This window comes from Nonomuraea sp. NPDC049646 (genome assembly GCF_044465525.1).
Classification (GTDB): Bacteria; Actinomycetota; Actinomycetes; order Streptosporangiales; family Streptosporangiaceae; genus Nonomuraea.
On the sequence record NZ_JBITLU010000009.1, the window covers coordinates 222,149 to 276,712 of the forward strand.

The window sequence follows — 54,564 nt, forward strand, 5'->3', positions numbered from 1 at the left end:
TGTGTGTGGATGTCACCAATGATCGCGGTAACGGGGTCCGGATCTATCAGTGGGAGTGTCAGGCCAACAACAACAATCAGAGGTTCGTGATCGACGGGGGTCAGATCAAGATCAAGGACACTCTGGGCTGAGCCGGTGGGTCGGTGGCGGGGGCCGGTCCGCGGTGAGCGGGCGGGCCCCCGCCGTCCTTGTGTCGGACATCGGCCCCCGCTCGCCCTGTGCCGCGGGCCGTGGCGGGGCCGGAGGTCAGGCGGTGGCGTCGCGGGCGAGGGGGGTGAAGTCCTGGACGAGGGGGGTGAAGTTCCGGACGAGGGTGACGAAGTCGTCGGGGCGTTCGGCGCTGGAGACGTGGCCGGTGTCGAGTTCGAGGTACGAGCTGCCGGGGATGGCGGCGTGGAGCTCGCGGGAGTTCTCCACCGGGATCAGGCCGTCGCGGGCGGCGCCGACGACCAGCGTGGGGGCCTTGACGCCGGGCAGCAGGCGGCGGAGGTCGACGCGGCGGCCGAGGTCGATCTGGCGCAGGCGGTTGGGGTGCGGCTGGAAGTACGTCGCCCGGCTCTCCAGGTCCTCGGGGGAAAGGGAGTTGAGGTAGCGGGGGCTGAAGGCGGTCAGCATGGAGAAGCGGGCGAAGGCGTCCGGGTTGCCGGCCAGGCCGAGCCAGGTCTGCAGGGCGGTGCGCAGGTAGGCGTCCTCGGTGTGGGCCCAGCCGGAGACCGGGATCAGGCGGCGGACGAGTTCGGGGCGGGTGGCGGCGAGGGACAGGACGACCACCGCGCCCAGGGAGAAGCCGAGCAGATCCACGGGGGCCTTGCCGAAGTCCTCGATGACGGCCGCGAGCTGCTCGGTCAGGCCCTCGACGGTCAGCGGGGCGCCGTCGTCCTCGACGAGGTCGCTGCCGCCGAGGTCGGGCAGGATCACGGTGTTGCGGTCGGCGAAGCGCTCGGCGACGCCGTTCCAGGTCGACGAGCCCGGGCCGGTGCCGTGCAGCAGCACCAGGCCGGGGCCGTCGCCGAGGGTGCGGTAGGCGAGGCGGGTCCCGGAGACGGTCAGGTGTCGGGTCATGGGCGTCACCGTGCCAGGCGGGGGCGCGGATGAGGAGCGGACCGGATTCCCTAGGACAGATGGTCCTTGGATGCGATATTTCGCGGTATTGCAGGATGGGCCCATGGATCGTACGGAGCTTGCCGACTTCCTTCGCCGCTCGCGCGAGCGGCTGCTGCCCGGCGAGGTGGGGCTGCCGTCGGGGCCGCGGCGCCGTACTCCGGGGCTGAGGCGGGAGGAGGTGGCGCAGCTCGCGGGCATGTCGGCCGACTACCTGATGCGGTTGGAGCAGGCGCGCAGCCCACAGCCGTCCACCCAGTTGCTGGGCGCGCTGGCGCGGGCGCTGCGGCTGACGAGCGACGAACGCGACCACCTCTACCTGCTGGCCGGGCACCGGCCCCCGGCCGGGCCGCGGGCGGGCGAGCACGTCAAGCCGAGCCTGCTCTACCTGCTCGACCGCCTCGTCGGTACGCCCGCGCAGGTGCTGAGCGACCTGGGCGACGTGCTGGCGCAGAACGCCATGGCCGAGTCCCTGTTCGGATGCAGCTGCACGGTCGAGGAGCCCGATCGCAACATCGTGTGGCGCTGGTTCACCGACCCGTTCAGGCGCGCGGCCTACCCGGAGGAGGAGCACGCCGAGCGCTCCCGCGCGCACGTGGCCGACCTGCGCGCGGCGGTGGTCCGCCGGGGCAACGACGAGCAGGCCAGGGCCCTGGTCGAGCGCCTGCGCCGGGCCAGCCCGGAGTTCGTCTCGCTGTGGGAGCGGCACGAGGTCGCGGTGCGCCGCGGCAGCCGCATGCGGGTCCGGCATCCGGCCATCGGCGCGATGGAGTTCGACTACGAGGTGCTGCTGGCGCCGGCCGAGGACCAGCGGCTGCTGATCTTCACGCCGCCGCCCGGCTCGAAGACGTTCGAGGCGCTGGAGCTGCTGCGGGTGGTGGGGCCGGAGACCGTGCACCGGAGCCATCGGTAGCCGTACGGGGGACGCCGCGTCAGCGGGCGCGTCAGGACGGCGACGGTCCCGTGTCAGCGCGGCCGGGGATGGTTGGACCATCACCGGTTCGGGGAATCGGCCCGAAGGCTCTGAAAGGCGTACGAAGCATGACGAACGACAGCGTTTCCGTGAACGACGTGACCGAGCGCCCGGAGCTGCAGAAGATCCTCCAGGAGATCGTGGACTCCGGTTTCGTCGGCGTGCAGCTGCGGGTGAACGACGAGCGGGGCGAGTGGGTCGGCACCGCCGGGGTGCGCGAGCTGGGCGGCCTCGCCGAGCCGCCGGCGGACGGGCGCTTCCGGGTGGGCAGCGTCACCAAGACCTTCACCGCGGCCCTCGTCCTGAGCCTGGTGGCCGACGGCGTGCTCGGCCTGGACGACGTCGTGGACGACCACCTGCCCGAGTTCGGGCTGGACCGCCGGATCACCCTACGGATGCTGCTCCAGCACACCAGCGGCGTGTTCAACTTCACCGGCGAGTACTACGAGGACGGCACCGTCGTGCCGGGGATCGTCTGGTCGGGCAAGGAGTGGGTGGAGAACCGCTTCAGGACCTACCAGCCGCAGGAGCTGGTACGGCTGGCGCTGTCCAAGCCCGCCCGCTTCGAGCCGGGGGCGGACTGGAGCTACTCCAACACCAACTACGTCCTGGTCAGGCTGCTGGTCGAGAAGGTCACCGGCCGTCCGCTGGCCGAGGAGATGCGGCTACGCGTCCTGGACCCGCTCGGGCTGCCGGACACCGTCGTGCCGGGCACCGACACGGAGATCGCCGGGCCGCACGCCCACGCCTATTACCGCTACGAGGAGGACGGCCAGGAAAGGACGGTCGACGTCACCCGTCAGAACCCCTCCTGGATCTCCACCGGCGGCGACATGATCTCGACCACCCGCGACCTGCACACGTTCGTCTCCGGGCTGATGGGCGGCCGGCTCCTGCCGGCCCCGCTGCTGGCCGAGATGCGCGACGCGCATCCCAAGGTCGGCTACGGCCTCGGGGTGTTCGTGCAGGACGCGGACCCCGACACCGGCACCCTCATCACGCACAACGGCGGCATCTCGGGCTCGGCGGCGCTGATGTACAGCACGCCCGACGGCCGCAGGACCCTGACCGCCTCGGTCACCTACGTGGACGACGCCGCGATGTCCCAGGCGGCGGCGTTCCAGGAGGTCCTGCAGCGGCTGGTCAAGGAGGTCTTCGGCGGCGCGGCCGCCTAGGGCCGGGCCGGACGGCAAGCGGCCCGGTGCCGGGCCGCCGTGCCGGCGGTCCGCCGCCTTGACAGGGGCCCTTGCGCGCCTGAGGGAAATCGTCTAACTCTTAGGAAGGTTTCCTTTTTAATGGAAGGCGCGCAGAGTGGCCGCAACCCCCCGATCCGGCGCCCTGAAGCTCGTCCTGGCGGCCCTGTGCCTCCTGCTGGCCACCGCCTGCGGGGCGGCCGGGGCCCAGGCGCCTCCGGTGAACGCTCAGGACGTGATGTTCGTGCAGATGATGCTGCAGCACCACCGTCAGGGCATAGAGATCGCCAAGCTCGGCAGCCAGCGGGCCACCGACGACCAGCTCCGGATCCTGGTGGCCGCCGTGGCCAGCACGCAGCAGGACGAGGTCGAGATGATGCTGCGCTGGCTGTACGCCTGGGAGCAGCCGCTCACCGCCGCCTCCGGCGCCCATGACCACCACGGCGGCATGCCGGAGACCGACCGGAAGCAGATCAGGGCGCTGAAGAAGTCGAAGTCCTTCGAGCACGACCTGATGACCCTGCTGATCGCCCACCAGGGCGACGCGATCAAGATGGCCGACACCGAGGTGGCCTCCGGCGCGGACCCGGAGGTCAAGGAGTGGGCGGGGCAGGTGCAGGCGTCCCGCAAGGCGCAGATCGACCTGATGAAGGACCTGCTCAAGCGCTGATCGGGGAGATCCCCGGTCGGCGTAGACGTGCGTCGGATTAAGTGATTAGATCACTTGATATGTCCGAGGTTGCGCGGCCGACGCTTTCCGACGCTCTGACCGAGCGCATGCTGGAGCTCATCCGTAGTGGAGGGCACCGGCCGGGCGACAGGCTGCCCTCCACCAGGGAGCTCTCCCAGCGTTTCGCCGTCACCACCCCGACGCTGCGCGAAGCGCTGCGCAGGCTGGAGGCCACCGGGGCCATCGAGCTGCGGCACGGCTCGGGCATCTACGTCGGCGCCGACATCGAGCGGCTCGTGCTGCCCAACCCCAACATGCGCGAGATGCACGCTGCCCAGCTCCTCGAACTGCTCGGCGCGCGGATCGTGATCGAGCCGCCGCTGGCCGCCATGGCCGCCGAGCACGCCGAGGGCGCGGAGCTGGCCGCGCTCAAGCGGGTGCTCGACCAGGCCGGCCGGCACCTGCGCGGCGAGGACGCCGAGCTGCACGAGGCCAACATGTCCTTCCACCGGGCGACCGCGCGGATGGCGGGCAACAGCGTGCTGAACGAGGTCGTCGACTCGCTGCTCACCGTCCACGGGCCGGAGCAGCGGGAGATCCTGCAGATCTTCGACGACCGGCGCCGCGACTACGAGGAGCACCTGGCCATCCTGGAGGCCATCGAAGCGCGTGACGCCGCCGAGGCGCAGGCGCGCATGCGGGCCCATCTGGTCGACGTCCGGACCGTCGTCGAACAGAGGTTGCCACCCAGATAGAGCAAGTCCCCCCGAAAGAGCAAGGAGGCCGGCCATGTTCCGGTCACGTGTGGCCACGCTCGGCGTGGCGGCGCTGGTCCTGACCGCCTGCGGCGGCAACAGCGCCGAGGCGCCGAAGAAGAAGACCGAACTGACGCTCTACAACGACAAGGGCGCCTGGACGAAATACTTCGACGAGATGGGCGCGCTGTCCAAGCAGCAGATCGGCCTGGGCATGAAGCCGACGGGATACACCGACTCCGCGCAGTACCAGGCCTTCATCAAGGCGTCGTTCCGCACGGACGTCAAGCCCGACCTGTTCACCTGGCAGACCGGGGGGATGCTGGCGGAGATCGTCAAGCAGAAGCAGGTGGCCGACACCACGGCCGTCTGGCAGGAGGCGATCAAGGCGGGCGACCTGTCGCAGGACCTCGCCCCGTACTACACCATCGGCGGCAAGCAGTACTGCGTGCCGATGAACGTCGCCTACTGGGGCATGTTCTACAACAAGAAGATCTTCGACAAGTACGGCCTGAAGCCCCCGCAGACGTGGGACGAGCTGGTCCAGGCCGCCGAGACCCTGAAGAAGAACGGCGTCAAGGCCTTCTACCACACCAGCGTGCTGTTCTCCTTCGTCTGGTTCGAGCAGCTCCTGGCCGGCTCCGACCCCGACCTGTACGACCGGCTGTCCACGGGCCAGGCCAAGTACACCGACCCGGGTGTGGTGCAGGTGATGGAGAAGTGGAAGTCGCTCATCGACGCCGGATATTTCATGAACCCGGGTGACAAGACCGACCCTGGGGACGTCATGAAGACCGGCAAGGCGGCGATGGTCTCCTTCGGCACCTGGTTCAGCACCAGCATGACGCAGCGCGACCTGAAGTCCGGCACCGACTACGGATTCTTCGTCATCCCCAACGTCAACCCGGCGCTGCCGAAGACCTCGATGATCTTCGAGAGCGGGCCGCTGTGCTCGCTCGCCAAGGGGGCCGACCCCGACTCCAGCCTGAAGTACCTCAAGTGGTGGACCACCGCCGACGCCCAGAAGAAGTGGGCCACCACCAGGGGCGACGTGAGCGCCAACCCGAAGGTCGAGATCGCCGACGAAGCGCTCGGCGCGGTCACCAAGGACGCGGGCGGCGGCAAGTACCGCCTGGTCAACCGCTACTTCGAGGCCACGCCGCCGCCGGTGCTGACCGCCGCGCTCGACGGCTTCGGCAAGTTCGTCACCGAGCCCGGCACGTACAAGGAAGTGCTGGACACCATCCAGAAGGCCGCCGACGAGTACTGGGCCACGCATCAGTGATGAGCGCGCGGACCCCGATGCTCGGCCGGTTCAGGCACGGTTACGTGGCGCCCGCGGCCGTGCTGGTCGCGGGGCTGCTCTACGCGCCGTTCCTGTGGACGGCCTACCTGAGCCTCACCCGCTACGACGGCCTTGAACCCTCGGCGTGGGTCGGCGTGCACAACTTCGTCAAGCTGCTGGACGACCCCGCGCTGCTCACCTCGACCCGCAACACGCTCATCTGGGTGGCCGGCACGATGGTGCTGCCGGTCGGGCTCGGCCTGCTGGTCGCGGTGCTGTCCTACGACATCAAGGGGGGCGCCTGGTACCGGGTGCCGTTCATGCTGCCGTACGCGCTGAGCGGCGCGGGCCTGGCCATGGTGTGGAGCCCGGTGCTGTCCCACGACGGCATCGCCAACCGGCTGCTCGGCGTGGACACCGCGTTCCTGCAGGTCGCGCCGGACAACACGCTGGCCATGCTGCTGGTGTGGACCTGGCAGCAGCTCGGCGTGAACACGCTGCTGTTCGTCGTGGGCCTCCAGTCCATCCCCAAGGAGCCGATCGAGGCCGCCCGCCTGGACGGCGCCTCCGGCTGGCGGCTGTTCCGGCACGTGATCTGGCCGCTGATGCGCCCGCTGACCGCGGTCGTGGTCGGGCTGGCCCTGGTGGCGAGCCTGAAGACGTTCGACATCGTGTGGGTGCTGACGCAGGGCGGCCCGGGACGCAACTCCGAGACGCTGGCGGTGACCATGTACCGCGACACGTTCGTGGCCAGTGACTACGGCTACGGTTCGGCGGTCGCGGTGCTGCTCACCGTGGTCACCGGGCTGGCCTCCTACCTCTACCTGAGGAGGCAGGTGCGATGATCCGGCGCGTCGTGCTCATCGTGCTCGGGCTGATCTGGCTCGGCCCTACCTACCTGCTCGTCGTCAACGCCTCAAGGCCGGCGGCCTCGTACGACCCGGGCAGCGCGTGGGCGCCGTCCGGCGACTTCGCGCTGCTGGACAACTTCGGTCGCGCCCTGGACAGCGCCGACCTGACCGGCAGCCTGGCCAGTACCGCACTCTACGCGGTCGTCTCGCCGCTGCTCGGCGTGCTGATCGGGGCGCTGGCCGGCTACACGATCGTGGTGCTGCGGCTGCGTCACGGGTTCTGGTGGTTCCTGCTGATCTTCGGCGGCACCGTGTTCCCGTCGCAGATGCTGCTCGTGCCGCTGTTCGTCGGCTACAGCGACGCCGGCCTGTACGACAGCAGGCTCGGCATGATCCTGATCTACACCGCGATCAACGTGCCGCTGGCCGCGTTCGTGCTGCGCAACTTCTACACGGGGGTCGCGTTCTCGATCTTCGAGGCGGCCCGCATGGACGGCGCGTCCACGTGGCGCATCTTCTGGCGCATCTACCTGCCGATCTCGCTCAGCGCGCTGACGGCGGTGTTCATCCTGGAGTTCACCTTCATCTGGAACGACCTCATCTTCGGCCTGACGCTGACGCAGACCGGGAGCGTACGGCCGGTCATGACCGCCCTGGCCGGGCTGATGACCGACGTCTACGCCGGCACCCCGGTCCCCGTCGGCCTGGCGGCGGGCCTGGTGGTCTCGCTGCCGACGGTCGTGCTGTTCCTGGCAACCCAGCGCCTCTTCGCACGGGGCCTGTCCCTAGGGAGTGTTTAGATGACGAGCCGGTTGCTGCAGCGGAGCCTGGGTAGCCCCGACTACGACGGGATCAGGCAGGCGCTGCGCAACGACACCTCGACCCCGGTGATCAGCGCGCGCGGGCTGGAGGTGCGGGTCGCGGTGCTGCCGCTGTTCACGCACGACGGCCGCCAGGCGGTCAGGGTGTCGAGCACGCAACCCCTGACCCACGTGCTGGTGGGCGTCGACAGCGCCTCCGGCACGGACGTGACGCTGCTGGTGCCCGAGGTGGACGCGCCGCGCACGCTCACCCTGGAGTGCCGCGACGACGCCGGCGTGGTCGGCAGCGCGCAGGTGACGGTCACCCCGCAGCGCAAGTGGAGCGTGTTCGTCGTGCACCACTCGCACCTGGACATCGGCTACACCGACCCCCAGGGCACGGTGCTCCGCCACCACCTCGACTACCTCGACGCGGCGCTGCGCCTGGCCGAGGAGACCGCCTCCTGGCCCGACGACGCCAGGTTCCGCTGGACGGTCGAGTCGTCGATGCCCGCGCTCAAATGGCTCGACGCCCGGCCCGCCGGGCAGGTCGAGTCGTTCGCCGCGCTGGCCAGGGCGGGCGTGATCGAGGTGACCGCGCTGCCGTTCCAGCTGCACACCGAGGCGTGCTCGACCGAGGAGCTCTACCGCCAGCTCCGCTTCACCGCGCAGCTCCAGGACCGCTACGGCTTCGCCACCAGGTCCGCCATGCACACCGACGTGCCCGGCGCGGTCGTCGGGCTGGTGGACGCGCTCAACGCCTCAGGCGTGCGTTACCTGGCCGCCGCGCACAACTGGGCCGGGCGGTCGGTGCCGTACCTGCACGGCGGCGACAAGCTGACCAGGCCGTTCCGGTGGCGGGCGCCGAGCGGGAACGAGCTGCTGGTCTGGTTCACCGACACGCCGCACGGGATGGCGTACATGGAGGGCAACACGGTCGGGCTGACCGACTCCTACGAGCTGGCCGACGACCTGCTGCCGCGCTACCTGTCGGCGCTGGCCACGCGGGGCTACCCGTACGGGCCGGGGACGTTCGGATGGCAGGGGCCGGACGCGCCGCGTGAGCCGTACGAGCTGGACGTGCTGCACCTGCGGGTCCAGGGGGCGCACGCCGACAACGCCGGGCCGTCGATCGTGCCCGCCTCCGTCGCCCGCCGGTGGAACGAGACGTGGGCCTGGCCGCGCCTGCGCTCGGCGGTCAACAGCGACTTCTTCCAGCACGTCGAGGAGCGCTACCACGACCGCCTGGCCGTGCACGAGGGCGACTGGACCGACTGGTGGGCCGACGGCCTCGGCTCGGGCGCCCGCCCGCTGGGCTACGTGCGCCGCGCCCAGTCGGCCCTGCGCGTCGCCGAGACCCTGCACACGATCGCCGGGGCGGACGCCACGGACGAGATCGACGCGGCCTACGACAAGGTGGCCCTGTTCAACGAGCACACCTGGGGCGCGGCCAACCCGTGGGAGGACGCCGAGGAGGCGGGCGACTCCGGCGGCCTCCAGTGGACCCGCAAGTCGTCGGGCGCCTACCAGGCCCAGGACGACGCCTCCGACCTGCTGCACGCCGCCACCCGCCGCTTCGCCGCCGCCCTCTCGACCTCGGACGCGGAAGGCGGCGCCCTGGCCTCGTTCGCCGTGTTCAACCCCGGCACCAGGGCGCGGACCGACGTGGTCCGCGCGTTCCTGCCGCGCGACGTGGTGGCCGTGGACGTGCCGATCGCGCTGGTCGACGCCCGGACCGGCGAGACCGTGCCGCACCACGAGGAGTACGTCGACCCCGACGACTGGCCGACCCGCCCGATCGGCCGGCACGTGCACGCGGTCGTGCCGGACGTCCCCGGCTTCGGCTACGCGCGGCTGGACGTCGTCCGCGGGCCGTCCCAGGCCCCCGAGCCGGCCGAGCCGGACCTGGACGGCGTGATCGAGAACGAGTTCTACCGGGTGGCCTACGACGTGCGCGAGGGCCACATCAGCTCGATCTTCGACAAGTCCGCCGGCCGCGAGCTGGTCAACGGCGAGGCCGCCGCCGGCTTCGGCCAGTACGTCTACGACCGCTACGCCACCGCCCCGCACTTCAACCACCTGTCGGGCCACGTCGGGGCGCACGACAGGACGCTCCTCGGCGACCGGGCCGTCGCCCGCAACGCGACGATCGTCAGGGCCCAGCGCACGGCGGTCGGCGAGAAGCTGGTCGTCGAGCTCCAGGGCAAGGGCGTCGACTGGCTGCGCACCACGATCGAGCTGCACCGGGGCGTGCCCAGGCTCGACCTGACCTACCAGCTCGCCAAGCAGGGCACCCCGGCCAAGGAGGCGGTGTTCCTGGCGTTCCCGTTCGCGACCGGCCCGGCCACGGCCTGGGAGCTGACCGGCGGGGTCGGCGGCCCCGGCGTGCCGCGCGTGCCGGGCTCGGCCGAGTACATGTTGCCGATCAGGCACTGGATCGCCTTCGAGGACCCCGAGCTGACCGTCGCCTGGGCCACCCTGGAAGCGCCGCTGGTGCAGCTCGGCACCATCCACATGCCGTACGCGCCGTTCCCGCCCACGCTCGACCAGGAGGACGGCACGGTCTACTCCTGGGCGCTCAACAACATCTGGGACACCAACTTCCCGGCCCAGCAGCAGGGCGAGACCACCTTCCGGTACGCCGTCACGTCGGCGGCCGGCGTCAAGGGCGGCAGGCTGGGCGCGGCGGCGGCCTCGGGGCTGACCGAGCCGTTCGTCGGCGCGCTGATCACCGGCGGTTCCGGCGCAGGCGAGACCTACGCCTCGGTGGACCACCCCGACGTGCTGATCACCTCGATCGGCCGGGTGGACGGCGAGCAGGTGGTCCGGCTGCAGTCGCTGGCCGCCGAGCCGGTGACGGCGACGGTCACGGTCCCTGGACGGGATCCGGTCGAGGTCCACCTGCCCGCCTGCGGGGTCGCCGTCGTCGGAGGGAAGCGCGCGTGAAGATCGTTGACATCCGGGCCACGACGGTCGCCGTCCCGCTGGAGGCGCCGCTGCGGCACAGCAACGGCGCACACTGGGGCCGGTTCGTCCGCACGATCGTCGAGGTCGAGGCCGACAACGGGCTGGTCGGCCTGGGGGAGATGGGCGGCGGTGGGGAGAGCGCGGAGTCGGCCTTCCGGGCGCTCGTCCCGTACCTGAAGGGGCACAACCCGTTCGAGCTGGAGGCGCTGCGCTTCAAGATCGCCAATCCGACCGCCTCGCTCTACAACAACCGCACCCAGCTCCTCGCCGCCGTCGAGTTCGCCTGCCTCGACCTCGTCGGGCAGCACCTCGGCGTGCCCGTCCACGACCTGCTGGGCGGGCGGCTGCGGGACGCGGTCCCGTTCGCCTCCTACCTGTTCTTCCGGTACGCCGCCGACGGCCACCCGGAGATCCGCACCCCCGCCCAGCTCGTCCAGCACGCCGCCCGGCTCAAGGAGGCGCACGGGTTCACCGTGCACAAGCTCAAGGGCGGCGTGTTCCCGCCGGACTACGAGCTGGAGTGCTACCGGGCGCTGGCCGAGGCGTTCCCGGGCGACCGGCTCAGGTACGACCCCAACGCCGTCCTGTCGGTGGCCGAGGGGCTGCGGTTCGGCCGGGCCATCGAGGGGCTGAACAACGACTACCTGGAGGACCCCGTCTGGGGGATGGAAGGGCTCAGGGCCGTCCGGGAGCAGGTCAGGGTGCCTCTCGCCACCAACACGGTGGTCGTCAACTTCGAGCAGCTCGCCTCCAACGTGCTGCGCAGGTCAGCCGATGTGGTGCTGCTGGACACGACGTTCTGGGGCGGCGTCCGGCCGTGCGTGAAGGCGGCGGCGGTGTGCGACACGTTCCAGGTCGGGGTGGCCGTGCACTCCTCGGGCGAGCTCGGCATCCAGCTCGCGACCATGCTGCACCTCGGCGCGGTGCTGCCGAACCTCACCTACGCCGCCGACGCCCACTACCACCAGTTGCGCGACGACGTGATCGAGGGCGGCAGGCTGCCGTACGCGGACGGCGCCATCGCCGTGCCCTCCGGGCCGGGGCTCGGGGTGCGTCTCGACCCCGACCGCGTGGCCCGCTACGCCGAGTTCTACCGGGAGACCGGCGGCTATCCCTACGACCGCGACCCGGGACGTCCCGGCTGGTACGCCACCGTCCCGAACGAGCGCTTCGCCGACCCCGCGATCTCGGTGGACGTTGCCCCATAATTGGCCGCTATGTCCGACGAAGTACAGACAAAGAAGCCCGCCGACAACCTCGTCACCACCCGGCACACCCTGCCGACCGGTCAGGCGTACACCGCCACCGCCGGAACCATGGTGGTGCGCGAGGAGGTCTTCACGGACGGCACGTTCGACGGCCACCGCCCGAAGGCCGAGGTGTTCCTCACCTCCTACACCCTCGACGACGCCGACCCGCTGACCAGGCCGGTCACGTTCGCCTTCAACGGCGGGCCCGGGTCGTCGAGCGTGTGGCTGCACCTCGGCATCCTCGGGCCGCGCCGGGTCGTGATGGGGGACGCGGGCGCGTTGCTGCCGCCGCCGTACGCGCTGGCCGACAACGACGAGACCCTGCTCAAGGTGAGCGACCTGGTCGTCATCGACCCGATGTCCACCGGCTACTCGCGGGCGGCCGAGGGCGAGAAGGCCGAGCCGTACCACGGGTTCAGCGGCGACGTGGAGTCGGTCGGCGAGGTGATCCGGCTCTGGACGACCAGGAACGCGCGGTGGATGTCGCCGAAGTTCCTGGCCGGCGAGTCGTACGGCACGGTCAGGGCGGCAGGGCTGGCCGACCACCTCCAGTCGCGGTACGGCATGTACCTCAACGGCGTGATGCTGATCTCCTCGGTGCTCGACTACGCGACCGTGGAGTTCAACGAGGGCAACGACGTGGCCTACGCCCTCTATCTGCCGACATATGCCGCCATCGCGCACTATCACGGCCTGCACGGCGACCGCCCGCTGGCCGACGTGCTGCGCGAGGCCGAGGAGTACGCCTCCCGCGACTACCCGTGGGCCCTGGCCCGCGGCAACCGCCTCACGGGCGACGAGCGCGCCGCCGCGGTCTCCAAAGTCGCCGCCCTGTCCGGCCTGTCCGAGGACTACGTCGACCGCGTGAACCTGCGCATCGAGCACATCCGCTTCTTCACCGAGCTGCTGCGCGAGCGCCGGCTGACCGTCGGCAGGCTCGACGGCCGCTTCACCGGCTGGGACCCCGACGGCGGCCGCGAGCACTTCGTCTCCGACCCGAGCATGGACGCCATCACCGGCCCCTACAGCGCCGCGCTCAACCACTACCTGCGGACCGAGCTGGAGTACGCCAACGACCTGCCCTACGAGATCCTCAGCTCGCGGGTGCACCCGTGGTCGTACAAGGAGTTCGAGGGCGTGCACGTCAGCGTGACCGACCGGCTCGGCGCCGCCATGCGCGCCAACCCGCACCTGCGCGTGCACGTGGCCTGCGGCTACCACGACGGCGCCACGCCGTACTACGCGGCCGAGCACGCCTTCGCCCACCTGCCCGTGCCCGCCGAGCTGGCCGCCAACGTCGAGTTCAAGTACTACGAGGCCGGCCACATGATGTACGCGCACGAGCCCAGCAGGCTGCGCCAGTCAGCCGACCTGGCGGCCTTCGTGCTCGGACAGCAGGCGTGAGGCGCGCTCCAGCCGCTGCCGCAGGCTGGCCGCGAGCGCGTCGAAGCGTTCCCGGTTGTCCCGGATGACCGCGCGCTGAAGCTCGGCGTCGGCGGTGAACCAGGCGGCCACCAGGCCCGATGACCACTTGCAGGTGGTGTCGGCGACGGCCGTCAGCTTCTCCTCCTCGCTCACGTCCGGTTTCTCCAGGTTCCAGCGGGAGTCGGCGATGGCCGACTCCGGGTCCGGGTAGGGGTGTCCCGCCTGGCTCATGCACGACTGCCAGCGCTTGGTCGCCGCGGCAACGTCGCCGTGCTTGGCGGCCTGCTCCAGGGTGAGCGAGTCCTGCAGGCCCAGCCAGGGCCAGTCCGCCTGGCGGGTGCCGCCCTCCAGCTCGGCGGAGGCGCGGTCGAGGCAGCCGCGGTCGGCGGCGGTGCCGTACAGGCGGTGGCGGGTTTGCTTGGGCAGCTTGTTGACCCAGGAGCCGGTGGTGTCCGGGGACGGCGGCCTGGCCAGGTGGTAGCCGTACCGCTGGGCGGCCGAGGTGTCCACGACGCCGTAGCGGCGGGAGTTGCCCGGGTCGATCGCCGCCAGCTCGGCGGCGTCCTCCGCGGGTGGGGTGACGGTGAGGCCGCGGCGGCTCATGCACCGCGCGACCAGGTGGTTGTGGGCATTGCCCAGGACGGCCCGCTGCTCGGGAGTCGGCTTGTAGGCGTCGAACGGCAACACGAGCTGCGACACCGAGGTCACGCCCGCCGGGGGCCGCTCGCGTACGGGCTCGCCGGCGGCGCAGGCCGCGACGGACAGCAGCAGCGCGCCCGCGAGGAGGCCGCGACAGCCGGTTTCCGGCGGCCAAGCCCGGAAACCGGCACTCCCGTTATTTCTCAGCGGCACCAGATGTCGATCGAGCTGGTGCGGTTGTTGCCGATGGCGTTGTTCGACAGGTAACCGTCGTTGCTGTTGTGGGTGAAGGTGCTGTGGGCGCCGGTGTAGTCGGCGTGCTGCCAGAGGGTGGCGCTGCAGCCGACCCGGTTCCTGACGGAGCTGGTCTCGTTGTCCATGCTGTGCCAGGTGTTGCTGAAGTCCCAGTTCAGCCAGTTGTTGTCGGCCAGGTCGGAGTCGTCGGCCGTGAAGTCGCGCCAGTGGTCGCTCTGGCCCCGGTTGTAGTCGAAACCGGCGTACAGGCAGACGCGGCCGCCGTAGCACGTCGAGCGCGGGCTGGCCTCCGCCGCGGCAGCCGGGACGACCACGGTGAACAGCGCGGCCGCGGCGATGAAGCCGGCGGCCTTCTTGGTGAGCCTCACAGGTCTCTCCTAGATCGGTGAGTCGTTTCGGAACCCGTACCAAGCGTGCGGTGAGGGGGCTCGGGACCCACCCTCGAATACACGCAGAGACCTTGGTTACCAGGCTCACCACCTGCCACTTCGCCGCATTGACGCAACGATTGCCAGGTTCGGGAGGCGACTGGGGACTTACTCGACCTAGTCGGGGAGCGCCGCCGGGTTCCGGGCCAGCAGGCCGCCGTCCACGCGGTGCTCGGCCCCGGTGATGAACGACGAACGCGGCCCCGCCAGGAACGCCACCAGCTCGGCCACCTCTTCGGCACGGCCCACGCGGCCCAGCGGATGGGCCTTCCCCCACTGCGCGACCTGCTCCTCCTGCGACAGGTCGCCCCGCCACAGGTCGGCCGCCCAGCGCAGCATGGGGGTGTCCACCGAGCCGGGGCAGACCACGTTGACCCGGATGCCGTCGGCCGCGTGATCGAGCGCCATGGCCCTGGTCAGGCCGTTCAGGGCGGCCTTGCTCGCGGTGTAGGCGGCCACCTGCGCCTGCGACGAGAACGCCTGCACCGACGACATGACCACGATCGAGCCGCCGCCGCGTTCCCTGAGCCGCGGCACGGCGGCCTTGCAGGTGAGGTAGACGCCCTTGAGGTTGACGTCCATGACCTCGTCCCACACCTCCTCGGGGGTGTCCTCGACGGTGCCGTACCGCTGGACGCCGGCGCAGGTGACGACGATGTCGAGGCCGCCGTACCGGGTCACGGCCAGGTCCACGAGGTCCCGCAGGTCCCCGGCCCGGCGCACGTCGGCGACGACGCCGGTGACGTGCTCGCCGTCGAGCGCCGCGTTCTCGTCCACGCCGCAGAACACCACGTTCGCGCCGCCGTCGGCCAGCCGGTCGACCACCGCCCGGCCGATGCCCGTCGAACCGCCGGTGACCAGCGCCACCTTGCCGGAAAACTCACTCACGCCAGCACCTCCGCGCGCCATCTCGACACCTTGGTCTCCTGCGGTCCGAGCGACAGGGCGCTGCCGTTGGCCACGGCGGCGGCCAGGCCGTCGGTCGGCATGCCGGCGAACGGTTCGAGCCCCAGCGTCCAGGCCCGCCCCCACCAGGGGTAGCCGGTGGACGCGCCGAGCTCCTGCCACATCCACAGGTAGGGGAGGAGCGCCGCATCCCACTCCACCCGGATACCGATATCCCCTGAAATTTCGTACCAACCCTCCGGGAAACCCGTGAGGTAGACGATGTCGCTGGGCCCGCCACGCTCCGGCACCACGCTCAGGTCCGTCTCCCCGCCCCCGTCGGCGGGCACCACCGGCCACCGCCACGGCCCGCCGGCCCGCACCCGGCGCCCGGCCGGGCCGATCGGCGCCGCGTGCGGGATCACCCGCACGCCTTCGGGCAGCCGGATCCGCGCGCCCGCCCGCAGGAACGGCGCCCCGAAGACGAGGTGCTGGCCCCACATCGCGTGCAGCGCGAGGTCCGCCTCGTTGGTCGCCCGCCCCTCGACCTCCAGCGCGGCCGTGCCCGCCCGGAGCCGGAACACCTTCTCCACCCGGTACGGCAGCCGCCGGGTCCGCACGGCGAGCCGCACCGCGACCTCCTCCTCGCGGTCGGCCACCACCTCGCACGACCACGGCAGCCCGGCGACCTCGCCGTGCTGGGCCAGGCGCGCGCCCCGGTACTCGCTCGGCGCGCCGCCGTTGGGGAAGACCTCCTGCCAGCCGCCCTCGTAGTGGTCGACGAACTGGGCGACGTCGTCGGCCGCGCCGTGACGGTGGTCGCGCGGGTCGCGCAGGCCCTGCGGGGAGAGCCAGACGAAGTCGGTGTCGGTGGGTTTGTGCAGGAACTCCACCACGTCGCCGCCCTTGTCCGTCAGGATGGTCACGCGCAGCCGTTCGTTCTCCAGCGTGACCGCCCGCAGCCCGTCGAGGGTGAGGTGCCGCAGGCGCGCCGCCCAGTTGCGCCTCACCCGAACGTCACGTCCAGGAACCTGGGCCGGTAGATGGACACGTCCCGGTAGTGGTCGGTGTTGACGAAGCTGTTGACGTTGTAGGAGACCACCAGGCCGGTCCCGGCGACGTCGGGATGGGCGTGGGCGTTGTAGGTGAAGACGTTCCCGCTGGTCTCGGGGGTGGTGTAGACGTGCTGCTTGCCGGTGAAGGGGCCGGTGGGCGAGCAGGAGGAGTAGGCCACGATGTTCGGGCTGAGCACCTCGGTGGTGTCATGCGTGATCAGGACATATCCGGATCCGACCCGGGTGACGCTGTACTCGTTCGCCACCCCGCCCATGATCCGGGCCGAGTCGGTCTCGTCCGGCGACCACGAGCCGTCGGCCGTGCGGAACTCCCACGCGCCCAGCAGGCTCTGGCCCCTGACCCTGGCCAGGTGCATGTACTTGGCCGAGCCGAGGTCCTCGACGCCGTACACGTAGGTGTAGCCGCCGTCCTTCAGCAGGCCGGAGGCCCAGGAGACGCCGTGGCCCGAGGGCAGGTCGTGCACGCTGACCGGCCGGTCGAGCCGGCCGGGCGCGAACCTGGCCACCACGTTGCGGTGCCAGCGCCAGTCCCATGCCCCTGGGCCGAACCGCTCGTACTCCTGGTAGGTGACCTCGACCAGGCCGCCCGCCAGCGTGGCGTCCCCGGCCCAGAACCAGTGCTGGTCGTCGCGCGGCGGCATCACGGCCTCGGGCTTCGCGGCCGTGCCGTCGTGGACGGTGGACAGCCGCCCGTCCCGCTCGACGGCGAAGGAGTTGTTCAGGAAGACCGTGCTGCCGCCCTCCTCGACGACCGGCGGCCGGGAGCCGTCGGCGTTGACCTGGCCGAGGAAGGTGTCGGAGAACACCCACAGCTCGCGGCCGTTCGGCAGCCGGAGCGAGTACGTGCCGTCGGCTCCCGTCCAGTCGTCCAGGCGGCTGTTGTCGTTGCCGTAGGAGGTGAACAGGCTGGTCAGCCGGGCGTCCACGGACGCGCCGCGCACGGTGGGCGCGCACGCCGAGGCCGGCCCGGACGGTTCCCGCGCCACGGCGGCCGAGGGAGGCACGGGCTTGGGCGGCGCGGCCCACGCCTGCTGCGGGACGGCGACCAGGCCGAGCACGGCGACGGCGAGAGGGACGAGGGAGGAGCGGAATCGCGTCATCACCGGTTCCTAGGGGCTGGGGGAGTCCCGTACAGTTCTAGTCATTAGATCACTTGCTGTCCAGGGCCCCCGGATCACCGGCCGAAAACCGGGTGCCGGTGGTCGCGGGCGGCCGGTAGCCTGCCCGGATGGGCCACGTTGAAGTAGGACATCTGACGTACGTGCTGCCCGATGGCAGGCCCCTGCTCAACGACGTCTCCTTCCGGATCGGCGACGGTGTCAAGGCGGCGCTCGTCGGGCCCAACGGCGCGGGCAAGACCACCCTCATGCGCCTGGTCGCGGGCGACCTGGAGCCCGTCGAGGGCAGCGTCACCAGCTCCGGCGGGCTGGGCGTGATGCGCCAGTTCATCGGCAACGTGCGCGACGGGAGCAACGTGCGCGACCTGCTGCTCGGCGTCGCCCCGCCGGCCGTGCGGCAGGCGGCCGAGCGGCTCGACGCGGCCGAGCTGGTGATGATGGAGCGCGACGACGAGAAGGCGCAGATGCGCTACGCGCAGGCCATCAGCGACTACACCGACGCCGGCGGCTACGAGATCGAGGTGCTCTGGGACACCTGCACGGTCTCGGCCCTCGGCGTCCCGTTCGACCGGGTGAAGTACCGCGACGTGGCCACCCTGTCCGGCGGCGAGCAGAAGCGGCTCGTCCTGGAGGCGCTGCTGCGCGGCCCCGACCAGACGCTGCTGCTCGACGAGCCCGACAACTACCTCGACGTGCCCGGCAAGGAGTGGCTGGAGCAGCAGCTCCGCGAGACGTCCAAGACCGTCCTGCTGGTCAGCCACGACCGCCAGCTCCTCGCCAACGCCGCCGACCGCATCGTCACGGTCGAGTCGGGCAACATCTGGATCCACGGCGGCGGGTTCGCCGGTTACGCCGAGGCCCGCAAGGCCCGCAACGAGCGGCTCGACGAGCTGCGCAGGCGCTGGGACGAAGAGCACGCCAAGCTCAAGGCCCTGGTCAACATGCTGAAGAACAAGGCCAGGTACAACGACGGCATGGCCGCCCCCTACCACGCGGCCCAGACCCGGCTGCGCAGGTTCGTCGAGGCGGGCCCGCCCGAGCAGGCCCCCGCCGACCAGAACATCAAGATGCGCCTGCGCGGCGGCCGCACCGGCAAGCGCGCGGTCATCTGCGAGGGCCTGGAGCTGACCGGCCTGATGCGCCCGTTCGACCTGGAGATCTGGTACGGCGAGCGGGTCGCCGTCCTCGGCTCCAACGGCTCGGGCAAGTCCCACTTCCTGCGCCTGATCGCCGGCGAGCCCGTCGCGCACACCGGCGTGGCCAGGCTCGGCGCCCGGGTCGTCCCGGGGCACTTCGCCCAGACCCACTCCAGGCCCGACCTGCTCGGCCGCACCCCGGTCGAGATCGTGATGAACGAGCACGCCAGGCTCAAGAACGAGGCCATGAAGACGCTGGCCCGCTACGAGCTGGCCGGGCTGATCGCCGAGCAGCGGTTCGACACGCTCTCCGGAGGCCAGCAGGCGCGGCTGCAGATCCTGCTGCTGGAGCTGTCGGGCGCAACGCTGCTGCTGCTCGACGAGCCGACCGACAACCTCGACCTGGCCAGCGCCGAGGCGCTCCAGGTGGGCCTCGACGCCTTCGACGGCACGGTCATGGCGGTCACCCACGACCGCTGGTTCGCCGCCGACTTCGACCGTTTCCTGGTCTTCGGCTCCGACGGCACGGTCTACGAGTCGTCCGAGCCGGTGTGGGACGAGACGAGGGTCGTCCGGAGGCGTTAAAGAGTTGGTACGCCCGGCGCGTGTCATCTGCCAGCCGTGCCCATGCACGGGTTATCACGGCAAAGTGATCCCGCGTAGCCGAACCGTCAGCCTCCTCGCACTCGGGGCGATCTGCCTCGCCGGTTGTTCAAGTGAGGACCAGCCAGCCCAATCGCTCAAGCCGCTCGTTCTCAAGGAGCAGGTCTCGAACATCGCCAAGTCCACCGACGGTTACGCCGTCAACTGGGCCGGCGTGCTCACCAACGCCAACCCGTGGCACTTCGGCGAGCACGTGGTGGCCACCATCGTGGGCCGCGACGCCGCCGGCACCGAGGTGGTGCGCATGGACCAGCCGCTCGACGCCGTGCCGCCGGGCGGCTCCCTGGCCTTCACCGGCCAGGCGTCCGCCGCCGAGAAGCCGGTGAAGGTGACCATCCAGTACCGTCCGGCGCAGTGGCGGTCCGCCGCGCGCATCCCGTCGTCGTTCCAGTCGTTCCCGATCACGCGCGTCCAGACAATGCGCCAAAAAGACGGCTCTTACCTTATTACCGGCTATGTCGGGAATCCGTATCAATTGCCGGCGAGCAGCCTGGTGGTGAACGCGTTGCTGCGCGACGCGGCCGGAAAACTGCTCGGCGGCGGCAGCACGTTCGTGGACGACGTCAAGGCCGGCAGCCCGCCCAGGTTCATCCTCACCGTGGCCGGACTGCCCAAGGACAGCAAGGTCGTCAAGACCGACGTCACCGCCCGGACCTGGGGCTCGACCGGCCGTCCTTACGAGGACCTGGCGATGGGCGGCGCGCTCCCGGTGCACACCGTCAAGCCCACCTCCGAGCCGTTCGCGGTGGACCGGGGGAGCGAGGCCATGGGACAGGTAAAGCAATAAACGGTATTAGTCCGAACAAAAGGGTGGGAAATTGGCGGGGTCGCGGTAGACAAGCGGCGGAACCGGTAGAACTACTAGTTACCGATCCATTACCTTCGGTCACATGAATGACCGCGTCCTGGTGGAGGCACTCCGCACCCGCGACCCGGGAGCCCTCGCCGCGCTCTACGACACGCACGCGGAGAGCGTCTACCGCTACTGCTGGTCCCTCCTCCTCGACACCGACAGCGCCCAGGTGGCCCTGCGCGACACGCTGATCGCCGCCGAGGCGCACGCGGGCGCGCTGTCCCAGCCCGACAGGTTCCGGGTCTGGCTGCTCGCCCTGGCCCGGCAGGAATGCCTGCGCCGCCGGATGGCCGCGCCGCCCGGCGCCGACGAGGTCCTGGCCGAGGCCCCGCCGCTGGACGACCCCGCCGACGCCGACCTGCGGCTCATCGCCTGGAACGCGGTCGTGAGCCTGCCCGTCGCCGACCGCGAGGTGCTGGAGCTGGCGACCAGGCACGCGCTGGACACCGCCGAGCTGTCCCAGGTGCTCGCGATCCCGCCGCGCCAGGTCGAACAGGCCAGGGAGCAGGCGCGCGACCGTCTCACCGACGCCGTCACCGCCGAGATCCTGGCGCGCAAGGGCCCCTACGACTGCCCGCGCCGGGCCGCGATCCTGGCCGGCTTCACCGGCGACCTCACCAGGGAGATGCGCGAGCACCTGGTCGGGCACGTCGCCCGCTGCGAGGTCTGCGCCCCCCACCGCGCCCGCCAGGCCTCGGCCGCCAAGGTCTTCGGCCTGCTGCCCGCCGCCGCGCTGCCCGAGGCCCTGCGCATCAGGGTCATGAGCTGCTTCGCCGACCCCGAGCTGCTGCCCTACCGCCGTTACGTCGCCCGGCGCACGGCCTCCCTGGACGCCGCCGGATTTCCCGTTCCCACGCAGACGACGGCTCGAAGGTGGCCTCAGGCGGTGGCGGGCGCGCTGGCGGCGGTCGCGACCGTGGTGGCGATAGCAGTGATCTTCAACCAGTTCGGCAAGGACAACGGCGGTCTCGCCGGGGTGGCGACGGCCGCGTTCCCCGCCACCGGCGAGCCGCCCGGCATCAGACTGCCCTGGCAACCCGACCCGCAGGACGCCCACTTGACCGTAGAGCCCATCCTCGACAGCGCCGCGCCCGAGCCGTTCGGCATGCTCGGCTCGACGACGCCGGTGCCGCCGGCCGTGCTCGTGCCCACGTACGCGACCACGCCGCCCGCCGAATCCACGCCCGGCGAGCCGCGGCCGACGCCCGACGGCCCGCCGCAGGCCGACCCGCCGGGCGAGGACCCCGGCGACCCGACGTACGGCCAGCCCGGCCAGCCCGGTCTGCCCGGCCGTACCGGCCACCCTGGTCACCCGCCGCACGGCGAGCCGGGCCGTCCGCCGCACGGCGAGCCCGGCACGCGTCCGCCCACCCGGACCCCGCCGGTGCCGACCCCCACCCCCGCCCCGACGCCCACCGAGACGCCCGCGCCCACCACCACGCCCTCGGAGACGGCGACGCCCGCCCCCACGCACACCCCCACCGAGGAGCCCGTCACCCCCGTCGAGAGCGGCTGAGCACCCCGTGGAAGCATCGGAGCCGCACCAGGACCGGCTCGCCGGGCGGGCCGTGGAGGTCCTGGAGGCGCGCCGGGACCGGCTGCCCGAGGGGGCCGTGGAGGCGTTCGAGGTGCGCCAGGATCCGCATCTGGGGCGCCGGGTCTGCCCGCTGCCCGTCCCTGGACGGGTGGCCGAGCTGGTGCCGAGGGGGCACCGCGTCGACTGGCCGACCTGGCTCGACCGCGGCCCCCGCATGCTGCGCCACGTGCTCGACCTGTGCCGCCTGCGCACCGCGCGCGGGCTGGCGGTGCTGTCCTGGCTGGCCGGCGGCCCCCAGCCGGACGACCTCGACTGGCTGTGGGACGCCCGCCGCCTGACCGGCCCCCGCCAGGACCGCATGTACGCCGCCGCCGCCGACGTCCCCGAGCCCGTGCTCGGGCTGGTGACGGCCAACTGGACCTGGGTGCTCGACACCTGCCACGGCGGCCGGGTCACCGCCCCCTACCTGGCCGGCACCGCCTACCCGGCCGACGGCCACGCCGCCGCCGACGCCGCGATGACGCTCTTCCAGACCTACGACCGCCATCCGGAGGCCAGGCCGGCCATCGCGGCGGCGTGGGCCGCGGCCCGCGTGACCGCCGACTGGTGCAAGGCCGCCGAGCTGCACGCCGCCTACGGCGTCCAGACCCCCGTCTTCACCTACCCGCGGGCCGCCCGGCCGGTGGTCGCCGGCGTCCGTCCGTGGATAGAACGGCTCTTCCGCCTGCGGTGATGACGTTACGTGCATGAAAGCGCTGGGAACTGTGTGCATAGAGTAACCATCTGTTTTCAGGGGGACCTATGCGCGCATTTCGGGCCGGGCTCCTGGCGTGCGCCCTGCTGGCCACTCTGTGTCCGTTCACCCCCGGCTCGCCGGTGCTGGCCGACCCCATGCCGTCGGCCAAGGACGTGAAGAAGGCGCGCGAGGCCGCCCGCGACCGCTCGAAGGAGCTGGGGGTGGCCAGCGCCGGGCTGGCCGCGGCCCAGTCCAGGCTCGACGAGCTGGCCGCGGCCGTGGAACGGCAGGTGGAGGCGTACAACGGCGAGCTGGTCCGGCTGCGGCAGGCCGAGCAGTCGTACGCGCAGGCCCAGGCGCGCCGGGCGGCGGCCGACGCCGAGGCCGAGCGCGCCCGGCAGGCCGTCGCGCTGCTCGCCGCGCAGAGCTACGGCGGGATGACGCCGATGGACCCGATCGTCGGCATGCTCATCGACGAGGGCGGCGTCGACGGCTTCCTGCACCGGGCGAGCGTGCTCGGCCAGCTCGGCGACGAGCGGGCCCAGATCCTGCGCAGGATGCGCGACGCCCAGGAGGTCGCCGCCATCCTCGGTACGCAGGCGCAGAAGGCCTACGACGCCCGGCAGGCCGCCTCGGAGCGGGCCCGGCGGGCGAAGCTGGCCGCGGAGGCGGCCGTCGCCCGGCAGCGCCGCGAGACGCGCACCCTCCGGGTGGAGCGGCGGCAGCTCCAGCACCGGGTCAACGCCGCCCGCAGCCACGCCGAGCTGCTGGCCAGACGGCGGGCCCTGGCCCTGTCGGCGGCCGGCCTGGCGGCCGGGTCGGCGGGCGGCAACCTGGCCGCCAACTGGGCGCTGACCCAGCTCGGCAAGCCGTACGTGTGGGCCGCCGCGGGCCCCGACACCTACGACTGCTCCGGCCTGGTCATGCGCGCCTGGGAGCAGGTGGGCGTGCGCCTGGACCACTGGACCGGAACCCAGTGGACGTCCGGCCCGCACGTGCCGCTGGACCAGCTCCGCCGCGGCGACCTGCTGTTCTTCGGCCGCATCACCGACGACCCCGGCACGATCCACCACGTGGGCATCTACGTCGGCCAGGGCCAGATGGTGCACGCGCCCCAGACCGGCGACGTGGTGCGGGTCGCCCCGATCTGGAGAGGGGACCTGGTGGGCGCCACCAGGCCCCGGTGAGGATCAGTGGTGGTGACCCGCGTCCTTGGCCCGGTGGAACGAGCGCTCGATCTCGGCCTCGGCCTCGATGCGCCCGACCCAGTTGGCGCCCTCGACGGACTTGCCGGGCTCAAGGTCCTTGTAGACCTCGAAGAAGTGCTGGATCTCCAGCCGGTCGAACTCCGACACGTGGTGGATGTCCTGGATGTGGTGCATCCGGGGGTCGGTCGAGGGCACGCACAGGACCTTGTCGTCCCCGCCCTTCTCGTCGGTCATCCGGAACATGCCGACCGCGCGGCAGGTGATGTAGCACCCCGGGAACGTCGGCTCCTGGAGCAGCACCAGCGCGTCGAGCGGGTCGCCGTCCTCGCCGAGGGTGTTCTCGATGAAGCCGTAGTCGGCGGGGTACTGCGTGGAGGTGAACAGGAGCCGGTCAAGCCTGATCTTTCCGGTCTCGTGGTCCACTTCGTACTTGTTCCGTTGCCCCTTGGGAATCTCAACGACAACGTCGAACTCCACCGCGGTTCCTCCGCTCAAGGCCCCCGGGAAGTCCCGGCTGGGCGTTAATGTCTCGTAGGCGAACACCAGGAGAGAGGTCAGGCGACGTGGCGCGGCACGAGCGTTCGATGATGCTGGCCACTCTCGCCGTGCTCCAGATCGTCACGATCGTCATCGGCGTCTACGCCATGACCAGCGACTTCAACCTGAGCGCGCTGACGAGGCAGCCGTCACCGATCGGGCCGACGGCGTCTCCCCGGGGAATCCCCCCCGCCCCCGTGGTCACCTCGGGGCCTGTGCTGGCCCAGCTTTCGGCGACGTCAGGAGACGGACCTCTCCCGACTAAGAGTACTTTGACCCGCCAGCTCACCGACGCGCTGGGTGACAAAGCACTGGGCGGCCGGGTGGGCGCGGTCGTGCTCGACGCCGCCACCGGCGCCCGGATCTTCGCCTCCAACCCCGACACGGGCATCACCCCGGCCTCCACCAACAAGGTCGTCACGACCACGGCGGCGCTGGCCTCGCTGGGCCCCGACACCCGCTTCTCCACCCGCGTCGTCCAGGGCCGCGCGCCCGGCGCGATCGTCCTGGTGGGCGGCGGCGACCCGCTGCTGGCCGGGCCGTCGGCCAGGCCCGGCTACCCCAAGCAGGCCTCCCTCGCCACCCTGGCCGCCCGGACCGCCGCCGCGCTGAAGGCCAAGGGCGTCAGGAAGGTCACGCTCTCCTACGACGACAGCCTGTTCACCGGGCCGGCCATCGCGCCCGGCTGGAAGCCCAACTACGTGCCCGACGGCGAGGCGGCCCCCGTCCACGCCCTGGCCATGGACGAGGGACGCCAGCGCCCCGGCGCCCGGCCCCGCGTGCCCGACCCGGCCGCGTACGCCGCCGCCGCCTTCGCCCGGCTGCTGCCCAGGTACGGCGTCACCGTCGCCAAGGACGTCCGCCAGGAGCGGGCCGCGGCGGGCGCCGCCGAGCTGGGCAAGGTCGACTCCGCGCCCCTGTACGCCCTGGTCGAGCACACCCTGACCCACAGCGACAACGACATGGCCGAAGCCCTGGCCAGGCACGTCGCCATCAAGGAGGGCAAGGAGGCGTCCTACGCCGGGGCCGCGGAGGCGGTGATCGGGGTCATGCGGCGGCTCGGCGTGACCAAGGGCGTCAGCGTCGCCGACGGCAGCGGCCTGTCCATCCGCAACCGGGTCAGCGCCGACGCCATGGCCAGGATCATCGCCATCGCCGGCTCGGCCGGGCATCCCGAGCTGCGGGCCGTCGACTCGGGCATGCCGATCGCCGGTTTCTCCGGCACGCTGGGCAACGGCAAGCGCTTCACCCGGGCCGACAGCAAGGGCCAGGTCGGCCTCGTCCGCGCCAAGACCGGCACGCTGAACAACGTCAACACCCTGGCCGGCCTGGCCACCACCAAAGACGGCCGGCTGGTCACCTTCGCCTTCCTGGCCGACGACGTGCCGGTGAACGCCGAGCCCGTGCTCGACAGGCTCGCCGCGATCGTCGCGCGATCCTGAACGCCGCTTCTTCGCAGGCGTGACGAGAACAACGTACGGTGGACGTCATGCAGGTGATCGACTGGGATCTGGCCGTCACGACCGGCACGCGCCTGGTGCGCCCCGGTCCTCAGGTGAGCAAGGAGGAGGCCAGGCAGGCCGTCGCCGAGCTCCGCACGCTGTCACGTGAGGCCGAGGGCCACGTGCGCGAGTTCACGAAGATCCACACCGAGACCGCGCCGCAGCCCGCGACCATCGTCGACCGGCCGGGCTGGATCAAGGCCAACGTCGAGGGCTTCCGCGTGGTCCTCGAACCGCTGACCCAGCGCATGGGCGGCGGAGCCAACCCGCCGCCCGCCATCGTCACCGCGGTGGGCTCGCGCATCACCGGCGTCGAGGTCGGGGCCGTCCTCGCCTTCCTCGCCTCCCGGGTGCTCGGCCAGTACGAGCTGTTCCTGCCGCCCGACCCGACCGGCCAGGAGCCGACCGGCCGGCTGACGCTCGTGGCGCCCAACATCGTCCACGCCGAGCGCGAGATGAACGTCGTGCCCCGCGACTTCCGCCTGTGGGTGTGCCTCCACGAGGAGACCCACCGCGTGCAGTTCACCGGCGTCACCTGGCTGCGCGAGTACGTCAGGTCGCAGATGACCGAGTTCCTGCTCGCCTCCGACCTCGACCTGCCCACGCTCCTCGACCGCCTGCGCAACGCCGCCGACACGGTGGCCGACGTGGTCAGGGGCGGCGAGGGCAACCTGATCGACGCCATCCAGTCGCCCGCCCAGAAGGAGATCCTCGACCGCCTGACGGCCGTGATGACCCTGGTGGAAGGCCATGGCGACTTCGTCATGGACGCCGTGGGCCCCTCGGTGGTCCCGTCGGTCTCGGAGATCCGCGCCAAGTTCGCCCAGCGCCGCGAGGGCGGCTCCCGGCTCGACCGCACGGTGCGGCGCCTGCTGGGCATCGAGGTCAAGATGAAGCAGTACGCCGAGGGCTCCGCGTTCGTCCGCAAGGTGGTCGACCGGGTCGGCATGGACGGCTTCAACAAGGTCTGGACCTCCCCGGAGACCCTGCCCACGACCCCCGAGATCGCCGACCCCGACGCCTGGATCCACCGCGTCATCGGCACCCCGGCCCTTCCCGCCTGACCGTCCCTTCCCGGTTGCCGTGACGTGCGGCAGGTCGCGGCAGCCGGGACAATGGCTCCTGTGGGTCCCCGTCCAGCCGTCGCCGACGTGCGCCGGGCCGTCCGCGAGGCGCTGGCCGACCTCGCCGGCACCGGCGCGCTGGTCCTGGCCGCGTGCAGCGGCGGCGCCGACTCGCTGGCCCTGGCGGCGGCGCTGGCCTTCGTCGCCCCCCGCGCCGGCCTGCGCGCTGGCCTGCTCACGGTGGACCACCAGCTCCAGCCGGGCTCGGCCGGCCGCGCCCGGCAGGTCGCCGGCATCGCCGCCGGTCTCGGCCTGACCCCGGCCGAGGTGCTCACCGTCACCGTCGGCGCCGACGGCGGCCCGGAGGCCGCCGCCCGCGAGGCCAGGTACACCGCGCTGGCCGAGGCGGCCGACCGGCTGGGGGCCGCCGCCGTCCTGCTCGGCCACACCCGCGACGACCAGGCCGAGACCGTCCTGCTGGGGCTGGCCAGGGGGAGCGGCCTGCGCTCGATCTCCGGCATGGCCGCCCGCGCGGGCCGCTACCGCCGGCCCTTCCTCGCCCTGCCCAGGGCCACGACGGTCGCCGCCTGCGCCGCCATGTCCCTCGCCCCCTGGGACGACCCGCACAACGACGACCCCCGCTACACCCGCGTCCGCGTCAGGAAGCGCATCCTGCCGATGCTCGACGAGGAACTCGGGCCGGGGGTGGCCGAGGCGCTCGCGCGGACCGCCGCAATGGCACGGGAGGACGCCGACGCCCTCGACCAGTGGGCCGAATCGGCGTTCCCGAATTGCGCTCTTAGCGATATCGGAGAGGCGGTCGTCCTGTCCGTTCCCGAGTTGGAGAAACTGCCCGACGCCGTGCGCCGAAGGGTGCTGCGGCGCGCGGCCATCGCGGCGGGCACGCCCTCCGGCGCGCTTTCCGCCACCCACGTGCTGGCGGTCGATCGGCTGGTCACGCAATGGCACGGGCAGAAGGCGGTCGATCTACCCGGAGGTCTGTCCGCAGTTCGGCGGTATGGCACCCTGATACTCGCCATCAGTCCCATCGTTTAAGGAACCACAGGTGGACGCTGCCGACATGGGCAAAGACCTGGAGAAGGTCCTCATCCCCGAGGACGACCTCCAGGCCAAGATCAAAGAGCTTGCCGGGCGCATCGACGAGGACTACGCGGGCAAGGACGTCCTGCTCGTGGGCGTGCTGAAGGGCGCGGTCATGGTGATGGCCGACCTGGCCAGAGCCCTGCACGTGCCGGTGCAGATGGACTGGATGGCGGTGTCGTCCTACGGCGCGGGCACCAAGTCCTCCGGCGTCGTACGGGTGCTGAAGGACCTCGACACCGACATCTTGAACCGCCACGTCCTCATCGTCGAGGACATCATCGACTCCGGCCTGACCCTCCACTGGCTGCTGGAAAACCTGAAGTCGCGCAATCCGGCGTCGTTGGAGATCTGCGCCGCGCTGCGCAAGCCGGACGCGGTGAAGGTGCCGATCGACGTGAAATACGTCGGCTTCGACATTCCCAACGAGTTCGTCATCGGCTACGGGCTCGACTACGCGGAGCGCTACCGCAATTTGCCGTTCATCGGAACGCTCGCGCCGCACGTTTATAAGTAGTAATCCCGGCCATGGCCGGGAACATCGCGCAACGTGACGTACGTTGATAGGGCAAGACCGGTGTAGCGGGCGGGTCCCTCCGTGCGCCGTGCCGGTGTACCTTCAGACTCCGGAAGGGTGACCGCAAGTCCCCTTCGGGTAGTCAGAAGTCGCGGTGTCGGATGCCGCGGCCCCGGGCCAGCCCGGGGTTCCAGGCCATGGTCAGGAAGGGACGGGCCCGCAAGGGGTTCCGCATCGGATGGATCTCAAGCGATTTACACGTGGGCCACTGCTGTGGATCCTGGGCATCGTCGTGCTGCTCCTGCTCGTCACCCAGCTCTGGAGCGGCGGGGGCAATTTCAAGCAGGCCGACACGTCCACGGTCCTCCAGCAGATTCGCGCCGGCAATTTCACCAGCGCCAAGGTCGTCGACAAGGACAATCGGGTCGAGCTCACCCTCATCAAGCCGATCGTCGTCCGGCCGGGTGACGCCCCGGCGAAGCTGATCCAGTCCAACTGGGTCAGCGGCTACGGCGCGAAGCTGACCGACGAGCTGCAGGCCCAGGTCGACGCCAACAAGACGAAGAGCTTCACCACCGAGGTGCCCCAGGAGAACTTCCTGCTCAGCATCCTGGTGAGCTTCCTGCCGATCGTCATCATCGTGCTGATCTTCCTGTTCATCATGAACCAGATGCAGGGCGGCGGCTCCCGGGTGATGAACTTCGGCAAGTCGAAGGCCAAGCTCATCACCAAAGACACCCCCAAGACCACGTTCGCCGACGTCGCCGGCGCCGACGAGGCCATCGAGGAGCTCCAGGAGATCAAGGAGTTCCTGCAGGCCCCGGCCAAGTTCCAGGCGATCGGCGCGAAGATCCCCAAGGGCGTGCTGCTCTACGGCCCGCCCGGCACCGGCAAGACCCTGCTGGCCCGCGCGGTCGCGGGTGAGGCGGGCGTGCCCTTCTACTCGATCTCCGGCTCCGACTTCGTCGAGATGTTCGTCGGCGTCGGCGCCTCCCGCGTGCGCGACCTGTTCGAGCAGGCCAAGGCCAACGCCCCCGCGATCATCTTCATCGACGAGATCGACGCCGTCGGCCGCCACCGCGGCGCCGGCCTGGGCGGCGGTCACGACGAGCGCGAGCAGACCCTCAACCAGCTGCTCGTCGAGATGGACGGCTTCGACGTCAAGGGCGGCGTCATCCTCATCGCCGCGACCAACCGGCCCGACATCCTCGACCCGGCGCTGCTGCGTCCGGGCCGTTTCGACCGGCAGGTCACGGTCGACCGTCCCGACCTGGAGGGCCGCAAGGGCATCCTCAAGGTCCACGGTCGCGGCAAGCCGTTCGCGCCCGACGTCGACCTCGACGTCATCGCGCGCCGCACCCCCGGGTTCACCGGCGCCGACCTGGCCAACGTGATCAACGAGGCGGCCCTGCTCACCGCGCGGGCCGACCAGAAGCTGATCACGATGGAGGTCCTCGAGGAGTCGATCGACCGTGTCATGGCAGGGCCCGAGCGCAAGTCGCGGGTCATGTCCGACAAGGAGAAGAAGATGATCGCCTACCACGAGGGCGGTCACGCGCTGGTGGCGCACGCGCTGCCCAACTCCGACCCGGTCCACAAGATCACGATCCTGTCCCGCGGCCGCGCGCTCGGTTACACGATGACGCTGCCGATGGAGGACAAGTTCCTGGCCACCAGGTCCGAGATGATGGACCAGCTCGCGATGCTGCTCGGCGGCCGCGCGGCGGAGGAGCTCGTCTTCCACGAGCCCACCACCGGCGCCTCCAACGACATCGAGAAGGCCACGGCGGTCGCCCGCCGCATGGTGACCGAGTACGGCATGAGCGAGCAGCTCGGCGCCCGTAAGTTCGGCACCGGCCAGGCCGAGGTCTTCCTCGGCCGCGAGATGGGCCACGAGCGCGACTACTCCGAGAAGATCGCCTCCTCCATCGACGAGGAGGTCCGCCGGATGATCGAGACGGCGCACGACCAGGCCTGGGACATCCTGGTCGAATACCGCGACGTGCTCGACAACCTGGTGCTGGAGCTCATGGAGAAGGAGACCCTCTCCCGCGAGCAGGTCCTGCAGATCTTCGCCCCGGTGGTCGTCAAGGAGCACCGGCCCTCGTACGCGGGCTACGGCAAGCGGCTGCCCTCCGACCGCCCGCCGATCCTGACCCCGAAGGAGCAGTCGGCCAACGGCTCGCTCACCTCCGGTCACCAGGACGCCTTCCAGTCCGGGGACAGTGCGTGACCCAGCACGAGGTTGACCTGGGGCGGATCGAGAAGGCCGTACGCGAGATCCTCTACGGCATCGGCGAGGATCCCGACCGCGACGGCCTGCTCGAAACGCCCGCCAGGGTCGCCCGCGCGATGGCCGAGCAGTTCTCCGGGCTCGGCCAGACCCCCGAAGACGTGCTCAACAAGGTCTTCGACGTCGACCACGACGAGATGGTGCTGGTGCGGGACATCGAGGTCTACTCGACCTGCGAGCACCATCTGGTCCCGTTCCACGGCGTGGCCCACGTGGGCTACATCCCCAACGAGCGCGGCCAGGTGACCGGGCTGTCCAAGCTGGCCCGGCTGGTCGACGTCTTCGCCCGCCGTCCGCAGGTGCAGGAGCGCATGACCTCGCAGATCGCCGACGCTCTCATGCGGGTGCTGGAGCCGCGCGGGGTCATCGTGGTGGTCGAGGCCGAACACCTGTGCATGACGATGCGCGGCGTGCGCAAGCCGGGGGCCAAGACGGTCACGTCGGCGGTCCGCGGCGACTTCCGTACCAGCGACAAGACCCGCTCCGAGGCGATGGCGCTGATTCTCGGCAGGTGACGATCGTTATCCACAACTGGGGACCCGAGATGTCGGCAGGTGTGGGGGAACGCCTAGGCTTGCCCCATGACTAGCGTGCCCATCAACGTGCCGGGCGGTACGGAGCGGTGCCTCGTCATGGGCGTGGTCAACGTGACCCCCGACTCCTTCTCCGACGGCGGCCTGTGGTTCGACGAAGAGGCCGCCGTCCGGCACGGGCTCGACCTGGTGCGGGAGGGGGCCGACATCGTCGACGTGGGCGGTGAGTCCACCCGTCCCGGCGCCGCGCGGGTGTCGCTGGAGGAGGAGCTGGCCAGGGTCGTCCCGGTGATCCGGGCGCTCGACGCCGAGGGCGTGGCCGTCAGCGTCGACACGATGCGCGCCGAGGTCGCCAGGGCCGCGGTCGAGGCGGGCGCCAGGCTCGTCAACGACGTCAGCGGCGGCCTGGCCGACCCGGAGATGCCGCGCGTGGTCGCCGCGACGGGAGCGCCCTACGTGGTGATGCACTGGCGCGGCCACAGCCATGACATGGACAGCCGCGCCGTCTACGCCGACGTCGTGACAGAGGTGCGCGAGGAGCTCAGCAAGCGGGTCGATCTCGTGCTGGCCGAGGGGGTGTCCCCCGAGCAGATCGTGCTCGACCCCGGCCTCGGCTTCGCCAAGAACGCCGAGCACAACTGGGCGTTGCTGGCCGGCATCCCGCAGCTCGCCGAGCTGGGCTACCCGCTGCTGATCGGAGCCTCGCGCAAGCGCTTCCTCGGGCGGCTGCTGGCCGGCCCCGACGGCGCGCCCCGCCCGTTCAGCAGGAGCGACGACGCAACGCTGGCGGTCACCGCGCTGGCGGCTCAGGCGGGGGCCTGGTGCGTGCGCGTGCACGAGGTAGGTCCCAATGCCGATGCCGTGCGCGTGGCGGCCGCATGGAAGAGAGCCGGAGCAGGCACATGAGCGTCGACACCGCCGCCATCGAGACGGTCAACCAGGAGTTCTACACCGCGATCGAGAGCGCCGATCTCGACAAGATGACCGAGATCTGGGCCGAGGACACCGCCGACGACCAGGTGAGCTGCGTCCATCCGGGCTGGACGTTGCTGACCGGCCGGTCGGAGGTGCTGCGGTCGTGGGCGCTGATCATGGCCAACACCACCTACATCCAGTTCGTGCTGACCGACGTCAACACCACCGTGCTGGGCGACGTGGCCGTGCTCACCTGCGTGGAGAACATCCTGACGGCGGGCGAGGAGGGTGAGTCCAGCTTCGCCGCGGGCAAGGTGGTGGCGAGCAACGTCTACATCCGCACCTCGCAGGGCTGGCGGTTGTGGATGCACCACGGCTCCCCGGTGCTCCAGGGAGACGACGACGAGGACGAGGAGGGCGAGCTTGAGGTCTGACCGCATCGCTCTCAAGGGCCTGCGGGCCAGGGGCAGGCACGGCGTGCTGCCCGCCGAGCGGGAGCTCGGCCAGGAGTTCGTGATCGACGCGACGTTGTTCCTCGACACCGCCCCGGCGGCGGCCGGCGACGACCTCACCAAGACCGTCCACTACGGCGAGCTGGCCCAGGCGCTGGTGGAGGTGGTCGAGGGCGAGCCGGTCGAGCTGATCGAGACGCTGGCCCAGCGGCTGGCCGACGTCTGCCTGGCCAGTGAGCTGGTGCACAGGGCCGAGGTGAGTGTGCACAAACCGGCGGCGCCGATCCCGCTGCCGTTCGACGATGTGATCGTGACGATCGAGCGGAGCCGCGCATGAAGGCCGTCCTCGCTCTCGGCAGCAACCTGGGCGAGCGGTTCCAGACGTTGCAGGGAGCCATCGACACGTTGTTCGACGCCCCCGGCCTGGAGTTCGTCAAGGTGTCCCCGGTCTACGAGACCGACCCGGTCGGGGGGCCGGGAGGCCAGGAGCCGTACCTCAACGCGGTCGTCGTCGCCGAGACCGCGCTGCCGCCGCGTACGCTGCTGGAGCGGGCGCTGGGCGTGGAGAACGCCTTCGGCCGGGTGCGTGCGGAGCGGTGGGGGCCGCGTACGCTCGACGTCGACCTGATCGTCGTGGGCGAGACCGTGTCCGACGACCCCGAGCTGACGTTGCCGCATCCCCGCGCCCACGAGCGCGCTTTCGTGCTGGTGCCCTGGTCGGTGATCGACCCCGAGGCCACGGTGCCGGGCCGGGGCCGGGTGGCCGACCTGCTGGCCGAGCTCGACCGGCACGGCGTGCGCCTGCGTGACGACCTGAAGCTGCAGAGGCCCGATTGAAGCCGACGCATCCCGGCCGGCTGGCCGCTCTCCTGCTCGTCGTCGCCCTGGTCGTCTGGGCGGCGGTCCGGCATTTCTACTCCGACCTGCCCATCATGCCCTGGACGGCCATCCCGACCGTGCTGCTGCTCGCCCTCGGCGAGGGTTACAGCGGGTGGGTGACCAAGGCCAGGATCGCCAGGAAACCCGACACCAAGCCGGTCGAGCCGCTGGCGGTGGCCCGGCTGGCGGCGCTGGCCAAGGCGTCGGCGTACGCGGGGGCGGTGTTCGCCGGGATGTTCGCCGGGTTCGCCGCGTACACGCTGCAGATCTTCGACCGGGAGACGCCGCGCTCGGAGTTCTTCGTGGCGGCCGGGTCGTTCGTGGCCTGCGTGGTGCTCGTCTGCGCGGCCCTGTACCTGGAGCACTGCTGCCGGATCCCGAAGGACTCCGACGAGCGCAAACCCGACTAGCGGCGGCGGCCGAAGAGGTAGATGACCGGCAGCGTGCAGATCAGCGGCCCGACGATGGCGATCGGCCGTTCCAGCCACCACTTCAGGTCGGGCGGGATCTTCGTGCCGAGGCTGCCGAACAACCACCACGACAGCCCTAAGGCGATCGCCATGCCGGTCGTGTGGAACAGGAACAGCGGCAGGGCGTAGCGGTTGATGAAGGAGTTGGCGCGGGCCCAGCGGGGGCGTTCGAGCACGCGTTCCATGGCCGGGCGCAGCACCTCGACCAGGCCGATCTGGAAGATCAGCAGGGCGACGATGACGAACGTGGGCGGCGCCATGTTCGACCACTTGTCGCCCGGCACGCCCACCATCGAGCCCGGGTAGATGCCCGAGTAGACCAGGCCGATCAGGGCGAACAGGCCGGTCCACAGGATGCCGACGTCGTACCGCCGGGGCAGGACGACGATCCGGTCGTAGAAGAAGCCCGCCTGGTGGGCCAGCCCCCAGACGATGATCATGTTGAGCCAGCCGGCCCACTCGTAGCCGTAGCGGAAGCGCACGACGTCGACGACCAGGGCCGAGCCGCCGAGCCAGATCAGGGCCAGCACGTCGTAGCGCCGGTGCAGCCACAGGGCCACCGGCAGCAGCGCGATCAGCACCAGGTAGACGCCGAGGAACCACAGCGGGCTGAGCACGAGCAGCACCACCCGCCACATCCACTCCACGTGGAACGCCCAGGTGACGACCGCCCCGACGGAGATCCACACGCCGCACAGGAACAGCGCGGGCAGGGACAGCGCGCGGATGCGCCGCCAGACGAACGCCCCGATGCCGACGCCGCGCGCCTGGGCCCGGTTCCAGGACAGCAGGTGCACGTGGCCGCCGACGTAGAAGAACAGCGGCAGCACCTGGAGCAGCCAGGTCAGGATCCACAACCCGGAGGTGAAGCCGAGCGGGCTGGTGGGCTCGGGCCCGCTGGGCTTCCACTCCAGGATCGTGAACGCCCAGTGCCAGACCACCACGACGATGAGGCTGAGGGCGCGCAGCCAGTCGACGTACTTGTCGCGTTCGGGAGCGGTGCTCACTTGTCGATGTCACCCACGACGAAGAACATCGAGCCCAGAATGGCGATCATGTCGGCCACCAGGTTCCCCGGCAGCAGCTCGCGCAGCGCCTGGACGTTGCCGAACGACGCCGAGCGCAGCTTGAGCCGCCACGGCGTCTTGTCGCCCTTGGAGACCAGGTAGTAGCCGTTGATGCCGAGCGGGTTCTCGGTCCACGCGTACGTGTGGCCCTCGGGCACCTTGAGCACCTTCGGCAGGCGCTGGTTGACGGGCCCTGGAGGCAGCTCGCGCAGCCGGGCGACGCACGCGTCGGCCAGGTCGAGCGAGACCTTGAGCTGCTCGAACAGCACCTCGAACCGGGCATGGCAGTCGCCGTCGCGCCGGGTGACGACCGTGACCGGCAGCTCCCCGTAGGCCAGGTACGGGTCGTCGCGCCGCAGGTCGAGGTCCACGCCGGAGGCGCGGGCGATGGGCCCGCTGACGCCGTACTGGAGGATCTGCTCGCGGGTCAGCACGCCGACGCCCTTGGTGCGGGCGAGGAAGATCTCGTTGTTCAGGATGAGGCCCTCGATGTCGGGCACCCGGCGGCGGGTCTCGGCGACGGCCGCGGCGACCCGGTCGAGCCAGCCGAGCGGCAGGTCCTCCTTGAGGCCGCCGACCCGGTTGAACATGTAGTGCATGCGGCCGCCGGAGATCTCCTCCATGACGGCCTGGATGCGCTCGCGCTCGTCGAAGGCGTAGAAGACGGGGGTGATCGCGCCCAGTTCGAGGGGGTAGGAGCCGAGGAACATCAGGTGGTTGAGCACCCGGTTGAGCTCGGCCAGCAGCGTACGCGCCCACACGGCCCTGACCGGCGTCTCCATGCCGAGCAGCCGTTCGGCGGCCAGCACGACGCCCAGCTCGTTGGCGAACCCCGACAGCCAGTCGTGCCGGTTGGCGAGCATGATGATCTGACGGTAGTCGCGGACCTCGAACAGCTTCTCCGCGCCCCTGTGCATGTAGCCGATGATCGGCTCGGCCGCCTCGATGCGCTCGCCGTCGAGGGTGAGCCGGAGCCTGAGCACGCCGTGCGTGGAGGGATGCTGGGGGCCGATGTTGAGGATCATGTCCTCGGTCGCCAGCTCCTTCGCGCCGGCGCCGATCCCGACCACGCGTTCCTTCATAGGGCCCATGCTGCCACCGTCCCACGGGGTGATCCAGCGTGGGGGATGGTCAAGGAATCGTATGGCAACGCATCCCGAAGCCAGACATGGGGATCAATACCGGGAACGGGGGGAGAAAGCACTGTGAAGAGAGTCCTGTTTGATGTGGCGGCCCTGATCTCCCGGGTGGTACTCGGTGTGATCTTCGTGGCGCACGGCTGGCAGAAGTGGCAGGGCGGGCTCGGTGCCGCGGCGGGGCAGTTCCGCGAGATGGGCGTGCCCATGCCCGAGTTGTCGGCCGGATTCGCCGCCATCGTCGAACTGGTCGGCGGCGCCCTGTTGATCCTCGGCCTGCTGGTCCGGCCGGTGGCGTTGCTGCTGCTCATCGACATGATCGGCGCGATCGTCTTCGTGCACGCGGGCCATGGGGTGTTGTCGCAGACCGGGGGATGGGAGCTGCCGGGCGCGCTCGGGGCGCTGTCCCTGATGCTCGCCGCGCTGGGCGGCGGCCGCATCGGCCTCGACGGCATCTTCCACTCGACGTACCGCCGCCGCAGGGAACGCCAGATCGCCGAGGACGACCTCGCCGCGCACCGGCCGGCCCGCCGCGCCGAGCCGACGACGGTCGTCACCGAGGGGCCGGTCGCGCAGGCCGGGCCCGAGGGCGGCCCGACGACGCCGGCCCGGCCCGCAGGCGAGGCCGAGCAGCCCAATGTGCCGCGGCAGCCCAACGCGCCGCGTCCCGGGCACCTCAACGACGAGGACATGCGGGACATCGACGCCCTGGTGTCCGACGAGCCGCACCAGCAGAAGCCGCCCAACCGCTGAGCCTCAGCGGCTGACCAGGTCGCGCAGGGCCTCGATCAGGCGGTCGACGTGCTCCTGCGTGCTGCCGATGCCGATGGAGGCGCGCACCGCCGAGGCGGTGCCGTCCTCGCAGCCCCCGTCCGAGGTGCCCAGCAGGTGCCGGACGAACGGGTGCGCGCAGAACTTCCCGTCCCGCACGCCGATGCCGTACTCGCCGGACAGCGCCTCGGCCACCTCCCGGGCCGAGTAGCCGTCCACGACGAACGACACGATCCCCACCCGCGGGTGGTCCTCGCCCCACAACGACAGCTCGCGCACCCCGTCGATCGAGGCCAGACCGGTGCGCAGCCGGGCGATCAGGCGCTCCTCCTCGCGCACCAGCTCCGTCCACCCCGTGGCGGTGAGCGCGTCGCAGGCGGCGGCCAGGGCGATGGCGCCGAGCACGTTGGGGGTGCCGGCCTCGTGGCGGGGCTCGGGGTCGTCGTGCCACTCGGTGGTCTCGCCCACCGAGCGCACCGCGCCGCCGCCCTTCAGGTACGGCTCGCCCGCCGCCAGCCAGTCACGGCGTCCGATCAGCACGCCGGCGCCGAAGGGCGCGTACAGCTTGTGGCCGGAGAAGGCGACGTAGTCCAGGTCGAGCGCGGTCAGGTTGAGCCTGCGGTGCGGGACGAGCTGGGCCGCGTCCACCAGGATCCGGGCGCCGTGCCGGTGGGCGATGTGGGCGAGGGCGGCGATGGGCCACAGCTCGCCGGTGACGTTGGAGGCGGCGGTGACCACGAGCAGCTTGGGGCCCTCGATCCCGGCCAGCGCCTCGTCGGCGGCGCGGACGGCCGCGCCGGGGAAGGCGGGCGGCGCCAGGCGCACGGACCGCTCCCAGGGCAGCAGCGAGGCGTGGTGCTCGGAGTCGAAGACGACGACGGTCGTGCCCTCGGGCAGGCAGCCGGCCAGCAGGTTGGTGGCGTCGGTGGTGTTGCGGGTGAAGATGACGGCGTCGTCCGGGCGGGCGCCGACGAAGGCCCGGACCGTGTGGCGGGCCTGCTCGTAGCGGGCGGTGGTGAGCTGGGAGGCGTAGCCCGCGCCGCGGTGGACGCTGGAGTAGGCCGGGAGCGCGGCGGCGACGGCGGCGCTGACCGGCTCAAGACAGGGCGCGCTGGCCGCGTAGTCGAGGTTGGCGTAGCTCACCAGCCGGCCGCCCTTGACCGGCACTTCGAGGTCGGCGCCGAGCACGGCGGGGATCGACCGCCCGGAGGCGGCGGCGGGGGCGGGGGCCTCGGCGGCGGCCTGGGCGGGGACGGAGTTGAAGATCGTCAGAGTGGACACGGCACAGCTCCTCACGGGTCGGTCGGACCCCTGGAAGCAGCCACGGAGCCCGCGCTTGCCCGCCACACCTCGTGACGGACCAGGTCTTCACCCGGGGCACCCCGCCGCGGACGCGAGGGTTGCCGGCCAGCTAGCCGGGGCTTGTCGCTGGCACTCATGACCTACGACGGCACTATAACCGACACCCGGGCATGATTCGCAAGCTCAGCAGGTCAACCCGTCTCATAAGATGAAATAGTGCGCTTTGATCCCTGGAATCCGGATTTCGTCGTCGACCCCTATCCGGCGTACGACGAGCTGAGGCGCGAGGCGCCCGTCCGCTACTTCGAGCCGTCCAACCAGTGGCTGATCTCCCGGCACGCCGACGTGAACGCGCTGCTCCGGGACCGGCGGCTGGGCCGCGACTACACCCACGTCGCCACGCACGAGGAGTTCGGCCGGCAGCCTGCGCCGGAGTTCCAGGAAGCCTTCTGGCGGGTCAGCAGGAACGGCATGCTGGAGGTCGAGCCGCCGGACCACACGAGGCTGCGCCGGCTGGTGTCCAAGGCGTTCACGCCGCGCATGGTCGAGTCGCTGCGCCCGCGCGTCCGGGCCATCGCCGAGGGCCTGATCGACGCCTACGTCGAGAAGGGCGGCGGCGACCTGATCGCCGAGGTCGCCGAGCCGCTGCCGGTCACCGTCATCGCCGAGATGCTCGGCGTGCCCGAGCAGGACCGTCACCTGCTGCGCCCCTGGTCGGCCGACATGTGCGGCATGTACGAGCTCAACCCCAGCCTGGAGACCCAGCACCAGGCGGTCCGCGCGGCCGAGGAGTTCGAGTCCTACCTCAAGGACCTGGCCCGCGACCGGCTCGCGAACCCCGGCGAGGACCTGGTCAGCGCCCTGGCCGCGATCCCCGAGCTGACCCTCGACGAGCTGGCCGGCACCTGCGTGCTGCTGCTCAACGCCGGCCACGAGGCCACGGTCAACGTCACCGGCAACGGCTGGCGGGCCCTGCTGAAGAACCCCGGGGAGCTGGCCCGGCTGCGCGCCGACCGTTCGCTGCTGCCGACCGCCATCGAGGAGCTGCTGCGCTACGACACCCCGTTGCAGCTCTTCGAGCGCTGGGTGCTGGAGGACATCGAGGTGCACGGCGTGCGGATCCCGCGCGGCTCGGAGGTCGCCTGCCTGTTCGGCTCGGCCAACAGGGACCCCGAGGTGTTCGAGGACCCGGACCGGCTCGACCTGGGCCGTCCGGACAACCCGCACATCTCCTTCGGCGCCGGCATCCACTTCTGCCTGGGCGCGCCGCTGGCCAGGATCGAGCTGACGGAGTCGTTCACCGCCCTGCTGGACCGGGTCGGGACGATCGAGCTGCGCGCCGAGCCGGTCTACAAGCCGGGCTTCGTCATCCGCGGCCTGCGCTCGCTCGACCTCGACGTCACCGGCTCTGGCTGAGCCAGCCGAACCCGCCGAGCCCGGCCGGATCGATCAGCTCGCCCTCCTCCGACGCCCTCGACAACGCGCGCACGTAGCCGCGCGGATCGGTGCGGGCGAGCTCGACCGGCGGCCGGGCGCCGGTGAGGCCCAGCGCCCGCAACATGTCACGCTGTGTGGACAAGGTTGTGGATATCGCGCCGGCCCGCCGCCCGGCCTCGGCGCACGCGTCGAGCGCGACGTGGGCGGTGATGTCGCAGGTCCCGTCGGGGACGGGGGCGACGACCGCGCCGTCGCGGTAACCGGTCAGCGTGCCACAGAGCGGTCGGTTATCCACAGGGTGTGCATAATCCACGGCTATCGCCCGGCCGCGGGCGAGGCGTACCAGAACGGAGGCCCAGGCGTCGTCACGGGGACGGCCGATCTCGGCGCGGGTGCCCACGTGCGGCAGCGGCCACCAGCGGTCGAGCCACTCGCGGTCGGCGGGCCGCAGCGGGCCGCCGAGGCGCTCCTCCCCGGTGCGGGTGTTGACCATGACCAGGCGCGGGCCGCCGGAGGTCTGCTCGGCCACGTCGATAGGGATGTTGTCGAGCCACTCGTTGGCCACGGCCAGGCCGGTGATGCTGGACGGCAGGCAGCGGCGCCACTCGACCTCGTCGGGCAGGCCAGGGGGCCTGGGCGACAGGTCGACGCACGTGACCCGGAGCCGGTCGCGCAGAGCGGGCTCGGCCAGGTCGAGGACGCGGCGGACCAGCACGCCCTCGCCCGAGCCGATGTCGACCAGGTCGAGCCACTCGGGTGAGCCGAGGTCGTCGTCGACCTCCGCCAGCAGGGTCAGGATCGCCTCGGCGAACACCGCCGAGGCCCCGACCGAGGTGCGGAAGTGGCGCGAAGGGCGTTCGCGGAGGTAGAAACCCTCCTCGCCGTAGAGCGCGCGCTCGGTCGCTGCGCGCCAGGTGAGCCACATGACGCTGACTATCTCATGACTCCGGCTCTCACCACGCTAAGTCATTGATTGACTACACTTGGTCGCTACATTGCGCTAACGTTTACGTACTGTCACCGAGCGACTGCGTTTCGCCCATCCGCGGTAAGCGGCGAGCCGGATCGCTCCACCAAAGCATTGCGGCCGCAACGGCCGCATACTGAGAGGAGCCCCCCGTGAAGAAGACTCTGGTCATGGCAGGTGCCATTGCCCTGCTGGCGCTGGCGGCCCCCGCGTACGCCGACGACGTCACCCACGGCAACAACGGCATCCTGAGCGGCAGCCCGATCCACCTCCCCATCACCGCCGTCGTGCCCGTCTGCGGCAACAACATCGGCATCCAGGCCGTGCCGATCAACGGCTGTCAGGGGAGCCCCAACACCGCGGTCTACAGCCGCTGAGGCAGGGAGAGCCCGGACCGCTCGCGCGCGGTCCGGGCTCTGATCCCGGCCGGTCAGTCGGCGGATGACCGGTCAGTGCACCTCCAAGAGGTCGCATCCAGGCGGGCGTCGGGTTGTCAGGACCCGGCGCCCGTCGTCGTGCGTGGACCCCTCTCCTCATCTCTTTCGACAGGGGGTGCACGATTCGTATGCCCCTGTCGCATTTGTCGTTAACTCAACGGTCGGTAAAGCGGCGGACATGCCTGACCGCGTTCGTCGGCCCGCGACATGTGCGGCGCCGCCCGCCGGTTACGCTGGTCGGCAGTGCCATCACGGTCGACAGGGGTGAGACGTCATGGACGCAGGTGATCGCCCGGCACGGCTGACCGTCGGCGTGCTCGGCGCGGGCAAGGTCGGCTCCGCGCTCGGCGCCGCGCTGGCGCAGGCGGGCCACCGGATCGTGGCCGCGAGCGGGGTCTCCGACAGGTCGCGAAGGTGGGCCGCCGACCGGCTCGGGGTGGAGCTGACGCGGCCCGACGAGGTGGTGGCCGCCGCCCAGCTCATCCTGCTGACCGTCCCCGACGACGCGCTGCCCGACCTCGTGGCCGGCCTGGCCCGTACGGGCGCCGACCTCCAGGGCAAGCTGCTCGTCCACACCAGCGGCGCGTACGGCCTGTCGGTGCTCGAACCCGCAGCCGGCGTGGGCGCGCTGCCGCTCGCGCTCCACCCGGTCATGACCTTCACCGGCCGCGACGACGACCTCAACAAGATCACCGGCATCTCGTTCGGCGTCACCGCCCCCGACCTGCTGCGGCCGGTCGCCGAGGCGCTGGTGATCGAGATGGGCGGCGAGCCGGTCTGGATCGCCGAGAGCGACCGCGCGCTCTACCACGCGGCCCTGGCCAACGCCGCCAACCACATGGTCACGCTCATCGCCGAGTCCGAGGAGCTGCTCGGGCGCATCGGCGTCGAGCACCCGGGCCGGATGCTGGGCCCGCTGCTCGGCGCGGCGCTCGACAACGTGCTGCGGCTGGGCATCGCCGGGCTGACCGGGCCGGTCGTCCGCGGCGACGCAGGCACGGTGCGCAAACACGTCGACGCGCTGATCCTGGCCGCCCCGGAGGCCGCCGACGCCTACATCGCGCTGGCCCGGCTCACCGCCGACCGGGCGCTGGCCGCGGGGCTGCTCAAACCGGAGGAGGCGGAGCGGCTGCTCGACGCGCTTGGGGGCAATATATGGACCTGACCGTCGGGTGTGGAGGGCAGCAATGGATCTGATCGTGGCCGGCAACCGGGACGACCTGGCGAAGGCGCGCGGCACGGGCCGGGTGGCGCTGGTCCCGACCATGGGCGCGCTGCACGAGGGCCACCGGTCGCTGATCAGGGCCGCCCGCGTGCGCGCCGACCAGGTCGTCGTCAGCATCTTCGTCAACCCGCTGCAATTCGGTCCTAACGAGGATTTTTCCCGCTATCCCCGTACGTTCGACGCCGACCTCGACGTGTGCCGGGAGGAGGACGTGCACGTCGTGTTCGCGCCCTCGCCCGAGGACATGTACCGCCCCGACCGGCAGGTGAGCGTCTGCGCGGGCGAGATGGGCTCGATCGTCGAGGGCGCCTCCAGGCCCGGCCACTTCGACGGCGTGCTGACGGTGGTGCTCAAGCTGTTCAACCTGGTCCGTCCCGACGTGGCGATCTTCGGCCAGAAGGACGCCCAGCAGCTCGCCGTCATCCGCCGCATGGTGGCCGACCTCGACCTGGCCGTCGAGATCGTCGGCGCGCCCACCGTGCGCGAGCCCGACGGCCTGGCCCTGTCCAGCCGCAACCGTTACCTGTCGGCGCGCGACCGCACGGTGGCGCTGGCCCTGTCCCGCGCCCTGCGGGCGGGCGCGGCCGAGCTCACCGCCGGCGCGATCCGCTCCACCGCCCGCGCGGTGCTCGACGAGGCCGGGCCCGACCTCGACCTCGACTACCTGGCGCTGGTCGATCCGGCGACGTTCAAGGAGGTCGACGACTCCTACGAGGGCTCGGCCGTGCTCGCCGTGGCGGCCCGGGTGGGCGGCACCCGGCTGATCGACAACGTCGTGCTGAGCCTTCGTCACTGATCCGTAGGGCGCCCCCGGGGCATGTCCATGCTGCGGGAGGCGTTATCGTCATAGTGACGAAATCGCCTCAGTGAGGAGACCCCCATGAGTGCACCGGCGATTCCCCGGCGTCTGACGGCCCCCGAACCCGGCTGGACGGTCGAGGCGGACGTGGTCGTCGTCGGCTCCGGCGTCGCGGGCCTGACCGTGGCGCTGCGTCATGCCGAGCTGGATCCCGCGGCCAAGGTCCTGGTCGTCACCAAGGACGTGCTGTCCGCCGGGTCCACCAAGTGGGCCCAGGGGGGCATCGCCGCCGTGCTCGACCCGCGCGACACCCCCGAGGAGCACCTGAGCGACACGTTGCTCGCCGGGGTCGGGCTGTGCGACACCAGGGCCGTACGAACCCTGGTGACCGAGGGGCCGGGCGCGCTGCGGCGGCTCATGGAGCGCGGCGCCCGGTTCGACCGCACCCCCGACGGCGAGCTCCAGCTCACCAGGGAGGGCGGCCACCGGCGTCACCGGATCGTGCACGCCGGCGGCGACGCCACGGGCGCCGAGGTGCAGCGGGCGCTGGTCGAGGCGGTGCGCGCCGGCTCGATCGAGGTGATCGAGCACGCGCTCGTGCTCGACCTGCTCAAGGACGCCCGCGGCCGGGCCAGGGGAGTGACCCTGCACGTCATGGGCGAGGGCGCCCGTGACGGCGTCGGGGCGGTCCTGGCGCGGGCGGTCGTGCTGGCCACCGGCGGCATGGGCCAGGTCTACGCCGCGACCACCAACCCGGTCGTGTCCACCGGCGACGGCGTGGCGCTCGCGCTCAGGGCGGGGGCGGTCGTGCGCGACATCGAGTTCGTGCAGTTCCACCCGACCGTGCTGTGGCTGGGGGAGGGCTCGACGGGCCAGCAGCCGCTGATCTCCGAGGCGGTCAGGGGCGAGGGCGCCTTCCTCGTCGACCACGAGGGCAACCGGTTCATGCAGGGCGTGCACGAGCTGGCCGACCTGGCCCCGCGCGACATCGTGGCCAAGGCGATCACCAGGACCATGCGCGAGAGCGGCCGCGACCACGTCTTCCTCGACGGCCGCCACTTCGGCAGGGACAAGTGGGAGAGCCGCTTCCCCACCATCTACGCCGTCTGCCGGGAGCACGGCATCGACCCGGTCACCGAGCCGATCCCCGTCTCCCCGGCCGCCCACTACGCCAGCGGCGGCGTCCGCGCCGACCTGTCCGGCCGCACCTCGATCGAGGGTCTGTACGCCTGCGGCGAGGTGGCCTGCACCGGCGTCCACGGCGCCAACCGGCTGGCGTCCAACTCGCTCCTTGAGGGCCTGGTCTTCGCCGAGCGCATCGCCGAGGACATCCACCGGACGCGTCCCGAGCCGGGCGAGCCGGTCGACGGGCGGGCCGCGACGGGCCTGGTGGACCCGAGGGCCAGGCCCAGGATCCAGGCGCACATGAGCGCCGGCGCCGGGGTGCTGCGCAGCCGCGCGTCGCTGCAGGCCACGTCGAAGGCGCTGCGCGACGCGCTCTGGACGCCGGTCGAGGTGCCCGCCTGCACCGAGTCGTGGGAGGCGAGCAACCTCCTCACCGTCGCCGCCGTCCTGACCGGCGTGGCGGCGGCCAGGCTGGAGACGCGCGGCTCCCACTGGCGCGAGGACCACGAGAGCCGCGACGACAATGAGTGGCTGGGCCACCTGGACGTGACCCTGACCGAGGAGGGCCTTCGCATGACGTACACCCCGCACGGCGAGGCGATGCCGCCGCGGCTGGCGCAGGAGCTGACCGCCGCCGGGCTCGACCCGGCCGAGGTCGACGCGCTGATCGACCGCGCGCTCGAAGAGGACCTGCAGGAGGCGGGCGACGTGACCAGCCTGGCCACGATCCCGGCCGAGCAGCGTTCGGCCGCCGACGTGGTGGCCCGCAAGGACGGCGTGGTGGCCGGGCTGGCCGTGGCCGAGGCGGTCTTCCTGCGGCTGGGCGCCGCTCGCGCCGAGCGGCGGGCCAAGGACGGCGAGCGGGTGGCGGCCGGCGACGTGCTGATGACGGTCGAGGGCCCGACGCGGGCCGTGCTGACCGCCGAGCGCACCGCGCTCAACCTGCTCACGCACCTGTCCGGGGTGGCCACGCTGACCGCCAGGTGGGTGGCCGCGATCGAGGGCACGCGCGCGCGGGTGCGCGACAGCCGCAAGACCCTGCCGGGTCTGCGGTCCCTGGAGAAGTACGCCGTGCGCTGCGGCGGCGGCGTCAACCACCGCATGTCGCTGTCGGACGCGGCCCTGATCAAGGACAACCACGTGGTGGCGGCCGGCGGCGTGGCCGAGGCGTACCGCGCGGTGCGGGAGCGTTTTCCCGAGGTGCCGATCGAGGTCGAGATCGACCGGCTCGACCAGCTGGAGCCCCTGCTGGACGAGGGCGCCGAGGAGATCCTGCTGGACAACTTCACGGTCGAGGACACCGTACATGCCGTACAAATCGTGAAAAGTCGGGCGAAAAACAGGGTTGCGCTTGAAGCGAGTGGGGGATTGACCTTGGAATCGGCTCGTGATGTGGCTGAAACTGGCGTTGACTACCTTGCGGTGGGAGCGCTCACCCACTCGGCGCCGGCCCTGGACATCGCACTGGATTTGCGGGGGTAATTGATGCTGCTCACGATCGACGTCGGCAACACGCACACGGTGCTGGGGCTGTTCGAGGGCGAGGACGTCATCGAGCACTGGAGGCTGGCCACCGACGCCCGCCGCACCGCCGACGAGATCGCCGTCGTGCTCCAGGGGCTGCTGGCCCAGTCACCCCTGCTCAAGGGCGCCGACATCAGCGGCATCGCCATCTGCTCGACCGTGCCGAGCGTGCTCAACGAGATGCGGGAGATGTGCCGTCGCTACTACGGCGACGTCACCGCCGTGATCGTGGAGCCCGGCGTGCGCACGGGCGTGCCGGTGCGCATGGACAACCCCAAAGAGGTGGGCAGCGATCGCATCGTGAACGCCCTGGCCGCCATCGACCAGTACGGCGGCCCGTGCATCATCGTCGACTTCGGCACCGCCACCTCCTTCGACGCGGTGTCGGCCAAGGGCGAGTACGTCGGGGCGGTCACCGCCCCCGGCATCGAGATCTCGGTCGACGCCCTGGCCGCCGCCGGCGCCCAGTTGCACAAGGTCGAGCTGGTCAGGCCGCGCTCGGTGATCGCCAAGAACACGGTCGAGGCGCTGCAGGCCGGCATCATCTACGGCTTCGCCGGCCAGGTCGACGGCATCGTCGAGCGCATGGCCGCCGAGCTGGCCGAGGACCCCGACGAGGTGACCGTCGTGGCGACCGGCGGCCACGCCGCGCTGGTGGTCGGCGAGTCCCGCTCGATCGACGTGCACGAGCCGTGGCTGACCCTCATCGGCCTGCGCCTGATTTATCACCGCAATACCGCTTAGAACGTGACAAGCGGCCCCCGCTCGGAAAGGGGGCCGCCTGTCGATCGTGGTGTCGCCGGCGAGGGTCACTCGTTCTCGGCGCTGTAGAGCTCGCTCCAGGGGCCGCACTTGGTGGCGAAGGTGCCCTGCTCGGGAACCTGGCAGACCTTGGCCCGCAGGGTGAAGACGTCGTTCTCCTCGAAGTGGAACTTCTTGTAGCCGGGGAAGCCGCAGTACTTCCTGGTGTAGACCGTGGACCAGTCGCCGTCGGAGTCCTCGGCCTGGAACTTCACGTACGCGCACTTGCCGCCCTCGTCGTAGTCGCGGTTGTCCAGGTCGTACAGCCGGCCGGTGACGTGGACCTCGTTGGAGTCCTCCTCGTCCCACTCGACGCTGACGTGACCCTGGGCCTTGGCCAGGTGGTACTTGGCGTACACCGGGCCCCAGTAGTCGGAGTAGTCGTCGAAGTCGGCGGTGGTGGCGCTGGCGGCCGAAGGAAGCGACAGGGCCACGGCGCTGGTGGCGGCGATGGCGAGGATGCCCGTCGCGATCTTCTTCATCATGATCTCTCCCGGAGCTCCCCCCGGGCCGGCTCCTTGCCGGCTCCCTCCGGAGCTCGTGAGTCATTGGTACAAAAGGGTCCTTGCAGCGCCCCTGCAGGGAACCGTCACGAGCGCTTGCAGTTCGCCGTATCCCCTACGCTTTGTTGTTGTGAGCGAGGAACTTCCAGAGCAGATGCGCATCCGGAGGGAAAAGCTCGACCGCCTCCGCAGCGAGGGCGTCGACCCTTACCCGGTGAACTTCCCACGCACGGCGACCAACGCCGAGGTCAGGGAGAAACACCAGGGCCTGGAGCCCGACACCGCCACCGGTGAGACGGTCGGGGTAGCGGGCCGCGTCATGCTCAACCGCGTGGGCGGCAAGCTCTGCTTCGCCACGCTCCGCGACGGCGGCGCCGACCTGCAGGTCATGATCTCGCTCGACAAGGTCGGCGAGGAGTCGCTGGCGGCCTGGAAGCGCGACGTCGACCTGGGCGACCACGTCGGCGTGACCGGCGAGGTCATCACCTCCCGCCGCGGCGAGCTGTCGATCCTCGCCGACAGCTGGCAGATCACCGCCAAGTGCCTGCGCCCGCTGCCGGAGAAGCACGTCGGCCTCACCGACCCCGAGGCGCGGGTGCGCCAGCGCTACGTCGACCTCATCGTCAACGACGAGGCCAGGAAGATGGCGCGGGTGCGCAGCGCGACCGTGCGCGCGGTGCGCGACTTCTGGCACGAGGAGGGCTACCTCGAGGTCGAGACCCCGATGCTGCAGCCCATCCACGGCGGCGCGACGGCCCGGCCGTTCAAGACCCACATCAACGCCTACGACATGGAGCTCTACCTCCGCATCGCGATCGAGCTCTACCTCAAGCGGCTGGTGGTCGGCGGCGTCGAGAAGGTCTTCGAGATCAACCGCAACTTCCGCAACGAGGGCGCCGACTCCACGCACAACCCCGAGTTCACCATGCTCGAGGCCTACGGCACCTACCTCGACTACAACGACATCGCCGACCTGACGCAGCGCATGTACCAGAAGGCCGTCGTGGCCGCCCTGGACACCACCGTGGTCGTGCACGACGGCGTCGAGATCGACCTCGGCATAGAGAAGTGGCCGCGGATCCGGCTCTACGACCTGGTGTCCGACGCCGTGGGCGAGGAGATCACCACCGAGACCACCCTTGAGGAGCTGCGGAAGATCGCCGACCGCCGCGAGGTCCACTGGGACGCCAAGTGGGGGTCGGGCAAGCTCGTCCAGGAGCTCTTCGAGGCGCTGGTCGAGCACACGCTCGTGCAGCCGACGTTCGTCATGGACTACCCGTTGGAGACCTCGCCGCTGGCCCGCCTCCACCGCGACAACCCGCTGCTGACCGAGAAGTGGGACCTGATCGGGTTCGGCACCGAGCTCAGCACCGGCTACTCCGAGCTCAACGACCCGATCGACCAGCGTCACCGGCTGGTGGAGCAGTCGCTGCTGGCCGCGGGCGGCGACCTTGAGGCGATGCAGCTCGACGAGGACTTCCTGCAGGCCCTTGAGTACGCGATGCCGCCCACGGGTGGCATGGGCGCCGGCATCGACCGGATGATCATGGCCTTCACCGGCAAGAACATCCGCGAGACCATCCTGTTCCCGCTGGTCAAGCCCACCCACTGAGCCGCGGTCCGGCGTCCCGCGCAGGCACGGGACGCCGGTCCGGACGGTCGGGGCGGTCAGGGCACCAGCACGAGCCGTCCGCGCAGGCCGCCCTCCGCCAGGCGGGCGTGGGCGTCGGCGGCCTTCTCCAGCGGGTACGTCCCGGCCACCCGTAGCGTCAGCCGTCCGGCCTCGACCAGGCGGACCAGCTCCGCGAGCTGCCGGGCGTCCGGGCGGAACAGCACGGTGGCCACGTCCGTCCCGCGCAGCGCCACCGGCGCGACCCCCGAGGCGAGCGCCACGAACGCGCCGCCGTCCCGTACGGCGTCGAGCGCGGGCAGGCCCAGCACGGCCGCGTCCACCACGGCGTCCACGCCGCCGGGCACCCGCGCCCGTACGGCCTCGGCCAGGTCCTCCTCGCGCGGGACGAACCACTCCGCCCCGAAGCCGCGCACCAGCTCCTCGTCCGCGGCGCCGGCGGCGGCCACCACCCTGACGCCGCGCACGGCGGCCAGCTCCACCAGGTAGCCTCCGACGGCCCCCGCCGCCCCCGTGACCAGCAGCGTGCCGCCCGGCCCGACGCCGGTGCGGTCGAGCGCCTGCCAGGCGGTGAGCCCGTTCAGCGGCAGCGTGGCCGCCTGGACGGGGCTCACGTCGCGCGGGGCGCGGGCCACCGCCGAGGCGTCCAGCACGACGTACTCGGCCTGCGCCTTGTACGGCAGCTCCAGCCGCGCGCTGAGCCCCACCACCTCCTCTCCCACGCCGAAGGAGGCCCCCGGGCTCGCCTGGTCCACGGTCCCCGCGGCGTCGAAGCCGATCCCGTACGAGTCGAGCTTCCTGGCCAGCCCGTACGAGACCAGGGCCCCGGACGCCACGGCCAGGTCGAAGGGGTTGACCCCGGCCGCGGCCACCTTGACCCGCACCTGGCCGGGCCCCGCCGTCGGCAGCGGCGCGGACACCAGCCGGGGAGCGCCGGAGCCGCCGATGAGTGCACGCATGTTCGTCATGCCGGCGAGCCTAGGAAGAGCTACTCTCTTTCAGTAAGTAGGCACCTGGAAGTGCGTAACACACAGCGAGGAGTGAGACGTGGCGACCACGACGGCGGCGCAGCGGCGTGACCAGGCGAGAGTCGCCTTCGACGCCTACTTCGCCGAATGCCCATCCCGCAAGCTGCTCGACCGGCTCAGCGACAAATGGGTCACGCTGGTGCTCAGCGCGCTGGCCTCCGGCGAGCGCCGCTACAGCGACCTGGCCAGGCACATCGCGGGGGTCAGCCAGAAGATGCTCACCCAGACGCTGCGCGGCCTGGAGCGCGACGGCCTGGTGGCACGCCGGATCACGCCGCAGGTGCCGGTGCGCGTCGACTACGCGCTCACCCCGCTGGGCCAGAGCCTGATGCCGCTGGTCACCGCCATCAAGGCGTGGGCCGAGCAGCACATCGAGGACGTCGAGGCCGCCCGCGAACGCTACGACGCTACCGCCTGAGCCGCACCGGCAGCCGGGCCAGCCCGCGCAGCACCACGTTCTCCTTGTACGGCGGCTCCGGACCGGCGGCCTCCATCTTCGGCGCCGCCGCGGCCAGCGCCGACAGCGCGATCTCGCCCTCCATCCTGGCCAGCGTCGCCCCCAGGCAGAAGTGCAGGCCGAGCCCGAAGGCCAGGTGCCGGCCGGGCTCGCGGCCGGGATCGAACCGGTCGGGATCGGCGAACGCGGCCGGGTCGCGATTGGCCGCGCCGATCGGCACGAGCACGGCCGAGCCCGCGGGCACCGGCGTCCCGCCCAGCTCGCGGTCCTCCAGCGCGATCCTGGAGGTGAGCTGGACCGGCGGATCGAAGCGCAGCACCTCCTCCACCACCTCCCTCGGCCGCTCGGCGGCGCGGTGCAGCAGGCCGTGCCGCAGCAGGTTCAGCACGCCGTTCGCGATGAGGTTGACGGTGGTCTCGTGGCCGGCCACGAGCAGCAGCACGCAGGTCGCCAGCAATTCGGCCTCGGTGAGCTCCCCGACGTGTGCGAGGGCGCTCAGGAGGTCCTCGCCGGGACGCTCGCGCCGCAGCGCGATCAGGCGGCGGAAGTAGTCGCGGAACTCGTTCCTGGAACGCTCCGTTTCCGACATGAGGGCATCTGTCAGCATCGGGTCAAGTCCGCGGGCAAGGGCCTCGCTCCATCCGCGGAAGCGGTCGTGGTCCTCCGGCGGCACCCCGAGCATCTCGCTGATCACCATGACCGGCAGCGGGTACGCGAAGCCGGAAATCAGCTCCGCCTCCTCCGGCAGCCGCCCGATCAGGTCGGCGGTGATCGCCTCGATCCGCGGCCTGAGGCGGGCCACCATGCGCGGCGTGAACGCGCGGCTGACCAGAGCGCGCAACCGGGTGTGATCGGGCGGGTCCATGAGCAGGAACGACCTGCCGGGCTGACCTGCCTCTTCCTGCGCGGGCGGGGACGTTCCGTGACCGAACCCGGGGTCGCGCAGCACGGCCGCGCACAGCTCGTACGTGGTCACGACGAGCAGCCCGCCGCGCGTTCTGAAGATCGGCCCGGCGGCTCGCAGCTCGCGATATCGGACGTACGGATCGCGCACAAATTGCGGATCCGAGGGATCAAAACCCAGCACGTCGGTGGCGCTCATCGGAGGTGGAACCGGGCCGCCGAATTGATCGTTTGGACCGTTCATAGCGGACCACGGCGTGCCAACATATGCGGAGTACGTCACATATAAGCGATCATGTCAATAGCACTGGTCAAGGGCGCCGATTGTTGCGCTTGACGACCTTTCCGCGATGCGTTTACCTTCACCGAGACGAGCGGCTTGCTTCGCCTGAAAGGTCCGAGTTCTGCTGTTGGGGGAGGGCTCCCGGTGGATGTGCTCACAGAAGGCGTTGAGCTGAGCCACGCGGATTTGGCGTTACTGGCCGAGCTGGCCAGGGGGGTGACCGTCGATCGGGTCGGCAGGCGGCTGGATATCAGCGGACGGACCGTACGACGCAGGCTGAGGGGCATCTGCGACCGCATCGGCGTGGCCACGGCGATCGAGGCCGTGGCGTGGGCGGCCCGCCGCCAGCTCATCTGACGGCGCTCATCGGAACGGCGCTCGGCGAGGGGGCGCTGGACGAAGGGCCGCTGGGTGGAGGGCCGCTGGACGAAGCGGCCCTGGACGAAGTGGCGCTGGGTGAAGGGGCGCGCTGGTCAGTCCGCGATGCGCACGCCGCCGGCGAACGGCCGTCCGCCGATCGGGGCGACCCGCACGACGTCACCCGTACGCGGGGCGTGGACCATCATGCCGCCGCCGATGTAGATGCCGACGTGGTGCAGGTCGCTGTAGAAGAACACCAGGTCGCCGGGGCGAAGCTGGTCGCGGCTGACGTGCGTGCCGGCCGTCCACTGGTCGCCGGTGTAGTGGGGGAGCGAGATGCCCACGCGCTGGTAGGCGGCCATCACCAGGCCGGAGCAGTCGTAGGAGCGCGGCCCTTCGGCACCCCACACGTACGGCTTGAGCTGCTGGGTGAGGGCCCACTTGACCGCCTGGGCCGCCTTGCCGTCGCCGATGACCGGCAGGTTGACGCGTACGGCCCGGGTGCCGGGACGGCCGGCCTCGCCGACGGCCCGCCGGTAGAGGTTGCTCTCGACCTTGGTGACCAGCTTGGTGATCTTCGAGCGCTTGCTCTCCAGATCGGTGACGATCTTCTGCACCTCGGCGATGCGGGTCTTGGCGCCGGCCCTGGCCCGCTCGGCGGCCTCCATGGCCCTGGCGAGCTGGTTGACCTCCTCGCCCTGCTGCTGTTCGAGCGCGTACGTGGTCGCGGCCCGGTCGAGGAAGGTCTCGGGGTCGCCGGACTGGGCGAAGGCCAAGGCCTTGTCCAGGCCGCCGGTGATGTAGGCGTTCTGGGCGAGCAGCGAGGCCCTGGCGCGCCTGGCGGCCAGGTCGGACTCGCTGGTGGCCAGGATCTTCTGGGCGGAGTCGTTGGCCTTCTGGGCGGCCTTCAGCCGTTCGCGCTGCTCGTTGTACTGCTCGGCCAGCGTCTCGATCTCTTCGTGCAGCTTCTCCACCTGGTCGGAGAGCTCGGAGAGCGACGGCTTCGGGTCGGCGGCGGCGGAACCGACGGGGACGGCGAACAGCATCGCGGCGACGGTGACGCCGATGACGCCGAGGCGGCGTGCGCGCCTGGCCTGCTCCAGGGGGCGGGCGTGCCTGCCCCCGGACGTCCCCGAGCGGTCGAACGTCCGCTTCACCAACCGAGCTCCTCTCATCGACGCCGGCCGGGTTAGCTGACGGGTTCGGGCCGGAGCAGCCCTACCGAGATGGTCGGATTCACCCCAAGTGGTGGCGCCGGGTGCTCGCCGCCGTTGGTTCCCCGGCTTCCCTTGCGGGAATTGGGCGTGTCTTTCCGCGCGCATTACGCGGAGAACATCGTCGCTGGACACTAATGCACTCCGGGTTCACGCTCAACCGGAACTGCCGAGTCTGTAGAGGTTTCACAACTGAAGGGTCACAAGGTGATCTCGTGGGTAGCCGTACGGAAGCGGGCTTCTGCACCTTTTGTCCAGCATTCGGGGTGCTGAGGTCTGGAGGAAAGCTCCAAGTCGGCTCGTGTTCACCTGACCACGGGATGTGATGAGATGCCCGAGACGTGGGATTTAGGGCCGAGCCGTAATGAGATCTGTACTCTGGAGAGCCATGGAGCAGGTGGCCGAAGTGGCAGTCCCCGAGACCGCGGTCGTGGTCAGGCGTGCGCGCACGCCCGACGTGCGTGCGATCAGGCGTCTCGTGGACACCTACGCGGGCGCGGGGCCGCGGCTCCTGGAGAAGGCCACGGTCACGCTGTACGAGGACGTCCAGGAGTTCTGGGTGGCCGAGCGGAGCGGGGAGGTCGTCGGCTGCGGCGCGCTCCACGTGCTCTGGGAGGACCTCGCCGAGGTCCGTACGGTGGCCGTCGATCCCGCGTGCCGGGGGCTGGGGGTCGGGCGGCGGATCGTCTCGGCACTCGTCCGGCAGGCGAAGGATCTGGGGCTGCGGCGTGTATTCTGTCTGACTTTTGAGGTCGACTTCTTCGCGAGGCACGGTTTCCGTCCCATCCAGGGCACACCGGTCTCACCCGAGGTCTACGCCGAGTTGCTGGCCTCGTACGACGAGGGTGTGGCGGAGTTCCTTGATCTGGAACACGTCAAACCGAACACCCTTGGCAACACCCGCATGCTGCTGCATCTGACATCGGGTGACGCGGACCTTGACCCCTTGGAAAGGTGATTGTTGATACCTATGTCGATACGTTGGGCAGCACAGGCATGTGTCCTGACACGTGCCACATGCGCACTCGAAGCGAGGTGACACGGTGAGCACCGGACAGCCGCCGTACCCACAGGACGATTCCGGCGAGAACCCCGAGTACGGGCAGCACCACGGCCGTCGGCCCGGTGAGCCCGACCCGGACGTGACTGTGGTCGGCTACCGGGCGGACGATGCCTTCGGCCAGCCCCCATACGGTCAGCAGCAGCAACAGGGCTATGGCCAGCAACAGCAGTACGGCCAGCAACAGCAGCAGTACGGCCAGCAGCAGGGCTACGGCCAGCAGCCCCAGTACGGCCAGCAGGCCGGCACGGGTCAGCAGGGCTACGGCCAGCAGCAGGGTTACGGTCAGCAGCCGCAGTCCTCGGGCCAGCAGTACACGCAGCCCGGCTACGGCCAGGAGGCCCAGTACGGCCAGCAGGCCGCCTCGGGCCAGCAGGGCTACGGCCAGCAGCAGGGTTACGGTCAGCAGCCGCAGTCCTCGGGCCAGCAGTACACGCAGCCCGGCTACGGCCAGGAGGCCCAGTACGG

Annotated in this window: 52 protein-coding genes, 1 pseudogene and 2 riboswitches; of the genes and pseudogenes, 38 read left to right on the plus strand and 15 right to left on the minus strand. The window is 71.0% G+C overall.

Annotation, left to right across the window (positions count from 1 at the left end; all coding sequences use genetic code 11):
- Positions 1–246: 246 nt before the first annotated feature.
- Complete coding sequence (locus ACIBQ8_RS27440) at positions 247–1,062, minus strand: alpha/beta fold hydrolase (RefSeq protein ID WP_397193315.1); 816 nt, start codon at positions 1,060–1,062, stop codon at positions 247–249.
- Positions 1,063–1,165: 103 nt separating this feature from the next.
- Here ACIBQ8_RS27440 and ACIBQ8_RS27445 point away from each other — a divergent pair, with 103 nt between their 5' ends.
- The 10 genes from ACIBQ8_RS27445 to ACIBQ8_RS27490 all read left to right on the plus strand — a co-directional run bounded on the left by ACIBQ8_RS27445 (position 1,166) and on the right by ACIBQ8_RS27490 (position 13,249).
- Entirely contained in the window at positions 1,166–2,014 is an 849-nt protein-coding gene (locus tag ACIBQ8_RS27445) for a helix-turn-helix transcriptional regulator (protein WP_397178485.1), read from the plus strand.
- 128 nt (positions 2,015–2,142) lie between these two features.
- Positions 2,143–3,249 (plus strand): serine hydrolase domain-containing protein, encoded by a 1,107-nt coding sequence (locus ACIBQ8_RS27450; protein ID WP_397193316.1) that lies wholly within the window; start codon positions 2,143–2,145, stop codon positions 3,247–3,249.
- A gap of 136 nt (positions 3,250–3,385) precedes the next feature.
- A complete protein-coding gene (locus tag ACIBQ8_RS27455; RefSeq protein WP_397178487.1) occupies positions 3,386–3,937 on the plus strand; it encodes a DUF305 domain-containing protein in 552 nt (183 codons plus the stop codon).
- 59 nt (positions 3,938–3,996) lie between these two features.
- Positions 3,997–4,692: a FadR/GntR family transcriptional regulator gene (locus tag ACIBQ8_RS27460; RefSeq protein WP_397178488.1), complete on the plus strand. Its 696-nt coding sequence runs from the start codon at positions 3,997–3,999 to the stop codon at positions 4,690–4,692.
- A gap of 34 nt (positions 4,693–4,726) precedes the next feature.
- Positions 4,727–5,977 carry an ABC transporter substrate-binding protein gene (locus ACIBQ8_RS27465; protein ID WP_387671552.1) on the plus strand — a complete coding sequence of 417 codons (1,251 nt, stop codon included), beginning with the start codon at positions 4,727–4,729 and terminating at the stop codon, positions 5,975–5,977.
- Complete coding sequence (locus tag ACIBQ8_RS27470) at positions 5,977–6,822, plus strand: carbohydrate ABC transporter permease (RefSeq protein ID WP_397193317.1); 846 nt, start codon at positions 5,977–5,979, stop codon at positions 6,820–6,822. The genes ACIBQ8_RS27465 and ACIBQ8_RS27470 overlap by 1 nt, the downstream gene beginning before the upstream one ends.
- The gene (locus ACIBQ8_RS27475; RefSeq protein ID WP_397178489.1) at positions 6,819–7,628 is read left to right on the plus strand and encodes a carbohydrate ABC transporter permease; all 810 of its coding nucleotides are present in this window, start codon (positions 6,819–6,821) and stop codon (positions 7,626–7,628) included. The genes ACIBQ8_RS27470 and ACIBQ8_RS27475 overlap by 4 nt, the downstream gene beginning before the upstream one ends.
- On the plus strand, positions 7,629–10,574 hold the full coding sequence (locus ACIBQ8_RS27480; RefSeq protein ID WP_397193318.1) for a glycoside hydrolase family 38 C-terminal domain-containing protein: 2,946 nt from the start codon (positions 7,629–7,631) through the stop codon (positions 10,572–10,574).
- Positions 10,571–11,803 carry an enolase C-terminal domain-like protein gene (locus tag ACIBQ8_RS27485; protein WP_397193319.1) on the plus strand — a complete coding sequence of 411 codons (1,233 nt, stop codon included), beginning with the start codon at positions 10,571–10,573 and terminating at the stop codon, positions 11,801–11,803. Before ACIBQ8_RS27480 ends, ACIBQ8_RS27485 begins: the two co-directional genes overlap by 4 nt.
- A gap of 9 nt (positions 11,804–11,812) precedes the next feature.
- On the plus strand, positions 11,813–13,249 hold the full coding sequence (locus ACIBQ8_RS27490) for a S10 family peptidase (protein ID WP_397193320.1): 1,437 nt from the start codon (positions 11,813–11,815) through the stop codon (positions 13,247–13,249).
- Here ACIBQ8_RS27490 and ACIBQ8_RS27495 read toward each other — a convergent pair.
- The 5 genes from ACIBQ8_RS27495 to ACIBQ8_RS27515 form a co-directional block, all read right to left on the minus strand.
- Positions 13,208–14,122 (minus strand): hypothetical protein, encoded by a 915-nt coding sequence (locus tag ACIBQ8_RS27495; protein ID WP_397178493.1) that lies wholly within the window; start codon positions 14,120–14,122, stop codon positions 13,208–13,210. The genes ACIBQ8_RS27490 and ACIBQ8_RS27495 overlap by 42 nt on opposite strands.
- Positions 14,113–14,532, minus strand: a complete 420-nt coding sequence (locus tag ACIBQ8_RS27500; protein ID WP_358291533.1) for a peptidase inhibitor family I36 protein — start codon at positions 14,530–14,532, stop codon at positions 14,113–14,115. The genes ACIBQ8_RS27495 and ACIBQ8_RS27500 overlap by 10 nt, the downstream gene beginning before the upstream one ends.
- A gap of 177 nt (positions 14,533–14,709) precedes the next feature.
- Positions 14,710–15,480 (minus strand): SDR family NAD(P)-dependent oxidoreductase, encoded by a 771-nt coding sequence (locus ACIBQ8_RS27505; protein ID WP_397193321.1) that lies wholly within the window; start codon positions 15,478–15,480, stop codon positions 14,710–14,712.
- Positions 15,477–16,487, minus strand: a complete 1,011-nt coding sequence (locus tag ACIBQ8_RS27510; RefSeq protein ID WP_397193322.1) for a DUF4432 family protein — start codon at positions 16,485–16,487, stop codon at positions 15,477–15,479. Before ACIBQ8_RS27510 ends, ACIBQ8_RS27505 begins: the two co-directional genes overlap by 4 nt.
- Positions 16,484–17,653, minus strand: coding sequence for a DUF4185 domain-containing protein (locus tag ACIBQ8_RS27515; RefSeq protein WP_397193323.1), 1,170 nt, complete (start codon positions 17,651–17,653; stop codon positions 16,484–16,486). The genes ACIBQ8_RS27510 and ACIBQ8_RS27515 overlap by 4 nt, the downstream gene beginning before the upstream one ends.
- A 128-nt stretch (positions 17,654–17,781) precedes the next feature.
- On the opposite strand from ACIBQ8_RS27515, the gene ACIBQ8_RS27520 reads away from it, so the two are divergent.
- The 5 genes from ACIBQ8_RS27520 to ACIBQ8_RS27540 all read left to right on the plus strand — a co-directional run bounded on the left by ACIBQ8_RS27520 (position 17,782) and on the right by ACIBQ8_RS27540 (position 23,783).
- The gene (locus tag ACIBQ8_RS27520) at positions 17,782–19,392 is read left to right on the plus strand and encodes an ABC-F family ATP-binding cassette domain-containing protein (protein WP_397178497.1); all 1,611 of its coding nucleotides are present in this window, start codon (positions 17,782–17,784) and stop codon (positions 19,390–19,392) included.
- Between the two features lie 4 nt (positions 19,393–19,396).
- Positions 19,397–20,257: a hypothetical protein gene (locus tag ACIBQ8_RS27525; RefSeq protein ID WP_397193324.1), complete on the plus strand. Its 861-nt coding sequence runs from the start codon at positions 19,397–19,399 to the stop codon at positions 20,255–20,257.
- Between the two features lie 103 nt (positions 20,258–20,360).
- Entirely contained in the window at positions 20,361–21,839 is a 1,479-nt protein-coding gene (locus ACIBQ8_RS27530; RefSeq protein ID WP_397178498.1) for a hypothetical protein, read from the plus strand.
- 7 nt (positions 21,840–21,846) lie between these two features.
- The gene (locus tag ACIBQ8_RS27535; RefSeq protein WP_397193325.1) at positions 21,847–22,593 is read left to right on the plus strand and encodes a hypothetical protein; all 747 of its coding nucleotides are present in this window, start codon (positions 21,847–21,849) and stop codon (positions 22,591–22,593) included.
- Between the two features lie 68 nt (positions 22,594–22,661).
- A complete protein-coding gene (locus ACIBQ8_RS27540) occupies positions 22,662–23,783 on the plus strand; it encodes a C40 family peptidase (protein ID WP_397178500.1) in 1,122 nt (373 codons plus the stop codon).
- A gap of 3 nt (positions 23,784–23,786) precedes the next feature.
- Here the strand turns inward: ACIBQ8_RS27540 and ACIBQ8_RS27545 are convergent, their stop codons facing one another.
- Positions 23,787–24,281 (minus strand): inorganic diphosphatase, encoded by a 495-nt coding sequence (locus tag ACIBQ8_RS27545; RefSeq protein WP_397178501.1) that lies wholly within the window; start codon positions 24,279–24,281, stop codon positions 23,787–23,789.
- Positions 24,282–24,367: 86 nt separating this feature from the next.
- On the opposite strand from ACIBQ8_RS27545, the gene dacB reads away from it, so the two are divergent.
- The 11 genes from dacB to ACIBQ8_RS27600 all read left to right on the plus strand — a co-directional run bounded on the left by dacB (position 24,368) and on the right by ACIBQ8_RS27600 (position 34,007).
- Positions 24,368–25,783 carry a D-alanyl-D-alanine carboxypeptidase/D-alanyl-D-alanine-endopeptidase gene (dacB, locus tag ACIBQ8_RS27550; RefSeq protein ID WP_397193326.1) on the plus strand — a complete coding sequence of 472 codons (1,416 nt, stop codon included), beginning with the start codon at positions 24,368–24,370 and terminating at the stop codon, positions 25,781–25,783.
- Positions 25,784–25,830: 47 nt separating this feature from the next.
- On the plus strand, positions 25,831–26,907 hold the full coding sequence (locus tag ACIBQ8_RS27555) for a zinc-dependent metalloprotease (RefSeq protein ID WP_397193327.1): 1,077 nt from the start codon (positions 25,831–25,833) through the stop codon (positions 26,905–26,907).
- 51 nt (positions 26,908–26,958) lie between these two features.
- Positions 26,959–27,963 carry a tRNA lysidine(34) synthetase TilS gene (tilS, locus tag ACIBQ8_RS27560; RefSeq protein ID WP_397193328.1) on the plus strand — a complete coding sequence of 335 codons (1,005 nt, stop codon included), beginning with the start codon at positions 26,959–26,961 and terminating at the stop codon, positions 27,961–27,963.
- A gap of 10 nt (positions 27,964–27,973) precedes the next feature.
- Positions 27,974–28,525: a hypoxanthine phosphoribosyltransferase gene (gene hpt, locus ACIBQ8_RS27565; RefSeq protein ID WP_352318606.1), complete on the plus strand. Its 552-nt coding sequence runs from the start codon at positions 27,974–27,976 to the stop codon at positions 28,523–28,525.
- A gap of 238 nt (positions 28,526–28,763) precedes the next feature.
- On the plus strand, positions 28,764–30,758 hold the full coding sequence (ftsH, locus tag ACIBQ8_RS27570) for an ATP-dependent zinc metalloprotease FtsH (protein WP_352358549.1): 1,995 nt from the start codon (positions 28,764–28,766) through the stop codon (positions 30,756–30,758).
- Entirely contained in the window at positions 30,755–31,333 is a 579-nt protein-coding gene (folE, locus tag ACIBQ8_RS27575; RefSeq protein WP_352318609.1) for a GTP cyclohydrolase I FolE, read from the plus strand. Before ftsH ends, folE begins: the two co-directional genes overlap by 4 nt.
- Positions 31,334–31,450: 117 nt before the next feature.
- Positions 31,451–32,257: a dihydropteroate synthase gene (gene folP / locus ACIBQ8_RS27580; protein WP_352358846.1), complete on the plus strand. Its 807-nt coding sequence runs from the start codon at positions 31,451–31,453 to the stop codon at positions 32,255–32,257.
- Positions 32,254–32,700: a nuclear transport factor 2 family protein gene (locus ACIBQ8_RS27585; protein WP_352318611.1), complete on the plus strand. Its 447-nt coding sequence runs from the start codon at positions 32,254–32,256 to the stop codon at positions 32,698–32,700. The genes folP and ACIBQ8_RS27585 overlap by 4 nt, the downstream gene beginning before the upstream one ends.
- Positions 32,690–33,055, plus strand: coding sequence for a dihydroneopterin aldolase (gene folB, locus ACIBQ8_RS27590; RefSeq protein WP_397178505.1), 366 nt, complete (start codon positions 32,690–32,692; stop codon positions 33,053–33,055). The genes ACIBQ8_RS27585 and folB overlap by 11 nt, the downstream gene beginning before the upstream one ends.
- Positions 33,052–33,555: a 2-amino-4-hydroxy-6-hydroxymethyldihydropteridine diphosphokinase gene (gene folK, locus ACIBQ8_RS27595; protein WP_352358556.1), complete on the plus strand. Its 504-nt coding sequence runs from the start codon at positions 33,052–33,054 to the stop codon at positions 33,553–33,555. Before folB ends, folK begins: the two co-directional genes overlap by 4 nt.
- Positions 33,552–34,007, plus strand: a complete 456-nt coding sequence (locus ACIBQ8_RS27600; protein WP_352358558.1) for a DUF3180 domain-containing protein — start codon at positions 33,552–33,554, stop codon at positions 34,005–34,007. The genes folK and ACIBQ8_RS27600 overlap by 4 nt, the downstream gene beginning before the upstream one ends.
- Here the strand turns inward: ACIBQ8_RS27600 and ACIBQ8_RS27605 are convergent.
- Positions 34,004–35,074, minus strand: coding sequence for an acyltransferase (locus tag ACIBQ8_RS27605; protein ID WP_397193329.1), 1,071 nt, complete (start codon positions 35,072–35,074; stop codon positions 34,004–34,006). The two genes, ACIBQ8_RS27600 and ACIBQ8_RS27605, sit on opposite strands and share 4 nt — an antisense overlap.
- Positions 35,071–36,216, minus strand: a complete 1,146-nt coding sequence (locus tag ACIBQ8_RS27610) for an NADH-quinone oxidoreductase subunit D (protein WP_397178507.1) — start codon at positions 36,214–36,216, stop codon at positions 35,071–35,073. The genes ACIBQ8_RS27605 and ACIBQ8_RS27610 overlap by 4 nt, the downstream gene beginning before the upstream one ends.
- Positions 36,217–36,339: 123 nt before the next feature.
- Here ACIBQ8_RS27610 and ACIBQ8_RS27615 point away from each other — a divergent pair, with 123 nt between their 5' ends.
- Positions 36,340–37,023 (plus strand): DoxX family protein, encoded by a 684-nt coding sequence (locus ACIBQ8_RS27615; protein WP_397193330.1) that lies wholly within the window; start codon positions 36,340–36,342, stop codon positions 37,021–37,023.
- 3 nt (positions 37,024–37,026) lie between these two features.
- On the opposite strand, the gene ACIBQ8_RS27620 is transcribed toward ACIBQ8_RS27615, so the two are convergent.
- Complete coding sequence (locus ACIBQ8_RS27620) at positions 37,027–38,322, minus strand: aminotransferase class V-fold PLP-dependent enzyme (RefSeq protein WP_397193331.1); 1,296 nt, start codon at positions 38,320–38,322, stop codon at positions 37,027–37,029.
- A gap of 46 nt (positions 38,323–38,368) precedes the next feature.
- Positions 38,369–38,484, minus strand: a riboswitch (SAM riboswitch).
- A 75-nt stretch (positions 38,485–38,559) separates the two neighbouring features.
- Here ACIBQ8_RS27620 and ACIBQ8_RS27625 point away from each other — a divergent pair.
- Entirely contained in the window at positions 38,560–39,759 is a 1,200-nt protein-coding gene (locus tag ACIBQ8_RS27625) for a cytochrome P450 (RefSeq protein WP_397178510.1), read from the plus strand.
- On the opposite strand, the gene ACIBQ8_RS27630 is transcribed toward ACIBQ8_RS27625, so the two are convergent.
- Positions 39,743–40,705, minus strand: a complete 963-nt coding sequence (locus tag ACIBQ8_RS27630; protein WP_397193332.1) for an SAM-dependent methyltransferase — start codon at positions 40,703–40,705, stop codon at positions 39,743–39,745. The two genes, ACIBQ8_RS27625 and ACIBQ8_RS27630, sit on opposite strands and share 17 nt — an antisense overlap.
- 194 nt (positions 40,706–40,899) lie before the next feature.
- Here ACIBQ8_RS27630 and ACIBQ8_RS27635 point away from each other — a divergent pair, with 194 nt between their 5' ends.
- From ACIBQ8_RS27635 to ACIBQ8_RS27655, 5 genes are all read left to right on the plus strand, one after another.
- Entirely contained in the window at positions 40,900–41,124 is a 225-nt protein-coding gene (locus ACIBQ8_RS27635) for a chaplin family protein (RefSeq protein ID WP_352358570.1), read from the plus strand.
- 334 nt (positions 41,125–41,458) lie between these two features.
- Positions 41,459–42,349: a DUF2520 domain-containing protein gene (locus tag ACIBQ8_RS27640; protein WP_352318630.1), complete on the plus strand. Its 891-nt coding sequence runs from the start codon at positions 41,459–41,461 to the stop codon at positions 42,347–42,349.
- Between the two features lie 22 nt (positions 42,350–42,371).
- Positions 42,372–43,205, plus strand: a complete 834-nt coding sequence (gene panC, locus ACIBQ8_RS27645) for a pantoate--beta-alanine ligase (RefSeq protein ID WP_397193333.1) — start codon at positions 42,372–42,374, stop codon at positions 43,203–43,205.
- Positions 43,206–43,289: 84 nt separating this feature from the next.
- A complete protein-coding gene (locus tag ACIBQ8_RS27650; RefSeq protein ID WP_397193334.1) occupies positions 43,290–45,815 on the plus strand; it encodes an L-aspartate oxidase in 2,526 nt (841 codons plus the stop codon).
- Between the two features lie 3 nt (positions 45,816–45,818).
- Positions 45,819–46,601 carry a type III pantothenate kinase gene (locus ACIBQ8_RS27655; protein ID WP_397178514.1) on the plus strand — a complete coding sequence of 261 codons (783 nt, stop codon included), beginning with the start codon at positions 45,819–45,821 and terminating at the stop codon, positions 46,599–46,601.
- A gap of 65 nt (positions 46,602–46,666) precedes the next feature.
- On the opposite strand, the gene ACIBQ8_RS27660 is transcribed toward ACIBQ8_RS27655, so the two are convergent.
- Positions 46,667–47,143, minus strand: coding sequence for a hypothetical protein (locus ACIBQ8_RS27660; protein ID WP_352318638.1), 477 nt, complete (start codon positions 47,141–47,143; stop codon positions 46,667–46,669).
- 148 nt (positions 47,144–47,291) lie between these two features.
- Here ACIBQ8_RS27660 and lysX point away from each other — a divergent pair, with 148 nt between their 5' ends.
- A complete protein-coding gene (gene lysX / locus ACIBQ8_RS27665; RefSeq protein WP_397193335.1) occupies positions 47,292–48,773 on the plus strand; it encodes a bifunctional lysylphosphatidylglycerol synthetase/lysine--tRNA ligase LysX in 1,482 nt (493 codons plus the stop codon).
- 56 nt (positions 48,774–48,829) lie between these two features.
- Here the strand turns inward: lysX and ACIBQ8_RS27670 are convergent, their stop codons facing one another.
- Positions 48,830–49,759, minus strand: a complete 930-nt coding sequence (locus ACIBQ8_RS27670; RefSeq protein ID WP_397193336.1) for an NADP-dependent oxidoreductase — start codon at positions 49,757–49,759, stop codon at positions 48,830–48,832.
- Between the two features lie 79 nt (positions 49,760–49,838).
- Here ACIBQ8_RS27670 and ACIBQ8_RS27675 point away from each other — a divergent pair, with 79 nt between their 5' ends.
- Positions 49,839–50,237, plus strand: a complete 399-nt coding sequence (locus ACIBQ8_RS27675; RefSeq protein WP_397178517.1) for a winged helix-turn-helix transcriptional regulator — start codon at positions 49,839–49,841, stop codon at positions 50,235–50,237.
- Here the strand turns inward: ACIBQ8_RS27675 and ACIBQ8_RS27680 are convergent.
- Positions 50,227–51,330, minus strand: a complete 1,104-nt coding sequence (locus ACIBQ8_RS27680; protein WP_397193337.1) for a cytochrome P450 — start codon at positions 51,328–51,330, stop codon at positions 50,227–50,229. The genes ACIBQ8_RS27675 and ACIBQ8_RS27680 overlap by 11 nt on opposite strands.
- 276 nt (positions 51,331–51,606) lie before the next feature.
- On the opposite strand from ACIBQ8_RS27680, the gene ACIBQ8_RS27685 reads away from it, so the two are divergent.
- Complete coding sequence (locus tag ACIBQ8_RS27685; protein WP_132597751.1) at positions 51,607–51,819, plus strand: LuxR C-terminal-related transcriptional regulator; 213 nt, start codon at positions 51,607–51,609, stop codon at positions 51,817–51,819.
- Positions 51,820–51,935: 116 nt separating this feature from the next.
- On the opposite strand, the gene ACIBQ8_RS27690 is transcribed toward ACIBQ8_RS27685, so the two are convergent.
- A complete protein-coding gene (locus ACIBQ8_RS27690) occupies positions 51,936–52,979 on the minus strand; it encodes an NlpC/P60 family protein (protein WP_397178519.1) in 1,044 nt (347 codons plus the stop codon).
- A 6-nt stretch (positions 52,980–52,985) separates the two neighbouring features.
- Positions 52,986–53,137: riboswitch (cyclic di-AMP (ydaO/yuaA leader) on the minus strand.
- 287 nt (positions 53,138–53,424) lie between these two features.
- On the opposite strand from ACIBQ8_RS27690, the gene ACIBQ8_RS27695 reads away from it, so the two are divergent.
- Both ACIBQ8_RS27695 and ACIBQ8_RS27700 read left to right on the plus strand, forming a co-directional pair.
- On the plus strand, positions 53,425–53,994 hold the full coding sequence (locus ACIBQ8_RS27695; protein ID WP_397178520.1) for an amino-acid N-acetyltransferase: 570 nt from the start codon (positions 53,425–53,427) through the stop codon (positions 53,992–53,994).
- Positions 53,995–54,079: 85 nt separating this feature from the next.
- Positions 54,080–54,564: pseudogene (locus ACIBQ8_RS27700) on the plus strand (hypothetical protein); the annotation flags it as partial.

Coding starts and splice junctions, on each gene's coding strand:
- ACIBQ8_RS27440 (WP_397193315.1), bottom strand. CDS start 1,062: ATGACCCGACACCTGACCGTCTCCGGGACCCGCCTCGCCTACCGCACC.
- ACIBQ8_RS27445 (WP_397178485.1), top strand. CDS start 1,166: ATGGATCGTACGGAGCTTGCCGACTTCCTTCGCCGCTCGCGCGAGCGG.
- ACIBQ8_RS27450 (WP_397193316.1), top strand. CDS start 2,143: ATGACGAACGACAGCGTTTCCGTGAACGACGTGACCGAGCGCCCGGAG.
- ACIBQ8_RS27460 (WP_397178488.1), top strand. CDS start 3,997: ATGTCCGAGGTTGCGCGGCCGACGCTTTCCGACGCTCTGACCGAGCGC.
- ACIBQ8_RS27465 (WP_387671552.1), top strand. CDS start 4,727: ATGTTCCGGTCACGTGTGGCCACGCTCGGCGTGGCGGCGCTGGTCCTG.
- ACIBQ8_RS27470 (WP_397193317.1), top strand. CDS start 5,977: ATGAGCGCGCGGACCCCGATGCTCGGCCGGTTCAGGCACGGTTACGTG.
- ACIBQ8_RS27475 (WP_397178489.1), top strand. CDS start 6,819: ATGATCCGGCGCGTCGTGCTCATCGTGCTCGGGCTGATCTGGCTCGGC.
- ACIBQ8_RS27480 (WP_397193318.1), top strand. CDS start 7,629: ATGACGAGCCGGTTGCTGCAGCGGAGCCTGGGTAGCCCCGACTACGAC.
- ACIBQ8_RS27490 (WP_397193320.1), top strand. CDS start 11,813: ATGTCCGACGAAGTACAGACAAAGAAGCCCGCCGACAACCTCGTCACC.
- ACIBQ8_RS27515 (WP_397193323.1), bottom strand. CDS start 17,653: ATGACGCGATTCCGCTCCTCCCTCGTCCCTCTCGCCGTCGCCGTGCTC.
- ACIBQ8_RS27520 (WP_397178497.1), top strand. CDS start 17,782: ATGGGCCACGTTGAAGTAGGACATCTGACGTACGTGCTGCCCGATGGC.
- ACIBQ8_RS27530 (WP_397178498.1), top strand. CDS start 20,361: ATGAATGACCGCGTCCTGGTGGAGGCACTCCGCACCCGCGACCCGGGA.
- ACIBQ8_RS27540 (WP_397178500.1), top strand. CDS start 22,662: ATGCGCGCATTTCGGGCCGGGCTCCTGGCGTGCGCCCTGCTGGCCACT.
- ACIBQ8_RS27555 (WP_397193327.1), top strand. CDS start 25,831: ATGCAGGTGATCGACTGGGATCTGGCCGTCACGACCGGCACGCGCCTG.
- tilS (WP_397193328.1), top strand. CDS start 26,959: ATGGCTCCTGTGGGTCCCCGTCCAGCCGTCGCCGACGTGCGCCGGGCC.
- ftsH (WP_352358549.1), top strand. CDS start 28,764: ATGGATCTCAAGCGATTTACACGTGGGCCACTGCTGTGGATCCTGGGC.
- folP (WP_352358846.1), top strand. CDS start 31,451: ATGGGCGTGGTCAACGTGACCCCCGACTCCTTCTCCGACGGCGGCCTG.
- ACIBQ8_RS27585 (WP_352318611.1), top strand. CDS start 32,254: ATGAGCGTCGACACCGCCGCCATCGAGACGGTCAACCAGGAGTTCTAC.
- folK (WP_352358556.1), top strand. CDS start 33,052: ATGAAGGCCGTCCTCGCTCTCGGCAGCAACCTGGGCGAGCGGTTCCAG.
- ACIBQ8_RS27610 (WP_397178507.1), bottom strand. CDS start 36,216: ATGAAGGAACGCGTGGTCGGGATCGGCGCCGGCGCGAAGGAGCTGGCG.
- ACIBQ8_RS27630 (WP_397193332.1), bottom strand. CDS start 40,705: ATGTGGCTCACCTGGCGCGCAGCGACCGAGCGCGCGCTCTACGGCGAG.
- ACIBQ8_RS27640 (WP_352318630.1), top strand. CDS start 41,459: ATGGACGCAGGTGATCGCCCGGCACGGCTGACCGTCGGCGTGCTCGGC.
- panC (WP_397193333.1), top strand. CDS start 42,372: ATGGATCTGATCGTGGCCGGCAACCGGGACGACCTGGCGAAGGCGCGC.
- ACIBQ8_RS27650 (WP_397193334.1), top strand. CDS start 43,290: ATGAGTGCACCGGCGATTCCCCGGCGTCTGACGGCCCCCGAACCCGGC.
- ACIBQ8_RS27655 (WP_397178514.1), top strand. CDS start 45,819: ATGCTGCTCACGATCGACGTCGGCAACACGCACACGGTGCTGGGGCTG.
- ACIBQ8_RS27660 (WP_352318638.1), bottom strand. CDS start 47,143: ATGATGAAGAAGATCGCGACGGGCATCCTCGCCATCGCCGCCACCAGC.
- ACIBQ8_RS27670 (WP_397193336.1), bottom strand. CDS start 49,759: ATGACGAACATGCGTGCACTCATCGGCGGCTCCGGCGCTCCCCGGCTG.
- ACIBQ8_RS27695 (WP_397178520.1), top strand. CDS start 53,425: ATGGAGCAGGTGGCCGAAGTGGCAGTCCCCGAGACCGCGGTCGTGGTC.